Raw genomic sequence first — 57671 nt, forward strand, 5'->3', positions numbered from 1 at the left:
CTATTTTGTTTTTAGTGACTTGCGTCGTGCCGCGATGTGGTTTCGGGTACGTCCGGATGGGTTTGAATCATTCCCACTCGATTGTTTAAATAGCATATAACCATTTGAAATCACTGGCGAATTTATTCTTTCGGCGAGAAGATTCCGACGGTGAGGCCGTCAAAAAGTTACGCTTTTGATTTTAAAAGGGAAATCGCCGAAAAAATATTTTTGAGGTTTCGCCAACTATCGGGACCAGTTGGACGATTTTTGCATCTCGCGCCGTCCGGCGGCGTACTCGACTCGCGTCAAAAAGTACCGTCACTCAATCCATATCACGCATCGCGGGCGGATGCCATCCGGCCACAGGCGAGCTGCGCGCGGCCTACCCAAACCTTGCCAAGACACCACCTTCTGGCTATATTACTGGAAATAAGTAGGAGGTTACCGTGGGCAGCTCGCAAAAACGCGCCATCCAGAATTATCGATCTCGTCTTAGCGAGCGGGGTCTGGCGCGCTTCGAGGTGCTTGGTCGCGAGGCGGACCGCGATCTCATCCGATCATTGGCGCGCCGCCTGGCAGAAGACAGCGCGGACGCCTCGCGCCTCCGCGCAGTGGTCAGTCAGACCATCGCCGGTGAGCCCCCGAAGAAGGGTGGTATCCTAGCTGCGCTCCGACGCTCCCCCCTGGTGGGCGTGGATCTCGATCTGTCCCGCCTCCGCGAGGAGGGACGTAACGTTCAGATTTGATGCGCTACCTGCTCGATACCAACATCATTAGCAACATAGCGAAGCGGGCCCCCTCGGAGCCCCTGCTCGCCTGGATGAGCGAACAGGAGGACGAGGACCTCTTCATTACCTCGCTGACGGTCGCGGAAATCCGCAGAATGGTCCTTGAGATGTCGGTCGATAAGCGACGCGATCAGCTTGACGCATGGTTCTGTGGGCCGGAGGGACCACAGGCCCTGTTCTCAGGCCGTATCTTGCCGTTCGACGAAAAGGCCGGAATCATCTGGGCCCATCTGATGGCGGACGGGAAGACAAAGGGCCGAGCCAGAAGCGCGCTCCACACAATTATCGCTGCGATCGCGGAAGCGAACGACTGCGTGGTCGTCACTGGCAATGACACGGATTTCGAAGACATCAAAACGATCAACCCCTTGCGACCATCAAGTGCGTCATGACATCGATAGACGACTTGCAGCCAAACCGAACGCCGGCCGAACTCCACGCGATGGCGGTCGCCCTTGAGGCGAGTGGGCAATACAAGGTTCTGCGAAAGCTAAGACCTCGAGAAACGATTCTGCCGCCCGATGGGTCGCCGACCCGAAGAGGCCTATTTGTCGACGTCGAGACCACCGGTCTTGATGCCGCGCGCGACGAGATCATCGAACTTGCGATGGTGCCGTTCACTTATGGGCTCGACGGACGAATCTTCGAGATCCAACCGCCCTTCCACGGGTTTCGAGAGCCGGCTATCCCCGTCCCAGCGGAGATCACGGCCCTCACCGGGATCGCCAATGGAATGCTGGCGGGTAAGTCGATCGACTCCGCCGAGGTCGCCGCATTCGCAACAGACTCTGCCCTGGTCGTTGCACACAATGCGGGGTTTGACCGCCGATTCCTGGAAAGGCTTAGCGACACTTTCTTGGCGTTACCCTGGGCCTGCTCGATGACCCAGATTGATTGGGCCGCTGAGGGCTATGAAGGAACCAAGCTAGCCTACCTCGCGGGAGCGGCAGGGTTCTTTTACGACCGCCATCGCGCAACGAACGATTGCATGGCGGCGATCGAACTCCTCGCTGCCCCACTGCCCAGTTCCGGTGCTCCGGCTATGGCCCAACTGCTGGAACGCGCTCGTCGTCCGAGTTGGCGAGTATGGGCCGAGAACTCACCGTTCAATATGAAGGAAGTGCTGAAGGCGCGCGGTTATCGCTGGAATGCCGATGGGAATTCTAGCCCGCGAGCCTGGTACATCGAGCTTGAAGACGACAAGCTCGAACCTGAACAGGCCTTCCTGAAGGCCGAAATTTATCAGCGAGAGGTTAATCTCCGCGTTCACCGGCTAACAGCCTACAACCGATTTACTGACAGGCGCGACTAGACGCCGTAGGCGACCGCGGGGGGCGGGGCAACAATGCACATTTCAAAGGTCCAGATAGTCAACTACCGCAACTTTTCGCGGGCCGACATCCGATTCAACCGCGGTATCAACACGATTATTGGGGAGAACGGATCCGGGAAGACCAACCTTTTCCGCGCGATGCGTTTGCTGCTCGACGATAATCTTCTGCGGATGGCATACCGGCTGGATGAAACAGACTTTTACCGCGGGCTCGGTTCATGGCGCGGCCATTGGATCATCATCAGTTTGGAGTTTCAGAACGTCTCGCAAGACGAGGCAATTCAATCGCTTTTCCTTCACGGCGTTGGCAACATTGAAGGAGGTGCCATTGGCACCGCCACCTACAATTTAATCTTTCGTCCCAAGGCCGCGGTACGCGCCAAGCTCGGCGAACTACAGGACGGTGATCAAGGCGGACTAGCCGAAATCCTCCACGCGATCACTCTCGACGACTACGAGACAGTGTTCACAGGCAAGAGCACGGCCGACTTCACCGACCCGGTAGTATACGAGGCCCTGGTCGGCAACTTTGCAGACGTGCGGTTTCCCGACGAGCTTGAACCGCCGGAAATCGGAGGCCGCATCCCTGGAATCATGTCGATCACCAAGGAAGTTTCTTTCACCTTTGTCCAAGCCCTGCGGGACGTCGTTTCAGACTTTCAGAACAATCGGACCAATCCCCTCCTGACGCTGCTGCGTGGAAAAAGCGGTGAAATCGCAACGGAGGCAATGGCGCCGATCACGGCGCTTGTGCAGAACCTTAACACGGCGATCATCGACCTACCCGAGGTCGAGAGCATTCGCAGCGATATCCGCGAGACGATCACCGATGCAGCAGGAGATACGTACTCCCCATCGACGCTCTCGATCCGATCAGCGCTGCCCGAAGACGCGGATAGGCTGTTTCAGTCCCTGCGACTGTTCGTTGGTGAATCCGACGACGGCTACGAAGGCGCGATCCATGAACTCAGCCTGGGCGGCGCAAATCTGATCTACCTGACGCTGAAGTTGTTGGAGTTCAAGTATCAGACTGCCAAGCACGCATTCGCGAACTTTCTGCTCATTGAGGAGCCTGAAGCTCACATCCACACCCATATCCAAAAGACGCTCTTTGACCGGCTGAATTTTCCGGAAACACAGATCATCTACTCGACGCATTCCACCCACATCTCCGAGGTCAGCAACGTCGAAAACGTCAACATTCTAGGTCGCGTGGGAGGCGCTTGCGAGGTCTTCCAACCCGCGACCGGATTGCAAGCAGGGCAAGTGCGCTCGATCCAACGTTATCTGGACGCTGTCCGAAGCAATCTCCTCTTCGCCAAAAGCGTCGTGCTTGTCGAGGGCGACGCCGAGGAGATCCTGGTCCCCGTTTTGGTCAAGCAAGTCCTAGGTGTCAGTCTCGATGAGCTTGGCATCAGCCTGATTAATATTCGAAGCACCGGCTTTAAGAATGTCGCCGTGCTATTCCACGATTCTCGGATTCGTAAGCGGTGCGCAATCGTCACTGACCTGGACGCAACGTTTTTTGATGCAGCGCCTGATCCGCTCGACACGCCGGCTATCTCCAAAGCGAAGGAGAAGGCACGTGGTGCGCGCGCTGCCGGTCTTCGCCGGCAAGCCGATCTGCAGGAATTCGCACACGACAATCCCTGGGTCTCGGTTCACTTCGCCCCGCATACGTTCGAGGTCGACTTCGTCGCGGCCGGCAACGCTTCCAAGGTCGTCGGCGTGGTGGAGGAGATCTATACCGAAGTCGCGACGATCGCGTTGGCGAAGGAGGAGTTAGAATCCAACGATGTGGAGCGGTACGGGACACGCGCTCTGACGATGGCGGCAGGAGCTGGTAAGGGATGGTTCGCTATCCAGGTCGCCAAGCTCGTCGACCCTGAATCTCATATCCCTGACTACCTCGCCGGAGCGATCTTCACGGCGCACCGACCAGTCAGCACCCCCGTCCTCGCCAACATGCTAGACTATCGCCTGGCCCACATCCGGAAGACGGGCCTCTACGGGACCGATGCCATCGCGCAAATGCAGGGCCAGATCCACGCCTTCCGCACCGGTCAGGTCGATCGCGCGGGTATCCGAGACGCGATGCTTGCCTCCTTTCCGGCCGACCAGATCAATGCAATTCTGGCGCACGTGTAACCATGTTCGTCTGGCCGAAGGACGATTTGAACCCTGAGCAGGTCGCCGCCATCACGGAGCCCGGCAGCGTGTTCCTGGTCGCCTGCCCGGGGAGCGGCAAGACCCGCGCGCTGACCTACAAAATAGCGTTGGAACTGTCGCGACTGACCACTGACAAGGCTTGGGTGGTCGCGATCACCTATACCAATCGCGCCGCCGACGAGATTCATGAGCGCATAGAGCGACTGGGCGTTGACACGTCCCAACTTTGGATTGGGACCATCCATGCCTTTTGCTTGGAATGGATACTACGGCCTTACGCTCTTTATCACCCAGATCTAAAGCATGGTTTTCGAGTGATCGACAGCCACGACACCGAGCAGATGTTCACGGAGCTTTGCAGAGGGACGCCGGAAAGGCTGCGTCCCTTCGAATGCAACTACTACTTCACCTCCGAGGGTCTGCAGCTAGAAGCGACGGATCGCAGGCGCCATGCGGCGATCAGCGGGCTCCTTCAGAAATACTGGGCGCATTTGCGTGCCAACCGTCAGGTCGACTTCGAGCTTATCCTTTACTATGCATACGAACTCATCTCGACGGTTCCGTCGATCAAGACGCTCCTCGGATCGCTATTCGCCTTTGTGCTAGTCGACGAGTTTCAGGACACCAAGGAAATCCAGTACGCGATCCTGGGTGCGATCCTGAAGAGCGCCGGGGGCCGTGCCAATACTTTCCTCGTCGGCGATCCCAACCAGGCCATCTATGGGTCGCTCGGCGGCTACGCCATTTCGCGGACGAATTTGGCCGACCTTTGCGGCTTGGAGCTGACCGAAAAGGGGTTGGTGACGAACTACCGCTCCTCGCAGCGTATCGTGAGCTACTTCGTCAACTACCACGTTCACCCGGCCCCGATCGTCGCGGAAGGCCGCGACAAGGATTATGTCAGTCTTGTTTCCTTCGACCGCCTCACTTCGAACACGCAGCTTGAGGCAGAACTGGTCCGACTGATCCGGTTCAACATTGAGACCGTCGGGATCAAGCCCAACGAGGTGTGTGTCGTTGCCCCGTGGTGGATTCATCTTGCCAGCATGACGCGGCGGCTAGTCACCGCTCTTCCTGAGTACAGCTTTGACGGCCCGGGGATCGCGCCGTTCGCGCGGGACATTGAAAACTTTTGGTACAAGCTCGCTCGGATCCTGCTGACGGAACCGAGCCCCCAACTTTATGTTCGACGGCTACGTTGGGCTGGCGAGGTACTCGCTGCTTTCGATCAGGCGGGCATCGATACCGCCCATTTTTCCCGCAAATCGCTCCTTAGAGAATGCAACTCGATCCACAGCGAGCAAAATGACGGGCTTACCTATTTGCGAGAGGTCTTCGATCTCCTGTTCGCACAACTCGAGATAGATTTCCGCGCCGTACCGACGCTGGTCGAACACCACGCCGCCTTTTTCGAAAGCTCGGCGACGAGGATCGATCGGCTCGTCCGGGAGGGCGGCGTCGCGTTCGCCGAAATCACAACCTTCCGAAAGGTCTTCGCAACGCGCAGCGGTATTACAGTCTCGACCATTCACGGCGTGAAGGGTGCCGAATACGACTCCGTAATCGCATATGCTCTTCTTGAAGGCATGGTGCCGCATTTCGCCGATGACCATCAGCTAGAAGCCGCCAAGCGCCTGCTGTACGTCGTCTGCTCGCGTGCGCGCAAAAACCTCCATCTGGTCTCGGAGAGCGGCCGTGTGGATGGGCGGGGTCAGCCCTACGAGCCGACGCAGATTCTTGCGGCATGCCCATTCGCCTATGATGACATCCCGCCGAGGCCGGGCGGCTGATCATGCTCAACATAGACTACCTAAAGCAGCGCGGCCTTTCCATTCTTCGACTTGGCCCGGGCCTTAACAGCGGATTGGCGCTTAGGCCTTTAGGCGATCTCCACATATCCGATCAGCTCGGCCGAAAAACTCCCATCCCCATTTGCAGCTCCCTTGTGCTTGAGCTCCCGCTGCAAGGTGGGCTCAACGGCACTTGCGAAGAGCGAGAGGCGCTCATCAGGCGATAGGGTTGGACTCGTTTCCACCGCGTGGAGAAATTGGCCGGCCTGACGCTCCACACTTGGAACTCGCGTTCCGTCCGTATTAACCGCGATCGGCTGAACGGAAACACGCTTCTCCCCGGTGCCGGCTGATGCCTCAACAAGCCAAAACGAGAGAAGCGTTGTTCCAATCTCGCTTCCTCCAAGCGAAACGCCGAGTTGCTCTGGTGGCAGACTGCGCCACCGTCCCAACTCCTCCTGCACAAGGGGATGATCGAGCCCCATTAGGTCGACGTTGTCATTTGATGTGGCCATGTTGCGGTCGAGTGTGAACCGCTTCTTTCGTGCCCCGTTCGTGGCGATCAAGTCGTAGGTCAAGTCGTCGACCTTGTTGAGCTTCCAATTTCTATCTGCCAGAGCCGCCGCTAGGAATTGGACCAGGCGGTCCATTCCCGACGAGACATCTGAAAACGGCTTGTAGTCGTCGAGGCTAAAGCCATCGAGATCCTGGAATAGATCGAAAACGACTTCGCGAGCCTCCCTCGCATTGGAAAGCGCCGCTTCAAGCTCAACGGCCGTTCTCTTCAGTTCAGGGTCAGAAAGTGCTTCCTGATACAGTCGGTCGTAGTTCAATCGCTCGGAAAGTTGACCTAATATCTGAGAACGAAGATCCTCCGCGATATTCCCCTGATCGTCCACCTTGCCGAGCGTTCGTGCGATCTCGGTGAGCTTGTCATCCAAGAGAAGAAAGATGCGTCCCTCGATCGTGTCAGATAGCACCAGATTGTAGACCTGTGCGGTGTGAGCCTGGCCATACCGATGGATGCGGCCGATCCGCTGCTCCATATCCATCGGATTCCAGGGCAAGTCGAAATTGAAGAGAACGCGCGCGAACTGAAGATTGATGCCTTCGCGACCGGCTGCCGTACAGACTAGGATCCGCGGCCCGTCCTTGAGTCGAAAGCGCCGTTCAGCGGCAACCTTTGCACCGTGGTCTCCGCCACGTAGGATGACGACCCCCTGACCTGGATAAACCTGTTCAATCTCGCGGGCGAGCAGGTCAACCGTGCCGAGGTAGGTGGCGAAAATTACGATCTTCTCGTTGGAGTTCTGACGCCACAGCGTGCCCAATCCATCGAGCAGTTTTTGGACCTTGGTCTCCCGCTGCTCAGGAAATACCGATAGCAGATCGGCAATGCGAAGCCGTTCCTCGGGTAGATGGATATCGACTGCGGCCGACGCGGCGTCCTCCATATGCGACGAGGCGAACTCGCTGCCATAGGGGTCGGAGGCCAATTCAAGCGCCTCCTCGTCCAGCTTCTTTGCAAGTCGATACTTGAGGTCGGCCATCACCCGGTCAACTTCAGTCCGGCCAACGGGATCGCGTCCGAGGCACCATTCAATGTGGATCAGCTCGCGGGCCTCGTCGTAAAGGCGTTCACGGCCCTCGATGTCGAGGTCGCGATCACGGATAAGGGCCTCGTGCAACGTTAGCATCAGCATCCGGCGCTTTAACGTCCGGCGCACAGCGGCGAAGCTTGATGCTGCGATCTTCTGGAAGATGGCCATCAGGAAGCCGAGGGCGCGACCTTGGTTGCCCTGTCGCTTCGCGAGGTCGAAGCCGTCCTCGAGGTACTCACGCAGCTTCTCATAAAACCGCCGCTCCTGGTCCCCCATGAGGAACGATTCTGTATGCACCCACCGACGTGCAAAAAGGGGATCGCCATCCGGCCGGCAGGCATCGGCCTTGGTTCGACGGAACATGACAGTGTTCAGTCGATGACGGTTTTCGATCATCTCTTCGGGACTGCCGAAGAGGGTCGGATTGAGAAGTTGAATAAGCATCCAAAACTGGAAATGATTGCCTTGGTGCGGAGTCGCAGAAAGCAGGAGGAGATCACGCGCATGACTCTTCAGCGCCTCGCCGAGCTTGTAGTTCTCCGTCTTCCGAACCTTTCCTCCCGTTCGGTACGCGGTCAAGTGGTGCGCCTCATCGAAAACCACCAGATCCCAGCGTGGCGCTTCTAGCAGTCGCTTGATACGCGCCGGTCGCTTTAACGTATCGATGCTGGCGATCAGTCGATCATGCTTGGCGAAAGCGTTGGTCTTCCGATCGGTGATATCGCCTTCCGAGCCGAACACCTCGAAATCGAGGTTGAAGACTTCGTTCAGCTCCCGGTGCCAATTGTTCACCAGGCCTGCGGGAACCACCATCAATGCACGGTCCAGTTCGCCGCGGCTGGCGAGCTCCCGCAAGATCAGAGCGGTTTCAATGGTCTTGCCCAGGCCGACTTCGTCGGCGATCAGGAAGCGGCGGGGAGACGCCGTGGCGATCCTGTGCGTCAGAACCACCTGGTGCGGAAGAAGATCGATCCGCGCCGACGTCAGAGCCGACGCGCTTTCCATGACCGGCAGCGCATGAGCTTCATAGGAAAGCCAGACCGCCCGCGCCCGCTCCGGCGTGCCTTCAACTGCTCGCAGAATCCGCTCTGTACGGGATACTTCGCGTTGGACGCTTTCCAGAGGAACACGCCGTTCACCGCTGCTGAAAAACGCCCGAAGATAGCCCTCGCGCGGGGCGTCGAGCACAACCCCTGCGCCAAAATCAGGGTGGGTTATCCGGTCGCCCGGACTGAAACTTACACCATCCATCAAACCGGCCCTCAGGTGATCCGCAGGTGAAACAAGCCGACTGGCTTGCCTCCCTCAGAGAGGATGATTTCCTGCGGGTATTCCCGAGCCTCGCCCCATAGGAGACGCCCAAACTCGATCTGTTGGTCGGCGTGAGGGGCCGAGCAACGCCACCGGACAGAATCCGTCGCCATGTCGGTATGAAAGCGTCTCTGCCCGACTGGCAGCCAGAAGATCAGTGCAGCTTCACCCGAATAGGCGTCTTGGAAAGACAAGATGGTAGACTTGAGCTCATTCCCGAGCCAGCCATCGGCGTCGACCGGCGTCAGCAGGTCAAGGCATGCGTCCAGCCCCGCAACCACCAATGTATTTCCGCCGTTGCTCGGCAGATCATCGGGCCAGTCTTTTGCCGCACGGAGGAGTTCACGCAAGCTGAGGACTTCGGAGGGCTGCGTGGCGATCGCGAGCGCCTCGTCGTCCCAGATCCAACTCACTCCCCGGCGCTGCCAGACGCTGTCGAGCAATTGCTTCATGCTCAATCCTCCTGAAACAGCGACATCTGCGCGACCGCGTCTTTGTGGCTGGAAGCCCAATTGTTGTAGATCGTCAACGCTCGCGACGACGCGTTCCGCTTCGGCTGGGTCGCGCCGTGCCTGCTGAGCCATTCAAGGAGACTCTTCAGGGCGGGATGCGGCTTGAAATTGTCGTTCTTCAATGTGTCCGAAGCGTTGATGCCACTGCCATCATAGCAAGCACCGATCAGCACGAGCGCCTGATCGAGATCGGCCGTGAGGCGCCGACGATGCCTTCCCTGCCAGTCCCGGGCGAAGGCGAGAGGATCGGCGAGATGGAAGACCTTCTTCTCTTCGCTCGCCCAACCCCGATTGGTGAACTCGTCCGGCGCGATGCCAGAGCCACGCAATAGCTTTTGCATCTGGTCGCGCGCGAGTTCGGTCTGACCGTTGAATATACGCAGGAACTGCCGAGTAATGGGTTCGGCGGTAACAGGCGGCGGCTCGGTAGTCTTATTCGTATCCTCGTCGATGAGTTGATTGATGCCGACCAGAGCGTCCTTCACCGAGATCGCCCGACCTTCGTCTACGAAGACCTTCCCATAGTGGCGAGAGAAATATTCCAACGCCTTGCCGCGGCGAATGACCTGAAGGTCCGCCGCAGGGAGGCCCGCCTTTGCATGATTTTCCAACAGTCCCTGGAGCTGACGGACGTCGGCCAGAACCTCACGCCGCATACGCCCCCAGCTGACAGGCTTCGGCTCTTCGGTCCGCTTCCGGCAAACATGCACGATGTCGTATTCGATCTGCTGGGAACCAAACGTTCCCGGCTTGCTGCCTTCGCCCTTTGTTTCGTCTGACCTGATCGGGTACGTCGCTTCAAGAAAGAAGCCCGCGTCGAACAGTGACTCGAGGACAGATACCCATGGCGCGTCTTCGCTGTGGTGGAAGGTGAATGCCAACATCCCGCCCGGTTTCAGCACTCTATGAGCTTCCTTCCAACAGGCGGTGAGAATGCGCTGATAGAAGCCATCGGGATCCTCAGGCTCGCGCGCCCTATTGGATACTGCCTCCATAGACTTCGGCGTATACTCGGGACCGAAAATCTCTGGGTACTTGTCCTTGAGCGGCAAGCGCATCCAAACGTGAAAGAAATCTGCCAACTCAGAATAATGGAGGAGCCCCCCAAAGGGGGGATCGGTGATCACAAGATCAATAGTCGAATCCCCGTACTGATTGAGCTCGGTCGATGAACATTGGTAAATCTCGGCTCCGTTCACGGGATCGCCAGGAAACACCCTCTCGCTTTGGCCACTTACGTCGGATGCCAGGGCAGGGTCTATTCTCTTCAGCGTATCGACGCTGACAGCTTCCCACGGGCGGGTTGCCCACTCGCGCCCCTCAATTATTCCTTCTACACTGGATGCCCAATTGCCGCGACCAAGGTTAGAGAAGACGCAATTCTCTACGACGGTCGATTTTGGATGGTAGTTATTGTTGGCAAATTGTGGCTCCAACTTATCTCCCTGGACGTTCCAGAGCGTAAACAAGCTTTGATTGCGGAGATATTGCTGAAATGCCCCGAGAACATATTCGCGAACGTTCCATTGATAGCTACCGACCTCCATAATTGATTTCAATAATTGCGTGTGTACAAGCATCTGCCGCGGATTAAACATAGTCCACCAATGCGAAAAACCGTGATTTGGTATTCCGCCATTGTTCATGTGAGTCATAAATCCAAACGGGACCTCACTTTTGGGCCAATAATTGGCCAAGTCACCGTCTTTTCTCTGACCCCATTCCTCTGCAGCAGAGCTGTACTGCTGGGCAAAGCGTTCATTGAACGGGGAGAAGAAACGCCCGCCATAGGGCATTCCATCGCTCTTGCGTTTGGCTGAGACCCCGTGAGCGCTGTATGCTGCGAGCGGCCCTGTTTTTCCGGTCTGCCTGACGGTCTGCAAGACATCCTGCGTTGTTCCGCACGAGGCGCATGTGTAGCTCGATTTCTTTGGAACCGTGCCTCCGTCTTTCCCGCTACTGAACGTGACCTTAGTTTCGGGGCACGTTACAGATTCCGGAAGAGAGCCCCGAACCTCCAAGAGCCTTATCTTACCGGCACGCTCCCAATTCCATCTCGTCGTCGACTCAGCATCATCCTGCGCGGAACCACCAAAGGATCGTCCGGTGGCATCGTTCCTCGGACTGCCAGCGAGCCACTCCGGATGGACCAACAGAGATAACTCGATCTTCTTGTTCTTGCCTTTGCCGAGCTTCACCATGACGGCGTGACCGCAACCAGGGCAAACTACGCGCCCTTTCGAATCGAAGACCGAGTGCGGCTTCTCATCCGGCGCGACGTAGAGCGGAACATCCGGCGCCATCCGCGCCTCGGCGTCCTCAACGTCAAACTCTGTGTCGCAGGCGGCACAAGTATGCTCCCAATGCTTCACCGTGAGCGTCTTCACCGCCATGACTGGGCTGGTCATGATCGGCGTGCGGTGACCACAGCCTGTCACCTGGCAGGGGCCGTGCTTGGCCCAGAACGTATAGATGATCTCCGGCCCTTCGTAGCCATAGTCCGTTCGCTCCCCCGGGCGGAGGGAGAGCGGATCGAACTCCGGACCCATCACGTTACCAGTGGGCTTATGCGTCCAGATACCTTTCTCCCCATTGGGTCCGTCGCAGTAATAGAAGGGAATGATCTGAGGCTTCACCTCGGCCTCAACATCAGCGAGCAGCCGCTTCACCTGATCGAGATCGACGTCGGCCAACTCCTGCTTCACCACGAACCATGCAACCGGATTGAGGTCGTTGCCGGACATCTGCATGCCGAGCCGCGAGCCCTCGACAAGGGTCGTGCCGCCGCCCATGAAGATGTCCGCGACCTTCAGGTGCTTGAAGGCGCCCTTCTTCTGATGATTGGCATAGTAGTTGTCCCAGACGAGCTTTGCGGCTAGCGCTGGATCCTCCGGAGCCTTTGTCGCTGCAGCAATGAGCATCGACCTGAACACACTCGATCGCCGACGCGCCCACCATTTCGACATCTGATAGATCGGCTTGCCCGCATTGCCTTCGATGACGGCCACCTGGTTTACGGGCAAGATCGGGAAATCAACCTCAAGACAGGTCTTCGGGCGATTCGGATCGCCGAAATCAACTGTCTCCAACGCAACCGTCTTGCCAGCACCAACTGCGCGAGCCACTTCCTGAGCAATAAATTCTTTCTTCGTGGCCATACGCGGCGTTCCCTACTTCGTCATTTCTATGAATGGTGACAGCATCTCAAGCAGAGAGAGCCCACCATGCGCCAGCGTCGGGTATCCACCCTGGCTGCGCCATTTCCATCGACCGACGGCAAGCAGATGCTTGCCATGCGGACTGTTCGCTTGCAGAGCCACCGGAGGCACAAACGGTCCGGGATCGTGCTCGCCGGCCACGAGGCGGCCGCTCTTGAGGATGCCCTTGAGGAAGGCGGCCTGTTCGTCTGGAGCATCGAAGAACAAGCCGGTCGCGGCGTAGCCGTGGTCTGACGTGATCACCAGCCGCCTGCCCTTTGCGAGACGCTCGACAAATTCCCAAAAATCATCGCTGGCCAGTTGCGCCGCAATGTCACGAGTAAGAGTGTCGAGCCCCTGACCGGCACCTGAACCATCGTGCAATTTGCTGTCTGGCCATTGATGCCAGAAGATCCAATTAGGGGACGCATCAATGAGATCGGCGCAATCCTTCCACGGCAGATCGACGCATTCGGTTCTTGCTGGTGCGAAGCGATGCGCCATGCCACCGCCGTTATTCTGAAGCTGGCTTCGGCTGTTGAATCCAAGGGCACGGGCGAAGGCATTTGTCTCGCTCGGCACCTCCGCCCCATGCGCGGTCGTCCTGTGAACAGCAAAGCCACGGGCCTTTGCGCCCTCAACCAGCCAAGGCAGTTCACGCAGACTTAGCCCATCGAGGATAAGGATGGCCTTGGCGCTGTAGGGTGATGACCACCAGTCAACGAGCCGATCAGCGTTCCGGTCGACAGTCTCGTCGAACTGTTCCCATAAGTCCCACGCCGCCGCGGCGAGGAAATGGTCAAGCGTGCCAATGGCACGGTCCCGTCTCGTGACCTCCCCCGAGGCGTTGGGCGCGGACAAGGGCTGAACGCAGACCGAAAGGATGTCGTCGATGATTGCACGCCAAGCATCGGCAGGCGCTGCGGTCGTGAGTGCGCGAAACTGATCCGGGTCGAGCGCCATCAGTTGCTCTCCTTGTCCAGGGAGAGCTCGAAGGTCATGCCGTCGGGCAGTTTTTTCAGCAACTCCTTCAACTGCGCGCCGGTCGCGGCCGTGACCTTCAACGTCACTTCCCGAACCGGCGTAGCAGGGCCGATTCCCCAACCCTCAAGCTTGCCGATCAGGTTGAGAGGTGAAGTCGCCGGGTTGGACAAGGTCGTCCGCGAGCCGGGCGACGTTCCACCAAAAATGCCACCCCCAGGTGCCTGCTGCTCCGATCCCGGTCCTGAAGGAGGATACGGGAGCGCCTCTCCAGGGTTTGCGGTCGGTGTGGGCGTTGCGCCACCACCGAACAGACCGCCTGCAGGTAGGTCGCCTGGCGCCACCACTGGCGGCGCTGATCCGCCGGAAGACGGCACGGCCGAGGGAGGAAGCAGGAAAATCTCATCGAGCTGCCGTCCGGTATAGGCCAGCTTGGGTCGCAGCCGCTTCCACGCCGCGTCCTCATCCTCGCCGGCTTGGGCTTGAAGATACTCCATTCCGCGGAGATTGATTGCCACCTTGCCGCGCGCGCACATGCGCACGAGGCGTTCCTTCATCGCGATCTCTCCGAGCCAGGGAATACAGTCCTGGCCTGCCGGCCGCGGCTCCTGGAGCTCTCGTAACAGTTTGCCGACGGGGGCGTTGTCGCCCGCCGCCTCCAGCACAAGCGCTTCAAAATCTTCGGGCACAAAGACGTCATTGATTAGCGCCTGCTCAATGGCGTCTGGTATCTTGGCGCCTTGCTCGCGCAACGTCTCAACGTGGAACTCGCACTTCGTGGGTTCTGTAAAGTTCCAGCGATGCAACACGGCGAAGCGGTCGAACCGTTTCTTCAGAATATCTCGAAGCTCATTTTGATACTTCGTTTGGAGCTTCCGATATTCTGGGTTCTGGACACCCCATTCCTGCGCCTTCATCTCGGCGCGCGCGAGGATCAACAGGTCACGGTCATAAAACGCGTTCGTCGTCCCGGCGCGCGGCAGCAGGAAACGAACGGTGTTGCGGCGCTTCTGGAGATGATCTTTCAACCACCGCCCAAGGCGTTCGCTCAACCGGTCCGGCTCCTCCGGCAACACGAGGATCGGCAGGCGTTCATCCCATCGCTCCGGCTGCTCAGCTTCGTCTAGGCCCGACCAGGGATCGTTCAGCCAGGTGCGCGGCAGGGCAATGACGCGGAAGGTACGCGCCACCTCCTCGGAACCGCCGATGACATAGCGCGTCTCCCTCGCCAATTGCGCGAGATCGGACCCATCCGTGAAGAGCTTGTCGTTCCGGGCCGAGGCCATGACCTTGGCCTGTGGGTTCTCCTCCTCCTTGAAGACAAGCCGCGCACCATCTTGATGGATGTTGAAGCTGTTCTCGATGATCGTGGCCAGCTCGACCTGAAAGGCATTGTCGTCTATCGGCTTGCTCTGAGTGATATCCGCCTGAAGAACGGCTGGTTCGGCGCCCGCGAGGTTTCCAACTGCGATCGAGCGAAGCCACAACGCGCCCACGATTTCTTGCAAGTGGGGAACCTTCGACGCGTGATCGGAGACCGCCTCAGTGACCGAGGTCAGATTTCGCAACGCCTTGTCGCGAAGCGTTCGATGTTGCTGGTTGGCGACCGAATCCAGGAGCGCGCCAATGCCTGAGGCGTCGTCATCCATTCTGAAATCCGCCGCGGTCAACACGGGCGTCTGGTCTCCACGGCTCTTGAAGAGATTTGCCAGAATTCTGATCAGATCTCGGGTCTCTTGAGCATCGGTGGCGACGAGGACCTGATCTTCCAGCAACTGAAGAAGATGCGGCGCAAAGGGCCACGACTCAATAAAGTCCCGCTGCTTGCGATCCTGCTCCGCCGCCGGCGTACTCAAGAGTCGGAAATATTCCGAGATATGCCGCGCAAGGGTGGCCTCGATCGACGACGATGTGATTTGGAGCCTGTTTTCGAAGAGGCGGTGCAACAGCATCCGTCGCCGATCGTGCTGGATCCGCTCCGGGCTTCCGCCGGCCTTGAAATCGATCTGCACAGGGTTGACGCGATGTATCTGCTGATACGCGTCAGTTTCGCCGTTTCGTACTGAAACGACGAGAACAAGGAGCTCAGGATGCTCCTTGGCGATCTCGGACAGAATCTGGATGAAATTGAACGCCCAGTGCTTCCAGGGATACTGTTTGGTGTTCGTGAGGCCATCGTACCAAGTCTGAAATTCATCCAGCAGCAGCATGGCAGGCTTATGCCGAAGGAGTTCCAGGATAAGTTGATCAGATGGAATATCCGTCTTCGCCGCACCCATGCCTTCCCACTTACCCTTGATGTAGGCACCGTGGGGATGCTGCTCGAACAGAAGGTCCCAAAGAAACTTGTAGCGCTGCCGATGCAGGCTCTCGCCGATGACGAGCATCCCATCGCGCAGTTGGATATCGCCGATGTGTGGATCGCCCAGCGTGGTCGACCAATTTTTCAACCAAGCACCGGTCGAAGCCGCATCGTTGACCGCGTGAAACAGCGCGGCCATCAAGTGGGACTTACCAAGGCCACGCTCACCAATAACGACGACCGGGCGACCTTGATTCGGCCCGACAGCTTCGATGCCCTTCAACAAGTCATGCGTCGGATAGGTGATTTCCAGGAAGTCCTTGGCCGCGATCTGCGTGGCGCCCGTATTTGCCTCGTTTGAGAGTTCGATCGCCGTCCCTTTGAGGCGCCGCCCTCTAAATTCTTGCCTGAGATTAAGCCCGAGCATTTGCCGTCCCCGTTGCCCCGTTCGCGTTGGCGCCGCTGTACGAAGCTTGCGGTTCCAAGAGAATAATTTGTTGATCTTGTGGAGCACGTGAGTTTGGGTCGACATCCAACCCCAGGCGCTTCAGCGTGTAATAAAGAAGAGCCCTGCGAACCTTCACTCGCGTTTTTCCCTCACGCATGCCGTAGTCCAACGCGATTACTTTCTTCTGAGCGTCGGAAAGACCAGGGTGCGGGCCAATTTCAAGCGTAACCTCGTCCTCCCAATCAGTGTCTGCGCCCGCTTCAATCTCACCCGGTTTCGCGCCTCGCGTCTCTAAGACGCGAGACAAAAGGAAATCCTTGAATACTCGGTCCACACCGCAAAATGCCCGAGCATGCCATCGAAACCCGTCAAAGCCCAGAGCATGCGGCGTGATCCAACGCCATCTCGGTTCGGAGCTGGACAGGGACTGGTATCGAATTTCTATGGCTTCGCATCGGCGAACTGCCGAAAGCATCGATCGCAAGACCTCTGCCCTGATTCCTCGCGCAGGGCTGGGGGCGACACCAAACGACGGAAAATGCCCAAGCCACGCTTGGGACGGATCGAGGATGCCGTCAGCAACGGAGCGAAGCTGGCTGAGATACCCATCGGGGTCAGGCTTTAGGAAACAGGGTGTGAAGGCGTCACTCGCGATATAGCGCTTGGCGCTCTTGTCGTAGATCGCGTTATGGGGCGCCCGCTCCTGATAGAGAGTGAGGTCTTTGGACGCCTGCGGCACGGACACATCGAACATCTCGATGATATCGGCGCGGTTGATGCCTCCTTCCCAAAACAGCCGAAACTCGATGAATTCGAGCCGCCGCTCCACCCCCCATTTCAGTCCCGCGCCGGCGTGCATCATGAAGCTTTTCTCCGATACGATACAGATAGAAACTATCTGGACATATCTATACGATCCATCTATTTTCTATTCGCGAAGGGCGCTTGGGTCAAGGTGGAATGCGTCGCTATGGACGGGGTGCGTAGCCTCGTTCCAAAGAAAGCGCAGTTCCACGGGTTTAGGGCGGGAAAAGCGATGGAAGCATCAGGGAGACGGACCATCGTCGCCCACGGGCGGCTAGCGATGCGCGAGCACCGACTCGCCGCCGCGCGGGAACGCCAGCACGGCCTTCAGATCATGTCGTTCGAACGATTGGCGGTTCGCCTCGCCGGCGGGTTCGCCAGGCCGATTGACGATGAGAGTTTGCGCGCCGCGATCCAAACGGTCTTGCCCTCCACTCCGCTCGGCGAATTGGAAAGCATCAAACTGCTTCCCGGGATGGTCGATGCGTCGGCCGACACCCTTCGCAAGGTGTGGCGGGCGGGAATCGACCTGTCGGCGCGCGCGGGGGACCATCCCCGCCTCGACTCCATCGCGCGGCTTGAAACCGCGGTGCTGGCGCAACTGCCGCCAGGGATGATGCGCCCGGCCGATCTCGTCGCTGCGGCCAGCCTGCGCCTTGGTCATGCCAAGGCGGTGCTCGGTCCGGTCGAGATCGTCGGCATCACCGAGCTTTCGCCCTGCTGGCGTCCACTCCTTCAGGCGCTGACCACCCATATCGCGGTGACGTGGACGGCGGGTCCGCGTTCCACACCCGCTTGGCTCGATGCAACGGGCGTGGCCGTCAACCGGACGGGTCCCCAAACGCCCGCCATCAGCGCCGTCAGCGCGGCCACGGCATACCATGAGGCCATTGAAGCCATCCGCTGGGCCCGCAGCCTGTTGGCCTCCGGCGAGGCCCAGCCGGCGGACATCGCCATCGCAGGCGCGTCGACGGCCGAATATGATGACCACTTCCTCTCACTTCGCGCCGACGCCAATCTCGATCTGCACTTCGTTCACGGGATCAAGGTTACGACAACCCGCGAGGGCCAAGCCGCCGCCGCGCTCGCCGATATCCTCATCCGAGGCCTGTCGCAGACGCGCATGCGCCGCCTGGCTGCGCTTTGCGGATCGGAAACAGGCCCGTTCCAGACCTTGCCTCCGGGTTGGATGCGCGTCCTTCCGTCGGACGCACCGCTGGCCTCTGCCGCTGCCTGGACGCGCTTGCTCAATCGCTTGACGGCGGCTGACTGGCCTGACGCGCAGGATCACACCGCGACACTGCGCGGCATCGTAGCGCTCCTCGCCAAGGGCCACACCGCCGCCGAGGAAATCGGCGCCGCGCTTCTCAACGGTCGAGCGCTGGCGATCTGGCGCAAGGCGCTTTTGGCCGGTCCCTCCGGATCGCTCGATGCGACACTCGAAATCTTAAAACAGGATGACGGCCTCGAGGGCTGTGTCTCCGTCGCCTGGATGCCGGCCAGCGCGTTGGCTGCGTCGCCGCGCCGGCTCGTTCGGCTCGTCGGTCTCAACTCCGCACGTTGGCCGCGCGGCATTTCGGAAGATCGCCTGATCTCCGACCACATCATTCCGACCGTCGAGCTTGATCCGCTCCCGGTCGGCGCGGCCGACCGGCGGGATTTCGAAACCATTCTCGCGACGACCGAGCGCCAGATCATTCTGTCGCGGTCTCGCCGCGACAGCGAAGGCAGACTTCTCGGGCGCAGTGCTCTGCTCGGCGATCACGCCGGCGAGATCTATATCCGCCGCAACGCGGTCCCACTCCACGCTTTCAGCGAAAGCGACCGGCTGATGGCGCGTCCGCAAGAGTTTGCGCATGAACCGCAGGCGATCAGCGCGACGGCCTGCTGGCGCAACTGGCACCGCAAGGAAATCACGCCGCACGATGGTCTAGTTCGGGCGGACCATCCTCTCCTGCTGGCCATCCTGGCCCGAACTCAGTCGGCCAGTTCGCTCAAGCTCCTTCTGCGAAGCCCTCTCGGCTTCCTCTGGAAATACGGGGTGCACTTGCGGATGCCCGAGAGCGGGACCGATCCCCTGGTTCTCGATGCGCTCGGCATGGGGGACCTCGTCCACATGACGCTCGACCTCGCGCTTCAAAAGTTGGAAGCGGCAGGAGGCCTCGCCAAGGCCGACGAAAACCAGATCGCAGCGGCGGTGCAGAACGCTGCCGTCGAGGTTTCGGGCGTCTGGGAAAGCGAACGCGCCGTCCCGCCCGCTGTCATCTGGCGCCGGACTTTGGATGAAGCGCGCCTGCTCACCAGCCGCGCGCTTACCTATGGTGATGAGCGTCTGCCGGACGCCCGGTCCTATGGCGAAGTGGGGTTTGGCGGAGCTAGCGCCAAATCGACTGCCGAGAGCCCGTGGGATCCGTCAACGATCGTCGAAATCCCCGACGCCGGGTTTCGAATTGCCGGCTACATTGATCGTCTCGACATCTCAGGCGATGGCAAGCGCGTCCTGGTCCGTGATTACAAGACCGGCAGGCCACCCAAGGACAACATCGGCCTGGACGGTGGCCGGGAATTGCAGCGCTGCCTCTACGCCTTTGCCGTGAAGGCGTTGCTGGGCGCGGATGTCTCGATCAGCGCGTCGCTGCTCTATCCGCGCGACCAAATCGACCTGCAACTCGACGATCCCGAAACCACGCTGGTCGAGATCACCGGATATCTGCAGGCGGCGCGCATCAATCTGACGGCCGGCAACGCCCTCATCGGACCGGATACGGGCGGGACCTATGACGACCTGGCCTTTGCGCTGCCGGCGAACGCGGGCGCCACCTATTGCAAGCGCAAGCTCTCGGCCGCGACCGAACTGTTTGGCGATGCTGCACAAGTCTGGGAGGCGCAGTAATGACCGCTGTAACGAAAGACCTTCGCGATGACGCGGCCCGCCGCAACGCGATCAGCGTGCATGATCGCTCGATCCTGGTCGAGGCTGGCGCCGGGTCCGGCAAGACGGCTGTCATGGCCGGTCGCATCGCGGTCATGCTGGCCGAAGGCATCGCGCCCAAATCCATCGCGGCGGTGACGTTCACGGAACTGGCGGCCAGCGAGCTTCTGATCCGGGTGCGCGACTTCGTCAACGACCTCTCCGCCGGACAAATTCCGCCCGAACTGCGGATCGCCTTGCTCGGCGGTCTGTCGGACACCCAGAATGCCCAACTCGCGGCAGCGAACGTCGCGATCGACGAGATCACCTGCTCGACCATCCACGGCTTCTGCCAGCGTCTGATCAAGCCCTATCCGGTCGAGGCTGATATCGATCCGGGCGCCAGTGTGATGGATCGCAACCAGGCTGACGTCGCCTTTATCGAGATCGTCGAGGCCTGGCTGCGTGAGCAACTTTCAGGTGGCGAAGGCGGCATCATCGCTGAAATGGTGCTTCAGAATCCCGGTGAAACCGTCGGGCTGATCCACAAGATCGTCGCGAACCTGCGCCGACGTCGAACGGTGTCCGCCCCGGCGGTCACTCCGCTGACGCCGCACCTTCAAACCTTCCTCACTGCAGCGGACTCCTTCGCTGAGTTCATCCGCACCGCGCCCGCAGTCGAGGAAGAAACAGCGATGATCGCCGAGCGGTTTGCCGAAATGGCGCAGGCCCTTGATGACGCTTCCGTTGCCGAAACGCCGGCTGGGCTGGTCCGCCTGCTGGTATCGCAGCCGCACCGCGATCTTTGCACCAAGAGCGGAGCCTTCTCCGCGTTCAAGAAGAAGGGCAAATGGGTCGACGCGGCCAAGCGCGAGGGCTTGGCCAAGGCTGATGGCGAGCGCCTCAACACGGCAGCCGAAGGGCACTATGCGGCGTGCCGCGAGGCATGGCAGACGATGCTCCAGAATGTCGCCAGCCGCGTGCTAGCCGATCTGATCGCCCAGGTTCAACCGGTTCTGCACCGCTTCCGCGACCACAAGCGTTCAGCGGCTCTGCTCGATTTCGACGACTTGATCTTCGCGGCGCGCGGCTTGCTGCGCGATCATGATGATGTTCGCCGGTCGCTGGCGGCGCGTTTCGCCCATGTCCTTGTCGATGAGTTTCAAGACACCGACCCGCTACAGACCGAGATCTTCTGGCGTCTCTGCGGCGAACCGCCCGCAGACGGTTCGACCACCGACTGGTCGGCTTTTCAAATCCGTCCCGGCGCACTGTTCCTGGTCGGCGATCCCAAGCAGGCGATCTATCGTTTCCGTGGCGCTGATGTCAGCGCCTATGTGCGGGCACGTGATGCGTTTCTCGCCCAGAATCCGGACCGTGTCCTGTCGATCTCGACCAACTTTCGCTCCTGCGCCCCCATTCTCACTTATGTGAACGAGCGCTTCGAGACGTTGCTATCGAGCGAGGGACAGCCGGGCTTCACCGCGCTCGACCCGTTCCACGCTGATCGCGGAGAAGCGCCGTGTGTCGCAGCCCTGGACGTCGCGGTCGCCGACGAAAACGGTAAGGCCACGGCCGAACAGCAGCGTGACGCCGAAGCCGAAGCGGTCGCCGAGATGTGCGCCCGCCTGATCGGCAGCGAGATGATCCTCGATCGCCGGAGCGGCGCCAGCCGGGTCTGCCGGCCGGGCGACATCGCCTTGCTCGCCCCTACCGGCAGCGATCTGTGGCGCTATGAAGAGGCGCTCGAACGGCACGGCATTCCGGTCGCGACCCAGGCAGGCAAAGGACTGTTTCGCCGCCAGGAAATCCAGGACCTGATCGCGCTGACCCGCGTCCTCGCCGACCGGCGCGACACCCTCGCCCTAGGCGCGCTGCTGCGCGGCCCGCTCGTCGGCCTGACCGAGGAAGAGCTTCTTGACATCATCTGGGCGCTGCCGCGCTCCGAGGACTATCCGGACGCGCTGCCCCGGCTCGATCTCGGGGTCGATGCCAGCGGCATCGAGCACGCGCTTGCCCGGACGTCCATCGAGAAGCTGCAAGCGCTCTACCGTCGGACCAACAGCACAACGCCGCACGACCTCCTGTCGCAAGCGATCGACGTGATGCGGGTACGCCCGATCCTGCTCGAACGGCACCGCGGACAAGCGGAACGCGCACTCGCCAATGTCGATCTCTATCTGAGCCTGACGTCCGCCTTTGCGGTTCGGGGCCTTCGCGCCTTTGCCGAGACCATGACGGCAGCCTGGACCGACGAATCGCGTGCAGTCGAGGGACGACCCGACGCTCAGGAGGAAGCCATCGCCCTCTACACCATGCACGCCGCCAAGGGCCTGGAATGGCCGATCGTGGTGCCCGTCAATACAATGACGGGGATCATGGCGCCGGAAAGCGCCGTGACCGATCGCGACAGCGACATCTTCTATTGCCCGGTCTTTGGCGTCCGGCCGGTCGGGTATGACGACGCCCGCGACGCGGAAAAAGCCGAGCTCGACCGCGAGCGCATCCGGCTCTGGTATGTCGCCGCCACACGGGCGCGCGAGTTGCTTGTCCTGCCTCGGCTTGACGCCGCACCGTCGAAATCGGCCTGGATCTCCCTCCTCGATCTGTCGCTCGGCGAGCTTCCGGCGCTCGATCTGTCCCATCTCTCGCCGGACGTGGGAGTAGCACCGGCCGGCCAGAGCAACCCGCAGACGCGGGAGATTTTTTCGGCGGAAGCTGCTGCCATCGCAGACCGTCATCGTCGCCTGACCTGGCTAGCGCCAAGCCGCGACGAAACCAGCGCCGGGCCTGTTGTGACCCCCGAAGCGGCAGAAATCTGGGCAGCAAGCGACCCAGGTCAGCCTCATGGCGAAGCCGCCCTCGCTAGCATCCAGGGCGGACGCGAACGTGGTCTCATCCTGCACAAGATTCTCGAGGAGGTTCTGACCGGCGAAACGCCCGACGATGTGGCGTCTCTGACCGAACGCGCGCAGGTGCTCATTGCCGCGATCGACAAGCCGGTGGTTGATGATCCCGCCCAAGGGCTTTCGCCGGCCGAGCTCGCGGGCTGTGTGGCGCGCACCCTCGCGTTGCCCGAAATCGCCGAGCTTCGGCCGACCCTTGCGCCGGAGTTTCCGGTCTATGCCTCGGCGTTTGTCGACGACCTTGAACAGGCAACCGCAGGCATCGCGGACGCCATCAGCTTTGGGCCTGATGGAAAACCGCAGGTCGTCATCGACTGGAAGAGCGATGTTCAACCAAGCCCAGAGATCATCGAGCACTACCGCGCCCAGGTCCGGAATTATCTGGTTATGACCGGGACCGAACGGGGGCTGATCGTCCTCGTGACGTCGGGCGAAATCCTCACGGTTATGCCTTCGCCAGTCGCCGCGGTCGCGGCGTAGGCGGCAGGCGCTGGGGAGGATCGATGCACGCACGAACAGACGCCACCGCTCCCGGGCAGGACGACCTCTTCACCGAGGAGGTATCGCTGCCCCTCCCGGCGCGAATGGCCGTCGAGGGCAAAGTCTTGGGCAGCACAACGCGCCAGCAGGCGGTGCCATCGACAGAAGCCATTTGCCGGCTCAAGCCTTTCACGGTTCGGCGTGTCGGAGGATTTGAGACGACGCTGTCAAACGGCCAGACCCTCATCATACTCAGCGGAAAGACGGCGACTAAGCTGGATGCTGACCTCATCCTGCTCGTACCCGAGGCTCAGCACCCGAAGGAGATCAAGGAAGCGCTGGAGCGTGGAGAAGGGCGTTGGCTCCGTCCCACACCCCTCAATCCCGCTCTGGTCAGCGTTCCAGATATGACGGCCCGGCTTGCGGCCGTTACCGTGTCCTGGGATGACGCCTTCCATCTGCGCGAAGGCCGGGCGGCCGTGGACGGCAAGCCAGCCGTTCCCGGATTGAGACGACCCCAGATTGGCGCGCTCCACGCGGCCCTCGCGCACGCGACACGTTCGACCGAGGCCGCGACTATCGTCATGCCGACCGGCACGGGCAAGACAGAGACCATGCTGGCTCTGAACGCTCGCCAGCAATTTGACCGGTTGCTGGTCGTGGTTCCAACCGACGCCCTTCGCGAACAGATCGCCGGGAAATTCGAGACCTTTGGCGTCCTCAAGAGCCAGGCGTGCCTCGACGCATCAGCCGACTATCCCGTGGTGACCCGTCTTGCGCACATCCCCTCGTCTGTTGCGGAGGTCGATCAGAGCTTCGACACGGCCAACGTCATCGTCACCACCATGCACATCGCCGGGCGGGCAGACCCCCAGGTTCAAGAACAGATGGCGGCGCGAGCCGCAGCGCTGTTCATCGATGAGGCCCACCATATCGGCGCCCGGACATGGTCGGAATTTCGCGGTCTCTTCGTCGACCGCAAACCGCCGATCCCGATCGTCCAGTTCACCGCCACCCCGTTTCGCGAGGACGGGCGGCGCGTGGACGGTGAGTTCATCTATACCTACCCCCTGAAGAAGGCGCAGGAAGAAGGCTATTTCAAACCCATCCGGTTCGAGGCCGTCTTCGGACTTGATCGTCCTGACGCCGACTTGGCGATTGCCGAAAAGCTTGGCGAAGTCCTTACCGAGGATCTCGCGGCTGGCCTCAACCACCTCGCCATGGCGCGTTGCAGTACGATCGAACGCGCAAAGCACTTGCACCGCCTCTACACCGAGACCTATCCGGTACATCGCCCCGTCATCGTCCACAGCCAGCAGCCGCTGCGCGAGAGACGCGAAAATCTTGCGGCGCTTCGACGGTTCGAGAGCCGGATCATCGTCTGTGTCGACATGCTGGGTGAAGGATTCGATCTTCCTGAGCTGAAAATCGCGGCTCTGCACGACCACCACAAAAGCATCGCGGTCACGATCCAGTTTGTTGGCCGCTTCACTCGCCAAGACCCGACCTTGGGTGATGCGACCGTCATCGCAAACACCGGCATCGACGACATCGATCGATCGCTGGCGAAGCTCTATGCCGAAGACGCTGATTGGAACGCGCTGGTTGAGGCGCTGAGTTCGGCCAAGATCGAGCGCCAGGTCCGGCGTGCCGAGATGTTCAAAGGCTTCACCGGCGATCTTGACGACATCCCGTTGCAAACCCTCGAGCCGAAGATGAACGCGGTCGTGTACCGGACTTCGTGCGAGAGCTGGGATCCCTTCCAAGCCGAAGATCTATACGACCCCGGCTTCTACCTCGGCATGAAAATCAATCCGCACCAGCGCGTGGCGATCTTCGTCACCCGGGCGGAGGAACAGGCCCGCTGGACGACGGCGCAGCACGCCATCAACGTGACGTGGGACCTGCATATGCTGCATTGGGACCAGGCAAGCGGCCTGCTCTATATCAGCAGTTCGGCCAAAGGACCGTTCGACCGGCTGGCCAAGGCCGTTTGCGGCGAGACGGCCCGCCGCGTAGAGGGCGAAGATGTCTTCCGCAGCCTGCATGGCTTCAAACGCCTGATCCTGCGCAACCTCGGCCTCACTCACCATCAGGGCCGCGGCGTTCGCTATTCCATGTATATGGGTGTCGATGTGGCCGACGGGCTGGATAGCGCCAAATCCCAATCACGGATCAAGAACAACGTCTCCGCCACCGGGTTTCTCGACGGCTCGCCGGCTTCGCGAGGCTGCTCGGCCAAAGGCAAGTTCTGGTCGATCTCCAAAGTGCGTGATCTCACCGACTGGGTCGACTGGTGTCAGGATGTCGGCCGCGCCGTGAATGATCCCAGCATCACCACCGACGGTGTGTTCAAGAGCGCTATGCGACCGCGCCAGATCAGTGATCGCCCGGCGGTCCCGCCCGTGGCGATTCATTGGCCGGAATCGCTTCTGATGCAGATCGAAGACCGCATCGAAATTACCTTCGGCGACAAACCAGTCCTGTTCACCGAATGCGACATCGAACTGCTCGACAATGCGCGAACCGGGCCGCTGCGCTTTGCCGTGCGAAGCGACGACCAGTCCGCCGAGTTCGAGATCGTCTTTGCCGATGGCGGAGCGCGCTACCCCCAGCGCAACGGCCCCAAGGCGACGATCAAGGTCGGCAGCAAGATCCAGACGCTTTCGGAGTCCTTCGCCGATGATGCGCCGCAGATCGACTTCGGTGACGGCTCCCTGCTGATCTACAGCCACCTCTACGCCCTGCCTGAAGGCGAAATGGTTCAACCCTATCCGCACGAGAAGATCGAGGTGGGGGACTGGTCGAAAACCAACATCCGCGCCGAAGCGCAGGGTGTCGAGAAGCGGGTCGATTCGGTCCAGCGGCTGGTCATCGAAACCTTGTTGGCCGACACCGAGCCCTATGACATCATCTTTGACGACGACGGCAAAGGTGAAATCGCCGATGTGGTCGCATTGCGCATCACCGACAGCGTCGTGTCGGTGACCTTGTTTCATTGCAAATATTCGAGCACCGCAACGCCCGGCGCTCGGCTCAACGACCTCTACGAGGTGTGCGGGCAAGCTCAGAAATCGGCCAGGTGGCGTGATCGGCCCAACCGGATGCTCCAGCACATGCTGAAGCGCGAACAGATGCGGCGCGACAGGGGGCTCAGCTCGCGGATCGAGCGGGGTTCGGCGGCCATGATCAAGAAGCTGAAAGCCGGCTGGCAGGACCATCGCTTCGAATACGACGTTCGCATTGTGCAGCCTGGTCTTTCCCGCCAAGCCATAGGCGAGGAGGGTCTGCATCTGCTTGCCGGCGTCGAGACATATCTGCTGGAAACCCGCGCCATGCGCCTGCGGATCATCGGTAGCGACTGATGCCCACGTTCGTTCAACACCGGCGCTGGTCGCCCGAAGACAGAATTGCGGGGGCCAATGTCGTCACTTGCCTGGATTGATTTCGACGAAGCCGAGCGTCAGCGGGCGCAACGGATCATGGCGCTGTTTCAGGAACGCGAGACCCGCGACGAACTCGGTTTGGGCGGCATTAGGGATTCCATTGCTGACCACCTGTTCCCCGGGACCAGCACCATCCAGACGCGCTTGCGCTACATGCTCTTCATCCCCTGGCTCTTTCAGATGCTGGAAGGCTCGGCGGCCGGGCCGGATCAGCTCGCGACCGAAGCCCGCGCGCTAGAAAACAGGCTGGCCAACGCACTCAAGGCAGGCGGAGAATCGAACGGCATCATCGGCCGCGATGCTGGCGCTGATCTTCAGAGGCTCCCCAGCTCCGTCTATTGGGCCGGACTAGGCACTTGGGGCATCCGTCTCTTTCCGGGTTCGACCGACAATCTTTTCTCCTCCATGCGCCACCTCCAGCGCAACCGGCCGCGGGTCCGCGAAAGTGAAGATGCCGCGTCGGAAGCCCAAGCCCTTCAAATCTGGACGCCCGTGCTGCCGCCCCGGCCCAAGGAAATCCTTGAAGCGGCGCGCTTCCGCCTCACGCCTGATGAGGCCCAGTTCATCATTGACCGGCTGGTGGCGCAGCAACCCCGCAGCCTGCTGGCGTTCCTTGCCCGCACCGGCAGCGGCAAAGCCGACTGCCGCTATATCTGGGAGCATCCGCATCTCGCGGATTTCCCCGGTGATACCCGCTCGCTGGTCGGTCATGGCGAGTTGTTTTCGAGCGTGATGCACGGCGCCTCGCTCCTCTACAATCTGCTTCTAAGCCAGATGCGAGAGAAGCCTGACTGGATCGAGGAGTATCAATCGCGCCTGCAGGAATGGCGCGAGGGCTTGGATATGCCGACGATCCGCGCATGGTCGCTCGACACCTTCTGGCAGGCCATTGATCATCCCGCGAACCGCATCCGGCCTGCCGCAAAGCGCTTCGTCACCGAATGGCTGGCGCTGGTTCGGTCCGGTGACGTTGGCGAAGGCCGTCTGACACCCGCCGCGCGCATGGTGCAGGATCGCGAGCGACGGCTGAAGACCAGCCAGTCGCGGTTCGCCAACCGGGCTGTGCGGGACCGCTGGACCGGCGCGTCGGGCGTTGAGCGGCTGTCGTTCCGCTGGGCGCAGGGCAGATCGCACCTGCGGGATCTCGCCGATGCTCAATAGGCCGACGCTCGATCCCGAGACCCGTGTGCTCTACGGCGACAGCCTCCAGCCTCCGCCGGGCTATGTCTTCGACGCTGCGGTCGCGACAACCTTCTCGCTCGATTTCGAGACGGCGCTGGCCGCTCCGGTGAGCCTGGCCTTATTCGCCGCGGAGAATCGTGACGACATTCTCTCGCATCCATTAGCTCTGCTCGAGGGGGCCGAACGGATTGCGGGACGTCTCGTGGTTTTTGCCGATGCCGGGCATCTCCACGCCCAAAGCCGACCTCACTCGCGCCTCTGTTCGCTTCTGGAACGGATCATCGTCGAGGTCGCCGCGCCCCGTGGCGGCGCATTCCATCCGAAGATGTGGGTCTTGCGCTATCGGCCGACCCGTGCCGAGGATCCAACATTGTTGCGGCTCCTCGTCCTCTCGCGAAACCTTACGCGGGACCGTTCCTGGGACATCTCACTCCGCCTCGATGGCGAGCTTACGCGCCGACCCGACACCAAGAACCGGCCACTTTTCGATCTGCTCACTCGTCTGCCGGACCTGGCGGTCGCCGGCATATCCGATGAAGCGCGCGCCCTGACTGTCGAGATTGCCGAGGACGCCCGCCGCGCCAAATGGACGATGCCGGACCGCTTTGAAGACGTGGCCTTCGCCCTTAACGGGTTTGGCGGCAAGATCTGGCAGCCGGCGGCGTGCACGCGACTGGGAGTGATCTCCCCCTTCTGCGACACCGACGCACTCGTTCTGTTGGCGGGTCTGCCGACGGCGGAAAAGCCGATCATCATAAGTCGGCCCGATCAATTAGCCTGCATCGATACAGCCACGCTCGACACCTTCGAACGCGTTTCCGTTCTCGACGAGATGGCCGCCAGCGAAGACGGCGAGGAAGTCTCCGCAAGCGCGCTGCAGGGACTCCATGCGAAAGCCTTCATCGCCGAGATCGGCTGGGACACCGTCCTAACGATCGGGTCAGGCAATGCGACCCGACCGGCCCTGCTCTCGGGCAACAATGTCGAGCTGTTCGCCTCGCTTCAGGGCAAACGCTCCAAGGTCGGCAGCATCGAGCAAATTATGGGAGAGAAAGGCTTTGGTCGCCTGACCCGCGCCTTCGTCCCCAGTGAATTGGACCCCGTCGATCCAGCAGTGGTTACGGCTGAGGCGCGGCTTGATGACGCCCGCCGCGCCCTATGCCGAGGCGGGCTGCGGCTGCGCTGCGAACGGATCGAGAGCGAAGACGCCGGAGAGAATCCGTGGCGCGTCTGGCTGACGCCGTCGGAACCTCTGCCGCTCAAGGGCATCGGTTCCCTTAGCGCATGGCCAATCACACGCGGCGACGGTCATGCCTGCCACGTCCTGTCGGCATTGCGGTCTGGCGAGTCGGTCGATCTGGGGGCCATGCCCATGGTCGACCTCACTCGCTTCCTTGCATTCCGGCTGACAGACGAGAACGAAAAGGCGTCCGTGCTGTTCAGCACCAGCTTGATGATGGATGGGCTTCCGGCCGAACGACATGCCGCCATTCTGCGCTGGGTGATCGACAGCCGCGACGCCTTCTTCCGTTACCTCCGGCTCTTGCTCTCCGAACTCGGTGACCCGTTCAGCGCAGCCCTGGCGGCGCAAGATGGCTCGGGAGCCACAGCCTGGACCGCAGCGGCTGATGATGCGCCGCTGCTGGAAGACATGGTCCGTGCCCTGTGCCGCGGCGGCGAACGGCTCCACGCCATCGAGCGGCTGATGACCCGCCTGGAGGCTGGGAACGACACTGGCGCCGACCCCATCCCGGCCGATTTCCGCACTTTGTGGGATGCCTTCCGCATCGCGCTCCAGGATCAGGGCGCAGACTATGCCGGATAAGCGTTTTGAAGCCGCAACCGCGATCGCGCCGCTCAAGGCTTTCCAGCGTCGTACTGTCGATTATGTGTTTGATCGGCTTTACGGCGATCAGGACCCCATCCGACAGTTCCTGGTCGCAGATGAGGTCGGGCTGGGTAAGACCATGGTGGCCCGCGGCGTCATCGCGCGGACCATCGAGAAGCTCTGGGACACGACCGACCGGATCGACATCCTCTATATCTGCTCCAATCAGGCGATCGCGGCGCAGAACCTCAATCGCCTGAACGTCCTCAACCGGCGCGAACTGGCGCTGCCGACGCGGATGACGCTGATCCCGCTTCAGGTGCGTGGTGACCAGGGTCTGGACGCCAACAAGGTCAATTTCATCAGCTTGACGCCGGGCACGACCTTCGACCTGCGATCAACTACGGGCGTGACGCGCGAACGGGCCCTCCTCCTGCGGATGCTGGAGGATCGCGTCTCACGGCCGCGCGGTCTTCACAATCTGCTCCAGGTCACCGCCGGCGTCGACGGTTGGAACGGCGCGGTCCGCGATCTGACGCTCGACGGCGTCGATCAGCGGATCATCGACCGCTTCCGCCGCGACGTTGAATCCGACACCGTCTTGTTCGAAGAGCTTGAGGCCGTCTGCGATCTCTTCCCGCGTCGTCGGGAATCCTACCCCTATGAGCTGGGCCAGCGTCGCAACGCGCTGGTCGGCAGGCTGCGGGGCAAGCTCTCGCACGCCTGCATCGACGCGCTGAAGCCTGACCTGATCATTATGGACGAGTTTCAGCGCTTTCGGGATTTGCTGCACGGCGAGACCCCAGCCGCCGATCTTGCGCGCGAGCTGTTCGATTACTCCGATGGCAACGGCCATGCGGCGCGCACGCTGCTGCTGTCGGCGACGCCCTATCGAATGTTGACGCTGTCGGGTGATGAACCCGATGACGGCGAACATTACCGAGATTTTCTGGAGACCTTGTCGTTCCTTTACGGCCGCACCAACGGCCCACAGATCGCAGCCACGCTGGAAGCCGAGATGCGGCAATTCCGGGGCTTTCTCCACGCCCTTCCAGACGCCCGGCCCGAAGCGATCACTGCCCGCCGCAGCGTTGAGCGGCACCTCCGCAAAGTCATGGCGCGTACCGAGCGTGTTGCCAGCACGATCGATCGGGATTCGATGGTTGGCGAGCCTTCGATGGCGATCACTATTCAGCCCACGGATCTGCGCCAGGCAGCCGTCGTCTCGGATGTGGCGCGCGCCCTCGATGCGCCCGAGATTACCGAATACTGGAAATCAGCGCCCTATCTGCTGAATTTCATGCGGGATTACGCCCTCAAGCGCCTTTTGAAAGACAACCTCGACAAGCCCGCCCCTAACCTGCGCAAAGCCCTCGTTCACGCCCGTTCGGCCGAGCTCAACCACGACCGCCTCGATACCTATGAACCGCTCGAGCCGGCCAACGGCCGGATGCGCGGCGTTATGGACGATGTGTTCGGAGACGGTCTCGATCAGCATCTCTGGATCCCACCTTCCCTGGCCTACTATGGGCCTGATCGGCAGGGACCGCCCCTGACCAAGGCGCTGATCTTCTCCTCCTGGTCGATGGTCCCGGATGCGATCGCGGCCATCTTGTCCTACGAAGCCGAACGGCGAATGGGGGTTGGCACAGCCGGTCAGCGTTACTTCGGCCATGTGCGTCCTCGCCCTATCCAGTTCAGGCAGGATCAAGGGCGGCTTGTGGCCATGCGCGCGATGCACTTGGTGTATCCGTCTCCGACGCTGGCGCGCCTAGCCGATCCGCTTGCGATCTTCGCTGCTCATCCCGAACCCCTGTCGGTCGAAGCCATGCGCAAGGCCGTCGCCGAGCGTCTGCGCGAAAGTGTCGAAGCGCTAACAGAGCGATCGGGAGAAATTGCCGACGGTCGAGATTGGGAATGGGCCGCACCGGCCGCTATCGACGCAATGGCGGATGCAAACTCCGTCGCCTGGGTGGATTCGCCTTACGGCTTCGCCACGCTTGGCAACGAGGAGGGCTTCAAGGAGCACGTCGCCGAGCTGCGGACAGTGGCGACTGACCGCCAGTTCGGGCCGGTGCCTGAAACACTGATCGACCTGCTCGTTGACGTCTCGCTGGGAAGTCCCGCGGTATGTGCCCTGCGTGCCTTGCGTCGGATCGCACCGGACCTTGCTTGGGATGATCACCGGCTTCTGAAGGCCGCCAACCAGGTCGCCTGGGGCTTTCGCACGCTCTTCAACCAGCATGATGCCGTCGCCCTCCTGCGCAAAGACGATGATGATCGATACTGGCGCCGCGTCCTGACCTACGGCGTGGAGCATAATCTCCAGGCCGTTCTTGACGAATATGTTCACTACCTTGTCGATGCCGAAGGGCTCGGCGCACGGCCATCTGCAGAGCGCGTCGCCGGGGTCGGCAAAGCCATCTCGGAGGCCTTGGCAATTCGTCCATCACAGATCGACGTCGAGGATCCGACGGTCGATGGGAAGAAGCTGGTCATCAACAAGTTCCAAATGCGCGGCCGCTTCGCCATGCGCCTAGCCGACTACAAGGACGAGGAAGGCGGCGCGGCGCGCCTGGGAAGCGTGCGTGATGCTTTCAACTCGCCCTTTCGTCCTTTTGCCCTCGCCACAACCTCGGTCGGACAGGAAGGGCTAGACTTCCACCCCTATTGCTACCGCGTCTATCACTGGAATCTTCCCGGCAACCCGGTCGATCTGGAGCAGCGTGAGGGGCGTGTTCATCGCTTCAAGGGCCATGCGATCCGACTAAACTTGGCGTATCGACAGATCGACGTCGTCAGAGGCCAGGTCGCAATCCCTGACGATCCCTGGAAAACGATGTTCGACGCCGCCCGAGCCGAAACCGAGGTCGATACAGATCTCATTCCGTATTGGATCTACGAAGGCCCGGTCAAAGTCGAGCGGCGTGTTCCCATGCTCCCGTTCAGCCGCGAGGTTCGCCGGCTGGAATGGCTCAAGCGAAGTCTGACAGTCTATCGCCTGGCCTTTGGTCAACCCCGCCAGGAAGACCTGCTGGAGTATCTCCGCAGTCTGCTCGGAACCGACACCGCCGCCGAGGATCTCGCGGAGCTGCAAATCCGACTCGAGCCATAAGCCCAAAGGCCTATCCAGCGTCGCCAGCAAATGTGGCGCAGCGTTCCTCAACGAGGGCGATCACCTTGGGTTGCGCTGCCCTTGCCGCCTCGGCCTCAGCCGCGAATGCCGGCAGGTGCAGCGTCTTGGCACGCTCGGCCAGTCGCCCGGCAAGTTCGCCGATAGCCGCCTCGGCGTCGCCGACCGTCAGACCGATCGTGCGGGCCAGCGCGAGGAAGTCCTGGCGGGTCAGCCGATCATCCTTGCCGTTCAGCTTCAGAGCCATCCGATCACCGCCAAGGCCCGGAAAGACTCGCGTGGTGACAGCATCGTAGAGCGGCGCGAAACGCACTGTCATGAATGCCTTAGCGCCCGCGTCTGCCGTCTTAAGCATCGCAAGGTTTTTCAGGTGCATATCGCCATCGGCAATCAACCAGGCGAAGACCGCGCGGCGAAACAAGATGTCGAGGTCCGCGGCAGGATCGGTCGAAAGCGGACGCAGGCCCCGCGCCATGCGCTCGATCGTGCCATCATATTTTGCCGAAGCTGGAAGGTCCAAGATGGAGCAGAAGTCCTCCATCGCCAGACGACGGTCATCCTGAGGGTCGTGCCGGATATCAAACCGCTCCACGACCAGGGCCGGCGACATGCCGTCGGGCATCTCGATCAGGGCCGCGTCGGGCACCTCGAACCCGCCCGCTCGTCCAAGCTCCAGGCACAGCCATTCCACGATTGGCAGCGTCTCGAAGCCTGCCGTCCCGGCAGGCTTGAGAATGTGGGTGAAGGGTTGGTCGATGGCCGGAACGAGGGCGCCATCCGGCGTCAGGCTCATCGGCGCCTTGATCTGGACGCCCGATAGGCGTGGCGTTTCGGCGCGCGCGAAGATGCGCGCCAGGTTCTGCTCGAAGGTCTCCTCGATCTCGCCACGCGCTGGTCCGGCATACACGCCTGTGAAGCGGCCCGCGTCAAGGAAGGTGGCGAGCGTGGTGGTGAGCACATCGGCAGGCAATGTCGCCAGTTCCTCGCGGTCCTCGACGATGACGATGTTGGACATGTAGCGTCGGCCACGCCGCAGCGCCTCGCGTTCATCGCGCTCATGGAGGACCTGGGCAAGCCAGCCCTCCGGCAGCAGCGACTCGATGAACGCCGGCAGCTTGCCCGGCGTCGTCTCGCGGACCAGCGCCGGACCCACCCGTCTCTGAGCCTTCCAGCGCCATTCGAAACCGTCATGGGTCAGGCGGCCCAGAGGTTCGCCGTGCCAGGCGACCATAAGATCGAGCGCCGCCTTGTTGACGGGGACCTTGGCCGCGCCGGGCTGCGTCAACAGGAAGCGTTCAGCGCCTTCTCCCTCGCGATACCATTCATTCTCACGCGCCAGCGCCCAGACGGCGTCAGCCGCCGCGCGTGGCGTTCCATGCTCCTCCACCAACCGGGCGGCCATCTGGGCGCGCATTTCGACTGTGACGGCGCTGGCGTGTTCGCTTCGCAGGCGGAAGGCTTCGAGGAAGCGTTGGCGTGGCGACGACGCGGCAACGCGCAGCTCTCCGAGATCGTCGCCAATCACCGCGATCGCCGTCGAGGGGTGTGCCGGGGCTTGGTTCTGAACGATCTCGAGCGTGCCCAACCGCGTGCGTTGGTTGCGGCGACCACAGATGAACAGCCGTCCGTCTGGCGTGGGCGCGAGCAGAACCGCGCTTGCGGACGAGAGATAGGCGTTGGGGTATAGATAGTGGGCGATGCGGACGGCATGCCCCAGGATGCTTGCCTCAGCGTCGCCGTTATGATCGACATAGACGCCCCGGACGAGCTGGATCAGCTCGCCGCCCTGCGCGCGCTGATGCGCCCGCTTGGCATCGATCGTCTCTCCCACAAGGTGGATAGCCACAGGATGATCCCGCATTTCAGATGCGCGTTAATCGCACAGTCAGCGCGATGATTCAAGGATTATCGCGCATCTGGAATGCGCGATAATCCTCAGATTCTCCTTAGCCATTGCACGCAACACTTAGCGCAAGAGCTTACTTTTACTTACGCAACGAGTGGCGTGTCGGTCAGCCCGGCCGTTCGATAGCGCTACTTCAAAATGACCGGCTGACACTATGGGTCTGTGGGGGAATGCTTTCCCCTTGCCGCCGACACGTTCGCCGGCACACCCCATCAGCGGCGGGGGCCCAGGTTGTGCTAAAACTCTCCGGGTCCATCAGCCGCGGCTCTCGACCAGAACGCCCAAAGCAGCAGGGCCGCGCTTCCAATCCAAAGCCCGATGATGACGGCGGCCGCCACCCGGCTGACCGGCCGCTCAGCTCGGGCGTTCGCCTCCGCTCGAAACTCGGCCATAAGGTCCGGGGGTATTAGCCGGACAGCGAGCAAGATGCCGAGCGGCAGCAAGATCACGTCGTCGAGGTAGCCGAGCACGGGAATGAAGTCGGGGATGAGGTCGATCGGCGATAGCGCGTAGGCGGCGATGGCTGCGCAGAGCGCCTTGGCATACCAAGGAACGTGAGGGTCGCGCGCTGCGATCCAGAGTGCGACGACGTCCCGCTTGATTCTCCGCGCCCACCTTTTGGCCCGGCCCAGAAATGTTTCGGTTGCCATCGCCAAGGCCTACCGGGTCTCCACCGTCACATGGGCCAGCTCGTGGACCGGCCTGAGTCGTGATCGGATCTCCTCGCTATCCACTCCGCCGGTCACGCTGATGATCGCGGCGTGCGCTTCAGGCCCAACGCGCCAGACATGCAGGTCCGTGATCCGGGCGTCGCCTTTCTCAACATGCTCGCGCACCTCGCGCTCCAGCTCAGGATCAGCAGCATCGAGGAGCACAGCGGCCGTGTCACGCATCAGCGTCCAAGACCAGCGCGCGATGACAACTGCCCCGACGATGCCCATTGCCGGGTCGAGCCACACCCAATTGAGATAACGCCCGGCGAGCAACGCGCCGATCGCGAGCACCGAGGTCAACGCATCCGCGAGGACGTGGATGTAAGCCGAACGCAGATTGTTGTCTCGGCTTAGATGCGTCAGGGTTTGACCGTCACGGTGATCATGATGGTCGTGGGCGTGATGGTCATCATGGCTGTGACGATGTCCATGATGATGGCTCCCGCCCGAGAGCAGCAGCGCGCTCACCACGTTTACGGCCAAGCCGATCACCGCGACGAGCGTTGCCTGACCGAAGGCCACCGTTTGCGGGTTCAATAGCCGGACGACAGACTCGAAAGCGATGCCGACCGCAACGACCCCCAGGATGAGCGCGGACGCGAAGCCGGCCAGGTCGCCAACCTTGCCGGTGCCAAATGTGAAGCGGGAACTTGTCGCGTGGCGCCTGGCGAAGGCATAAGCGCCTGCCGCGACCGCGAGCGCGCCCGCATGTGTCGCCATATGGAATCCGTCGGCGAGCAGGGCCATCGAGCCGTAGACGGTGCCGGCGATGATTTCACCGACCATCATCACCGCAGTCAGGCCGACGACCCACAATGTTCGACGAGCATTCTCATCGTGCGCTTTGCCCAGAAACACATGGGAATGGGAAAGGGCGTCGATCTCTGAAATTGTCGCCATGACTGACCTCTTTACTTCGCGTAGCGCCGGATGACAGCGATCAGTTCGTCGGTTCCGGCAGCGCGGGCTGCGTCATCGAGATCCGGGCGAGCGACGTGCTCGCGCAAATGGTCCTCGATCAGCTCGTCCATCAGTCCGTTGATCGCGCCGCGAGCCGCAGCGACTTGCTGTAGAACGGCTGAGCACCCGGCATCCGTATCCAGCGCGCGCTCGACGGCCGCCATCTGCCCGGCGATCCGGCGGATGCGGGCGATGAGTTGATCCTTGTTGGATGATGTGTGGGCCATAGGGTACTCCCCTATAGTATAATACATCGGCTTGCTAGACCTCGGTCACGATGCGGCGTCATCGGCAAGCACCGGGATTGCCGGTGACGTGGGTTCTGGGTCAACGGGCAGTTTGCCTTTTTCAGGGTTGGGGAAAGCCTTCCCCTGCGGCCGAGCCAAGGTCTCGGCCGACCCCTTCTGCGGGGCCTGCCGCCCCGCAACGCCCCGCCGATCCCCGCACGGCCGCCACCGGCTTCGCGCGTTCGTGCCCTTCGGCGCATCGAGAGTGAGAGTGCGGACGGGTTTGCCGTGACGGGTTGAGGATCGGGAGAGTGGCTCCCGGCGCCCGTCGCGGAGAACCGCGATGTCCAGACAGTCCACCCATCCCCGTTCCGGCGCCGACCGGACGAACCTCTATGACGACATCACTGGCAAGATCATCGCCGAGCTGGAGACTGGCCGGATTCCCTGGGTCCAGCCCTGGGACACCGCGGCGGCGAAAGCACCGCTGGCCATGCCGCAGAACGCATCGACCCGCCGGCGCTATTCCGGGATCAATGTCCTGATCCTCTGGGGCGCGGTCATCGAACACGGCCTTGCCGGCCAGAGCTGGCTCACCTTCCGCCAAGCCCTGTCGCTCGGCGGCAATGTCTGCAAGGGCGAGCGCGGGACGACCGTCGTCTATGCCGATCGCTTCATCCCCGACGACGAGAAGAAGCGGGCCCGCGAGAACGGCGACGAAGCGCAGGCGATCCCGTTCCTCAAGCGCTTCACCGTCTTCAACACCGACCAGTGCGAGAATCTCCCGGAAGATATCGCCGCGGTCGCGCCTCCGCCGCCACCCGGCATGATCGAACCCCAGGCCGAGGCGTTGATCGCCGCGACCGGGGCAGATTTCCGTATCGGCGGCGGCCGCGCCTATTACGTCCCGGCGCTCGACTATGTGCAGGTGCCGCCCCCGGCCGCCTATTTTGAGCCGATCAACTGGCACCGCACTGCCTTCCACGAGCTGGGCCATTGGACAGGCCATCCCTCCCGTCTCAGCCGTGATCACTCCGGCTCCTTCGGCTCGAAATCCTATGCGCGTGAGGAGCTGGTAGCGGAGATGGCGGGCGCCTTTGTCTGCGCCTCCCTCGGCATCGTGCCGATCGTGCGCCACGCCGACTATATCGGCTCGTGGCTGGAGGTGCTGCGCGAGGACAACCGCGCGATCGTTCGGGCTGCCAGCCAGGCCAGCAAGGCGGCCGATTTCATCCTCGGCTTCCAGCCGGGTATCGGCGAGCATGCGACGGCGGCATCGGCGGATGACCAACAGGAAGCGGCGTGACAGGCCACGCCGAAACGTGGAGCCGGGAATACGTTTCCCCGGCTTCCCGGTTCTGTGGCCGGAAGAGTGAGAGGAGTGCCGGGTTTTTCGTGACGGGTTTTAGGTCGAGAGAGAGGCTCTCGGCGCCCGTCGCGGAGACTACCCGATGGCTACTGCAGTTCAGAAGATCACCCTCAGCGCCTCGCGCGACATTCCCTTCAACAAGCTGGTGCTCAGCCAGTCCAACGTCCGGCGCGTGAAGGCCGGCGTCTCGATCGAGGACCTGTCCGAGGACATCGCCCGGCGCGGCTTGCTTCAGGGCCTCAACGTCCGACCGATACTCGATGCCGATGGCGTCGAGACCGGCATGTTCGAGGTTCCGGCCGGCGGGCGCCGCTATCGCGCGCTCGAACGCCTCGTCAAGCAAAAGCGCCTCGCCAAGACCGCGCCGGTGCCGTGCCTCCCGAAAGCCGCCGACGCCGCCACCACGGCCGAGGAGGACTCGCTGGCCGAGAACATCCAGCGCGTAGCGTTGCATCCGCTCGACCAGTTCCGCGCCTTTCAGGCGATGCGCGAGAAGGGCCAGCCCGAGGAGGACATCGCCGCGGCCTTCTTTGTCCCAGTCAATGTCGTGAAGCAGCGCCTGCGCCTCGCCGCCGTGGCTCCCAGCCTCCTCGACCTCTACGCCGAGGACGGCATGACGCTGGAGCAGCTCATGGCCTTCACAGTCACGCACGACCACGCCCGTCAGGCGCAGGTCTGGGAGGTGATCCAGCGCTCCTACAGCAAGGAGGCCTATCAAATCCGCCGCATGCTGACGGAGACGACGGTCCACGCCGCCGACAAGCGCGCGCAGTTCGTCGGCCTGGACGCCTACGCCGAGGCTGGCGGCGTCATAATGCGCGACCTGTTCCAGAACGACGATGGCGGCTGGCTGGAGGATGTCGCACTCCTTGACCGCCTGGTCGCCGACAAGCTTAAGGCGGAGGCCGAAGCCGTCGCCGCCGAGGGGTGGAAGTGGATTTCGGTCGCCGTCGAGACGCCCTACGGCTACGACCACGGCCTGCGCGAGCTCCCCGGCGCGAGCGCCGATCTCAGCGCCGAGGAACAGGCAACGATCGAAGCGCTGAACGCCGAATACGCCAAGCTCGAAGCCGAGTATGAAGGCGCCGACGAGCTGCCGGACGAAGTGGATGAACGGCTTGGCGAGATCGAGACGGCGCTGGCCGCCTTCGACGACCGCCCTGTCATCTACGACCCCAGCGACATCGTCCGTGCCGGCGTGTTCGTCAGCATCGACGGCGACGGCAAGCTGTCGGTCGATCGCGGCTACGTTCGCCCCGAGGACGAGGCGCCGGTCACGGTGGATGGCGAAGGCGATACCGACGCCGAGGGCATCGCGCCCGCCGCATCCGATCCTTCGGCGCCCGTCGTCCAGGGTGCGGTCATCACGATCGGCGGCCAGGCCGAACCGGAGGAGGACGAGGACGACGCCATCAAGCCGCTGCCCGAGCGTCTGCTCATCGAGCTGACCGCGCATCGGACGTTGGCCTTGCGCGACGCCCTCGCCAACAATCCGCACGTCACCCTGACGGCGCTGCTGCACAAGTTGGTGCTCGACACCTTCCAGCGGACCGCGTCGTCTGGCGGATGCCTGGAGGCCTCGGTTCGGCACGTCTTCTTCTCCGTTCAGGCGCCCGACCTGAAGGACAGCCCGTCGGCCAAGGCCATCGCCGCGCGGCAGGACGACTGGAAGACGGACCTGCCGACCGGCGAGGACGAGCTGTGGGACTGGCTGGTCGCCCTCGATGACGCCAGCCGTTCCGCGTTGCTCGCGCATTGCGTCTCCTCCGGCGTCAACGCCCTCTATGAGAAGGTCGACCGCTACGGCGGCGCCGGCCTGTCGCAGCACGGCCTCGAACGCCGCCTTAAGCACGCCGATCGCCTGGCCCGCGCCGTTGGTCTCGACATGGTGGACGCTGGTTGGCGGCCCACCGTCGACAACTATCTCGGCCGCGTCACCAAGCCCCGCATCCTCGAGGCGGTGCGCGAAGCAAAGGGCGAGCAATCGGCGCAGCTCATCGACCACCTCAAGAAGGGCGACATGGCCCGGGAAGCCGAACGGCTGCTCGACGGCTCCAACTGGTTGCCCGAGCCGCTGCGCCTGATCGACGCTGACGCCGGCGCCGATATGCCGGCCGGCGAGATCGAGGCTCTACCCAACTTCCTCGCCGCCAAGGACGAAGAGCCTGCCGTCGAAGTCGAGGCGGATCAGTCGCACATGATCGCGGCCGAATAGTCCACCGCCAGCGAGGGCGGCCCCGGTCGCCCTCCATTCCTCCATCTCGATCCAACCGAAAGCCCGGCACCCTGCGCGACAGGGCCGCCGGGCTTTCGCCGTTTCAGGAGCTTTTCCAATGGCTGACTTCTTCACTCATTTCTGGTGTCTGCTGGATGTCGGTACGCCCGACAACGCCGCCCGCGCGCTCGACCTCTATCGCGTCTTTGCCGAGGAAGCCGCTCGCGAAGACCCGCCGTCGGAGGACTTTCGACTGTCGATCCACCCCGACCACGGCGGCTCGAAACTGTGGATGTACGATGAGACGACAGGAGATCCGCAGCAGGTGATCGACTTTGCGTTTCGCTGCGCCGTCGCCTTTGGTCTCAAGGGCCGCTGGGGTTTCCGTTGGGCCAACACCTGCTCGCGGCCACGTCTCAACGCCTTCGGCGGCGGCGCCCACATCCTCGATCTCGGTGACCGCTCGACCGTCGCGTGGATCGCCACCCATGGTTGGCTCGCCGACACACTTTCCGGGGGCCGGCGATGAGCATCCCCGACCACGCCCGCACGAACTTCGTGACACTGCTGCGCGCCGCTGAAGGCGGCAATCTCGCCCTGATGGAATGCCAGCCGCGACGAGCGGATCACGTGGTGGCGCGGCTCAGGGCCGCGGCCTGAGAGGAAGAGGGATGCCGGGACAGGTTTGAGCCGACGGGGTCGAGAGAGAGCGTCCCGCGGTTCGATCCGTCCCCGCTCTCCCAAGGCTCCACACCATGATGACTTCTTCCGCTGTCGCGTCCGCCATTCCGGCCGCACGCCTTCCTGCGGCGCTCGACGACACTGACCCCGCCGCTCGCATTCTTGCGGCCGCACGGCTCATGCTCCCCGATCTCGAGCAGGGCCGTCGCATCGACGCAGCCATGCTGCGTAAAGCGATGCAGACCGCTTTCGGCGCCTCCGACGCGGCCGGCGCCTGGGACTGGAAGACCGCTTACGACGCCTGCGAGGCGGCAACGGTCCTGTTCCTGCGCAAGTTTGGCCCGGCGATCCGCGCCAAAGCCGCGTCGCCCACCGCCATGCTGCCGATGCTCGGCAAGCTCGCGGGCCTTCTCCCCACCCACACCCGACGCTCCGAGGAGAGCCAGACGTTCCAGCAGTTCTCGACACCGATCGCATTGGGGCTCACGGCGAGCGTTGCCGCGGCTATCACACCGGCCGACCGCGTGCTGGAGCCTTCGGCCGGCAGCGGCCTGCTCGCCATTCTGGCCGAGCTTGCCGGTGGATCGCTTATCCTCAACGAGCTGGCGGAGACACGCGCCGGGCTGCTCGGCCACCTGTTCCCGGCCATCCCCGTGACCCGCTTCGATGCGGCGCAGATCGACGATCATCTCGATGCTGGTCTCGTTCCCAGCGTCGTGCTGATGAACCCGCCCTTCTCGGTCATGGCGAATGTCGACGGCCGGATGGCGGACGCCGCGCTTCGCCATCTCGCATCGGCCCTGTCCCGCCTCGCCGACGGTGGCCGCTTGGTCGCGATCACCGGGTCGAGCTTCTCACCCGATAACCCGACTTGGCGAGATGCGTTCGTGCGGCTGCAGGAACGCGGACGCGTCGTGTTCTCGGCCGCCATCGACGGGTCGGTATACGCCAAGCACGGGACGACCATCGACACCCGCCTGACCGTGGTCGACAAGGCTGCGGCCGATGATGCGACCATGTTTCCAACATCGCCTGGCGTTGCGCCGGATGTCGCAACGCTGCTGGGCTGGATCGAAAGCCACGTTCCGGCTCGGCTTCCTGTCGCACCGTCCGTCGTCATCGCCTCGGTCGCACCTTCGGTCATGCCCCGAACGGTCCGCGCCTACGCCACGCACCCGTCGTTCGGCTCGGCGGCGATGGTTGAGCCAGAAGGCGTCGAATTCGCCTATGAGCCCGTGGACTGGAAGCCGGACGAAGGCGGCCGGATCACCGAGTCGCTGTATGAAGAATACGGATTGCAGGCGATCCGTATTCCCGGCTCTCAGGCCCATCCCACCAAACTTGTGCAGTCGGCGGCGATGGCCTCGGTCGCACCCCCGACCCCGAGCTATCGCCCACATTTGCCGCCCGCCGTTGTCAGCGACGGCCTGCTCTCCGACGCGCAGCTCGAAAGCGTGATCTATGCCGGCGAGGCCCACGACACCCTTCTCGCCGGATCATGGACGGTCGACGAGACCTTCGACCTCGTCTCGGCCGCGCGCGACGACGCTGACAACGCCGTCCGTTTCCGCCGAGGCTGGTTTCTCGGGGATGGCACGGGTGCCGGCAAGGGCCGCCAGATCGCAGGCGTCCTGCTCGACAACTGGCTGAAAGGCCGCCGTCGGGCCGTCTGGGTGTCGAAGTCCGACAAGCTGATCGAGGATGCTCAACGCGACTGGTCGGCGCTCGGCATGGAGCGCCTGCTGGTCACGCCGCTCTCGCGTTTTCGCCAGGGCACACCGATCCGGCTGGCGGAAGGCGTCCTATTCACCACCTACGCCACGCTGCGCTCCGACGCGCGCGACGAGAAGGTTTCGCGCGTCCGACAAATCGTCGACTGGTTGGGCTCCGACTTCGATGGGGTGATCATCTTCGACGAGAGCCACGCCATGCAGAACGCCGCCGGTGGCCAAAGGGGCGATAAGCGCGAGCGCGGCGACCAGGCCGCTTCGCAGCAGGGCCGTGCGGGATTGCGCCTCCAGCACGCGCTGCCGAATGCGCGCATCGTTTATGTCTCGGCGACCGGTGCGACGACCGTGCACAACCTCGCCTACGCCCAGCGCCTCGGCCTCTGGGGCGGCGAGGATTTCCCCTTTGCCACACGGGCAGAATTCGTCGAGGCGATCGAGGCCGGCGGCGTCGCGGCGATGGAGGTGCTCGCGCGCGATCTTCGGGCGCTCGGCCTCTACGCAGCTCGGTCACTTTCTTACGAGGGCGTTGAATACGAGTTGCTCGAGCACACGCTGACCGACGAACAGGTCCGCATCTATGACACCTATGCCGGGGCGTTCGGCATCATCCACAACAACCTCGATGCGGCGATGCAGGCGGCGAACATCACCGGCTCGACCGGGACCCTGAATGCTCAGGCCAAGTCCGCCGCGCGTTCGGCCTTCGAAAGCGCCAAGCAGCGCTTTTTCTCCCACCTGATTACCAGCATGAAGACACCGTCGTTGATCCGGTCGATCGAGCGCGATCTGGAAGAGGGCCACGCCGCCGTCATCCAGATCGTTTCCACCGGCGAGGCGCTGATGGAACGACGCCTGGCCGAGATCCCGACCGAAGATTGGGGCGACGTCCAGATCGACATCACGCCGCGGGAGTATGTCCTCGACTATCTCGCCCATTCATTCCCGGTGCCGCTCTACGAGCCGTTCACCGATAGCGAGGGCAAGTTGTCATCGCGGCCGGTCTATTGCGACGGCCAACCGGTCGAGAGCCGCGAGGCTGTCGCCCGGCGTGACCGATTGATCGAGCGGCTGGCGTCGCTGACGCCGGTTCCCGGCGCGCTCGACCAGATTGTCCAGCGCTTCGGCACCGATCTGGTGGCCGAGGTGACGGGTCGCTCGCGGCGCATCATCCGCAAGACCGGCGCCGGCGGCGTCGACCGCCTGATGGTAGAGACTCGTGCCGGCTCCGCCAATCTCGCCGAGACGCAGGCGTTCATGGATGATGCCAAGCGCATCCTCGTGTTTTCGGAGGCAGGTGGAACCGGGCGCAGCTATCACGCCGAGCTGTCGGCGAAGAACCGCCGGCTGCGGGTTCACTATCTGCTCGAGGCGGGGTGGAAGGCGGACGCCGCCATCCAGGGGCTCGGTCGCACCAATCGCACGAACCAGCAACAACCGCCGCTGTTTCGGCCGATCGCGACCAACGTCAAGGCCGAGAAACGCTTCCTCTCGACCATCGCCCGTCGGCTCGACACCCTCGGCGCCATCACCAAGGGCCAGCGCCAGACCGGCGGCCAGGGCCTGTTCCGGCCCGAGGACAATCTGGAGAGCCAGTATGCCCGCGATGCTCTGCGCCAGCTCTACCTGTTGCTGGTGCGGGGCAAGGTCGAGGGCTGCTCACTGCAGATGTTCGAGGATGCGACCGGCCTGTCACTGATGGATTCGGGCGGCATCAAGGATGAGCTGCCGCCGATCACGACCTTCCTCAACCGGTTGCTGGCTCTCACCATCGACCTGCAGAACATCCTGTTCACGGCGTTCGAGCAATTGCTGTCCTCTCGCATCGAGGGAGCTATCGCGTCGGGCGTCTATGACGTCGGGCTGGAGACCCTGACCGCCGAGAGCTTCGTCGTCACCGACCGTCAGGCGATCTACACCCATCCGGGCACCTCCGCCGAGACCCGGCTTCTCACCATCACCCAGCGCGAGCGCAACCGGCCGGTCACGCTCGACGAAGCGCTGAACCACCTCACCGATTCCCGAGCGGTGCTGCTCATCAACGGGCAGTCGGGTCGCGCCGCCGTGCAGGTTCCGACCAGCAGCCTGATGCTCGACGACGGCGAGGTCGAACGCCGCGTCCGGCTCATCCGACCGATGGAGCATCCCGCCATGCCGCTGGCGATGATGCCGCAGACCCATTGGGTCGAAGCCGACCGCCAGGTGTTCGATCGCGCCTGGGAGGCGGAACTGACGGAGGTGCCGACGTTTACCGACAGCACCATCCACATTGTCTCCGGGTTGTTGCTGCCGATCTGGAAGCGCCTGCCGACCGAGTCGACGCGCGTCTATCGTCTCCAGACCGACACCGGCGAGCGCATCGTCGGGCGGCGCGTCTCCCCCGCCTGGGTCGCGGGTGCGACTGCAACGGGCAGCAGCACCTTGAGCCCCGAAGACGCTTTCACGGCGCTGATGGATGGCAAGACCATCCTCGATCTCGCCGAGGAGCTCCAGCTTCGCAGGGTCCGTGTCATGGGCGTGAACCGGATCGAACTGTCCGGCTTCACCGACACGATGCGCGATCGCCTGCGCACCTATGGCCTGTTCCACGAGATCATCTCCTGGAAGCTGCGCATGTTCGTGCCGACCGACGCCGCTGGCCCCGCCATACTGGCGAAAGTGCTCGAACGCTATCCGCTCGCGCGGATCGCCGAACGGGAGGCGGCATGATGGCCCGCGACGCTTCCGATCTGGCGCAACGTCTCGGCCGCGACGCCGAGGCCGTCTGCCGCGAATATCTCTCCAACGGTCGGCGCGAAGGCCGCTACTGGCTGGTCGGCGACGTCCAGAACAATCCGGGCCGCTCGATGTTCGTCCGGCTGAAGGGAGCCGAGTCCGGCAAGGGCGCAGCCGGCAAATGGACCGACGCCGCAACCGGCGAGCATGGCGATCTGCTCGATGTCATCCGTGAAAGCTGCGGCCTGCTCGACTTCAAGGATGTCACCGACGAGGCCCGACGCTTCCTCAGCCTGCCCCAACCCGAGCCCGGCCCTCAGCCGCAGCCCCGGCCGTCATCCGCACCGGCGGGATCGCCGGAATCAGCACGGCGGCTGATTTCCATGTCGCAGCCGATTACGGGCACCATCGTGGAGACGTATCTGCGCAAACGCGGCATTACGGCTTTGCACGGAACCGGGGCCCTGCGCTTCCATCCACGCTGCTACTATCGCCCGGACAGCTTCAGCCCGACCGAGACCTGGCCGGCGATGATCGCGTCCGTCAACGATCTCGACAACCGGATCACAGGGGCGCACCGCACATGGCTGTCGCCCGACGGAAGCGGCAAGGCGCCGATCGACACGCCGAGGCGGGCGATGGGAGACCTTCTCGGGAACGCCGTCCGGTTCGACCGCGCTACGCACGTCATGGCGGCCGGGGAAGGCATCGAGACCATGCTGTCGCTACGAATGGCACTCCCTCACATGCCGATGGTGGCGGCGCTCTCGGCTGCACATCTCGCCGCCATCCTGTTCCCGGCGACGCTGCGACGGCTCTACATCGCTCGCGACGACGATCCTGCCGGCGATCACGCGATGGCATGCCTGGTCGAACGGGCGCAGGCGGTCGGAATCGAGGCGATCACCCTGTCGCCACGGCTCGGGGACTTCAACGAGGATCTCCGCACGCTCGGCATCGATGCGCTTCGGGCGGCGGTGCGGGTTCAGATCGCACCGGAAGACGTCGCCCGCTTCATGCAGATTGCGGCATAGGTCGAAACGGGAACGTGAAGTGAGGGTCGTGGCCGGTGTCTCGCATCGGCTACGGGCCCCTCCACGTGCCATCGAAAGAGCCGCGACCACGGCCTTCTGAGAGGGCGATCGGGGCGGCAAGCGGTCCCGACCGGCAATGGCTGCGCCCGGCTATTTTCCGCCGCCCTTTCCACCCCACGCGGCAAGCCGCGCGGGGACCCCGACTTCGGGCTTTGCAGCGCGAAACAAAATAGCCGGCCTTCGCCATCCTCCGCTGACGCTCCGGCCCTGCGCGTCGCTCCGGGTGCAGGTCGGGACCGCCAGCCGCCTTTCGTCGCCATGAAGGCCGCGGCGGTCGCGGTCACCCGACGAAGGACGAGCCCCATGACAGCCGATCTCGACGACACCTACGAACCTCACCACGCTTCTTCCCCCACCGACCACCTCCTGTCCGAACTGCAGCTTTACGGCTACCGCCCCTTTCAGGACGAACCCGACCCGAGGCCGCTTCCCGAGGGCAACGTCGTCGCCGGCGCCATCGCCGATATCTTCGACGCCCTGATCACGAGCATGGGTGAAACCCGCCTCGAACCCGACCTCGACGAAATCCTTTGGTCGACCGTCAATCTCTTCCACCGCGCCACCGCCCGGATCGAGCGCGAGCTGGACGACAACGAGCAGGCGCAACGTCGCGGCCAACGCGAACAGGATGGCTCCGAGGTGAAGTCGGTCGAGCTGGAGCGCCACATCGCCGAGGGACAGACCCTGCTCGAACGCCGCGACGCCTTCGAGCTGATGCGTGACCAGGCCGCCGAGCAATTCGAGCGCCACACCCGCTCACCCTGGCGGCCGCGCTCCGGATCAATGGTCAATCACCGTGCACTGACCTCGGCGATGATCGACAGCCGCGACTTCCTGACCGCCAGGCGTCGGGCAGAAACCGAGGTGATGCTACCGACCGGGCCAAAGGTTGCCTTCACTGGCGGACTCGACGTCAACGATCACCGGCTGATCTGGGAGACGCTCGACAAGGTCCACGCCAAGCATCCGGACATGGTTCTGTTGCACGGTGGCTCGCCCAAGGGCGCCGAACTGATCGCTGCGAAGTGGGCCGACACGCGCAAAGTGCCACAGGTCGCCTTCAAGCCCGACTGGACGAAGCACGCCAAGGCCGCGCCGTTCAAGCGCAACGACGCCATGCTCGACGTTCTGCCGATCGGCGTCATCGTCTTCCCGGGCACCGGCATCCAGGACAATTTCGCCGACAAGGCCCGCAAGCTCGGCATCAAGCTGTTCGACTTCCGCAAGAGAGGCGGCGCGTGAGCGCCGTCGTCTCACAACATCTCCGGCCGGAACTGGGATCTCCGGCTAATGATCTTGCCGGACACCATGAATACGCCGTCACCAGTGTAGTGCAGCGTTTCGGGATGTTTCGGCGACGCCGCGACATGAGCCTTCACCACTTCGAAGATGAAGAAGTTATATTTTTCGACCAGCGCATCGTCGTGCAAGCGGCATTCGAAGCTTGCATGGCATTCGCGGATCAGCGGCGCTCCGACTTCATGGGCGTCCTCGGCCGTTAGGCCGAACTCCGTGAACTTGTCGATCTCGGCGCCGGACGTGTTGCCGATGCCGACCACCGTGTCCGTGAGCTTCGTCGTCGGCAGGTTGATGACGCATTCGCAGCTGTTTCTGATCATCTGGAAGCTGTGATTGCCGCTCGAGATCAAGCAGCCGACGAGCGAAGGCGTGAACTCCATGACCGTCTGCCAGCCCAGCGTCATGATGTTGGTCTTTCCCTCCCACGCCGACGACACCAGTACGATCGGACCCGGTTCCAGATAGCGCCGCATCTGGCCCACCGGCAGGTCGTTCTTCTCATATCGCTTTGTCATCGCCCGTCCTGTCCGCCGTTGATCTCGCCGATACTGTAGCCACCGTGGCTGCGGCATCACGACCAAGAGCGCGGCAGGTCAGCTCCCGACCGAAGCATCGTCGAGGGCCTACCCCAAGGCTCCTGAGATGGACGGAAAACCACCCCCGCTTCCAAATGCGCTGATCCTTGATCCAGTCGAGGGCCTGACGCCATCAACCCGTGAAGGGTCGGCTATGCGAGCATGCCGCCGCTTCGGCTATTCCTCGCGGTGATCGCGGCCCTCGGCTGGACACATCGGGCGCCTGTCGCGCGGGGGATGGCCCCCGCCTCCAAGACAGGAGCCGGAACAATGTCCCTCAATGACGCACACGCCTTCGCATTCAGCCTCGCCACCACCCTCATGGTCGCCATCATCATCTTTCAGGCCGGCGACGGCAGCCTCGGCGTCATGCCAGCCAACGAGTACGACGGCGATACAGCCGCCATCGTGCACGAGTTCGACCCTTTCGCCCCCTGACCGAGGCCGGCTTCGCCGTGGAAGTGGAAGTCCCACCGGATTTCCGCTCCCGCCGCCGCTCATCTTCGGCTATATTCAGCATTGCGCCGTGGTGGTGGTGGAGGCGCGACCGTTCGACCCTTTGTCACGGAGACCACCATCCTGATCGCCCTCGGTATTCTTGCTTCAGTCGCCGGCATCGGCTTCTTCTGTTGGCTTCTATTCACACTCGCCGTTTACGCGCTGCCCTTCTTTGCCGGCGTCACCGTTGGCCTATGGGCCTACGATACCGGCGCCGGACCCATTGGTGGGGTGCTGATCGGCGCCTTTGCGGCAGGGGTGACGTGGGGCGTGGCCCAGGTCATCTTCACGTCCGTCCGTTCAGTGTGGATCCGCTTGGCGATCGCCCTCGCCTTCGCAGCTCCGGCCGCCGTCGCCGGCTATCACGCGACCTTGGCCTCACCAAACTCACCATGCCCTCCGAAGGCTGGCAAATCGCCTTCTCGGTGATCGGCGCGGTCGCCGTTGGCGCAACAGCCTGGACGCGCCTAGTCGCGATGGCCCCGCCTGGTCAATCCGGGCACGCGCTCGCACGGCGCTGATCGTCAATCCTGGCGACGGGCACGTCCAGACAAGGCGCGCTGCCGCATCATCCTGTCCTGGGAAGTGTAACGGTTGTCGCCGCCATGAATCGGATTCGAACCCACTTCACATCTCACCTTCGCGGCAAGTGGTGGAGGCTGAAGTCCGGCCGTTCGACGACATCGTGCCCGGCTTACTAATCCGGTACGAGGGAGCTTCTGACGCGCTGGCCGGATGGAGGGCGATGCAGGCGCGGGCTCCGGCCTGTGTGGGTGCGTCACCGACGCGCCGCGTGCCAGGTCCGTTACGGGTCAAGTTGGTGGGCCAAGTCTCCTTTGACGGTCCTCTGTCGGGTCGCGCGCTCCCCTGCCGCCTCTCAACGGCTTGATCTGGCCGAAGGTCGGCTGCGTCTCGATCGCCTATGACGCAACGGCGCCGATCGACTTTCTTCCCCTGCCGGCTGCGCCGTCATTCCTCGCGAAACAACAAAGTCGCCTGTCGCCGTCCTCCGCTCACGCTGCGGTCGCAAGCGATGCGCCGTCGATCGCCTCCGGCCTGCCGATCGCCATCGAGGCCGCGATGGGCGCGGGCTCGAAACAAGAGAGCAACGGAGACTTATCATGGCGACCATCGGCACCTTCAAGAAGACCAGCACCAACGAGTTCGCCGGCGAGATCATCACCCTCAGCGTCCAGGCCAAGGGCGTCCGCATCGTCCCTGAAGCCAGCCAAACCAGCGAGAACGCCCCTTCCCACCGGGTCTTCGTGGGCCGCGCGGAAATCGGCGCCGCTTGGGCCAAGCGTTCCACCGAGGGCCGCGACTATCTGGGTGTGAAGCTGGACGATCCGAGCTTCAATGCTCCGATCTACGCCAATCTCTTCGACGACGAGGACGAAGGCCACAGCCTCATCTGGTCCCGCCCCACTCGCCGCAACGGCGACTGAGGCCCGCGACGCCCCGTCCGTCAGACCGGGCGGGGCCTAGCTCTTTCAGGGCGACCGAATCAGGCCGGGATCGGATCGGCACCAGAAGGCCCACACAGGCAGTTTCTGCTGTTCGATCGTGGGTAAGGCGACTATTATAGTTGTTTTCGTGGTGCGCGTAGCTGAGTCCGTAGGAGGTGATCATGCATGATCACCGCCCGACAGACGCGGGCCGCGCGCGCGTTGCTTGGTTGGAATCAGGAGACGCTCGCTGACAAGGCCCTGGTATCGCTGACCGCGCTCAAGCGCCTTGAGTCCGCCAACGCGCTCAAGGTGCATGAATCGACGCGCGATCAGGTGCGCAGGACGCTTGAAGCAGCCGGCATCGTTCTCTTGACCTCCGACCGAGGCGAGGGAGTCATGATTGTCCGAACTTCCATCAACAGCGCGGCGCCCTAACGCTCGGCCCTGTCTGGGACCATCCCTTCGGAGATCGCAAGCTGGACGATTATCGTCCGTTCGTCGCCGCCCCATACCGTTCCGAAATATTCGGATGGTCAAAGCATCCCAACCCCGGCTTCAGGACGATTGTAGAGGAGCGCTATGACGCAAAATGATTTCAAAGACGAACCGCCGGAGAGCGTGACGCTCACCGCGTATGATCGACAGCATATGAAAACCTACATCCGCTTGCTCGATGCCGAGGCGGACGGTGCCGACTGGCGTGAGGCCGTTTCCGTTCTCTTCGGTCTGGATCCTGACCGCGAGCCGGGGCGGGCCCGCCGTGTCCACGACACCCATCTCGCCCGTGCCCGCTGGATGACCGAGCACGGCTATCGTGAGCTTGTCCGAGAAGGCCGGCACTGACCCCGGAGGAGTGCGTCTCACGCAACGGATGGTGCGTCGGCCGGGACTTTACCAAGCGTTTGCAACCGGGAATCGTATCGGCCGGTCCATGCACCATCCATGCGAGCCCGGGAGACCGCCGATGAAGCCTGACACGTCTCGATGGCGATCCTCATCGACTTACGATTACTTGGACGACCTCATCCCATCAGATCTTGCGTGGGAGTGGTTGCGGCGCAACGCCGAATACCAGCGCGACTATGCCGAGATCGAACGTCGCCCTCGCGCTGCCACGCAGCTGACGAACCTGGCGAGGTTGCGGTGGGGCGTGCGATTTCCCTGTCCGCCCCGCTTTCGCTGCCACCGAGCAGCCTGTGTTCTGGGCGCCGGAAGCCGATCCCGGCACGGTCATGCTGACGGCCGCGCCACTGCTTCCTGGCCGCGAAGGCACGCCGCCGGCTGACCTCGATCCCGTCGCTGCGCGCCTCGGAGACGACGGCCTGCACATCGTTCACGGCGTAGGTTTTGCCGCCATCCATGTTCAGCTGCTGGGCGACGCACGGCCGGGTCAACCGCTCACAGCGCTCGTGCCGCTCGATGGCGATGCACTCGACCGGCTGGAGGCGCTCGCCCGCCTGATACGCGGTCTGCACCGGCCGCCCGCGCCGCCCGACATGCGCCTGACGGCGCAGCGCCGGCGCCGCCTCAAGCACATGCTCCAGGCACTCGACGGGAAGACGTCGGGGGCGAGTTACCGCGAAATCGCCGAAGTCATCTTCGGCGCGGACCGCGTCGCGTCCGATCCGTGGAAGACCTCGGCCTTACGGGATGCCACCATCCGCCTCGTCCGCGACGGCCGCGGGATGATCGACGGCGGCTACCGCCAGCTCCTGCATCGACGCCGGGCCTGACGCGCTCCCGTGCCCCTGAGCGAGGGGTGCGATTTTGCGACCATCATCTTCGCCCTCCCCTCTCGCGGCAGTCCTCCGCCAACGTGGCCCTCGCTCGCCGTCGATGTTCGGCGCTGCGAACCGAACCCACGGAGGCCGATCATGTCCGCCAATCCCACCGGCGTGCCGCAACGATTTCTCAGAACGCCTGAAGCAGCGCGCTTCCTAGGCCTGTCCGGCCGGACGCTGGAGAAGCACCGCACCTACGGCACTGGACCTGCCTACCGCAAGCTCGGCGGCCGCGTCGTCTATGCCGTCGAGGACCTCCAGTCCTGGGCCGACCTCGGCGCGAAGAGCTCCACGTCTGATCCCGGCCGCGGCACCGTCCTTCCGGCCAAGCGCCACGACGTCCTGCCGCCGGCGTTCGCCGGTCGCGCGGGTCGCTGATCGTCGGACGGCTTCCACCATGCCGGCACGACCTCGCCCGACATCCGAGCGCGAACAGCTCGACCTGTTTCGCGCGCTTCCCGGCGATCTCGCGCCTCGCGACGCGCAGGACCTCATGGCCTATCCGTTCTTCTCTCTCGCCAAGTCGAAGCGCCTGGCGCCGATCGACTTCAAGGCAGGATCGATCGTCATCCGCGTCGAGGCCGTGCCCGAGCACGGCATGGCCACCATCTGGGACGCCGACGTGCTGATCTGGGCCGCCAGTCAGATCGTCGAGGCGCGCGACGCTGGCCTGCGACCGTCGCGGCTGATGGGCGCGACGCCCTATGAGATTTTGAACTTCATCGGCCGCGGCGTCGGCTCACGCGACTACGACCGCCTCAAGGCCGCGCTGGACCGGCTGCAATCCACCACCATCGCGACCTCGATCCGCCAGCCGACCGAACGGCGGATGCACCGCTTCTCCTGGATCAACGAGTGGAAGGAGAGGGCCGACCATCGCGGCCGGCCGCTCGGCCTCGAGCTGATCGTGCCCGACTGGTTCTACGCCGCCGTCCTCGATGACGCGCTCGTCCTGACCATCGACCGCGCCTACTTCGACCTCACCGGCGGTCTGGAGCGCTGGCTCTATCGCCTCGTGCGTAAGCATGGTGGTCGCCAGGAGTTCGGCTGGAGCTTCGACTTCATCCACCTCCACGCCAAGTCGGGCTCGCTCTCGCCCCTGAAGCACTTCGCCTACGACCTGCGCGACATCGTCCGGCGCCAGGCTCTGCCGGGCTATCGGCTGACGATCGAGCAGCCGGCCCACGGGCCCGACCGCCTCTCCTTCGCTCCGACCGGCCTGCCGTCCTTCGGCACGCCGCGACGTCGCCGCGCCAATACTCGCCCTGGGGATAAGCTGTGAATCGTCTCGTGCTATCGGGGACCGCGCCTGTCGTGCCATCGGGGACCCGATCCTCGTGCTATCGGGGACCGGAATCGCTGATTCCGTTCGCAAACTCAGAGGCTTGCGGCCCCTGTAACTTCTCTAACGTAGATTCCTACGGAATCTTTCTAACGCACCCCGCGTTTTGCCCACCTGCGGATAACCGTCATGCGACGGCCGGAAGCGCGTCATGATCGTCGCGCTCCTTAATCAGAAGGGCGGCGTCGGCAAGACGACGCTGGCGCTCCACCTCGCCGGGGAATGGGCCGGGAAGGGAAAGCGCGTCACGCTGATCGACGCGGACCCTCAAGGATCTGCGCTCGACTGGTCTGAGCAACGCGCCCGGGAGGGCCTGCCGCGCCTGTTCGGCGTCGTCGGCCTCGCCCGTGACACGCTCCACCGCGAGGCGCCGGAGCTGGCGGGAGGCGTCGACCACGTCGTCATCGACGGACCGCCGCGCGTCGCCGGGCTGATGCGCTCGGCGCTTCTCGCCGCCGATCTCATCCTGATCCCGGTACAGCCGTCTCCCTTTGACGGTTGGGCGTCGGCGGAGATGCTGCGGCTGGTCGAGGAGGCTCGCGTCTACCGTCCCCAGCTCGCCGTCCGCTTTCTGCTGAACCGCTGCGCCGCGCGCACGGTCATCGCCCGCGAGACCGCCGAGACCCTGGCCGAGCACGACCCGCCGGTTCTCTCTACGACGATCGGCCAGCGCGTCACCTTCGCCGATACGGCACGGTCCGGGCGCCTCGTCTCCGAGAACGATCACGGTGATCGGGCCGCGCGCGAGATCGCGGCTCTCACCAACGAAATCGAACGGCTCGCGCCATGACCAGACCGTCTCCGAAACGCGACTTCGCCAGCCGTCCCGGCGATCCCGAGAACTGGGTCAGGACGGCGGCCGAAGCTGCACCGTCGCGAGCGAAAGGTGACGCTTTCACTGCCCGGCTGACGATCGACGTCACCCCCGAGCTTCGCGGTCGCATCAAGATCGCCGCGTTCCAGCGCGGCGTGACGGTCGCCGACATGCTGCGCGAGCTGCTCGCGCGCGAATTCCCGGACCCATCAGGAGACACATCATGAACTCCAGTGCGCCGCCGCCGGCGAGCGCCGGTCGAACATCCGCGACCGCCGCTGCGCCATTCTCCACCCATGTCGAGCTGACCTGGCACGAGAAGAAGATCGAGCACTGGATCCGCTTCGGTCATCACACCCATGAGCAGATCCTCGATCGTCGCCGGCGTATCGTCAGCTTCGCGCCGGAAACCGTGTTCGCGTTCGTCCGCTGGGCGTCGAACGATTTCGGGACGATCCTCTCGCGCCTCGACATCGTGCGCGCGATCGGTCCTGGCGAGCCCTTCCAGACGCTGCCGTTCGTCCGTCCCGGTGGCGAGATTCTCCTGCGCGCCGACGGCTGGCCCAAGGTGGAGCGGGTGCTCCAGGCGATCGACGCGGTGGACGCGCTGGGGCTCGATCCGGCCGACACGCCGCCTGATCACTGGCGTCACGTCCACAACCGGCTGACCGCCGGCCACGAGCCGCGCGCCTACACGCTCGAACGCCATGAAGCCTGGCTCAAGCGCCGCAGGGCGGAGCCATGACGCGTCTCGCCTGGGCCTTCGCGACCCTCGTCGCGACCACCGGTATCGCCGCTTCAACGCTGGTTTACACACCGACCAAGCTCATCTGGAACGCTTCCGCCAGCACGCCGATCGGCCTCTACGCGGTGCAGCCGATCGAACGGCTGGAGGTCACCGATCTCGTCGCCGTCGATGCACCGGAGCCGTTGGCCAGCTTCCTCGCCGATGGCGGGTATCTGCCGCCTGGTGTGCCGCTCCTGAAGCGCGTCGTCGGCCTGCCGCGACAACAGGTTTGCCGCGTCGGCGTCACCATTACGGTGGATCACGTCGAGATGGGACAGGCGCGCGAGACCGACCGGCTCGGCCGCGCGATGCCTGATTGGCAGGGCTGCCACCGCATCGCCGCGGGCGAAGTCTTCCTGATGAACCCGGACGTCTCGGACAGCCTCGACGGGCGCTATTTCGGTCCACTCCCGGCCAGCTCGATCATCGGCCGCGCCGTTCCCCTTTGGACCGACGAAGACGGCCAGGGCCGCTTCGAATGGCGCGCGAAGACCCGTTGAATCCGCACTGATCAACACCTCAACCCCTTCCACCGCTAGCAGAAAGGACAACCCATGGCACAGATTGGACAGTTCATCCGCACCGAGACCGGCTATTCCGGCCGCATTCGGACCATGAGTCTGGACGCCGAACTCACCCTCGTTCCGGCCGAACCGTCGGACGCTGAGAACGCGCCGGACTACCGCATCCATGTCGGCGACGACGATGGCCCCGAGACTGGGGCCGGCTGGAAGCGCGTCGGCGAGAAAGCAGGCGACTACGTCTCGCTGGCGATCGACGACCCCGCGCTCCCGCTACCGATCCGGGCCAACCTGTTCCGGTCCGATCCCGACGGAGGCACCTGGTTTTTGCACTGGAGCCGCTCATTCAAGCGCGGCGAGCGAGATTGAGAGATGTCGCTCGACGCAAAATCTCGCCGTCGCGCGCCCGCCGGACTGGCGCGTGCCGCTCGCCCGGCTGCGCTCCTTCTCCTTTCCAGCTTTCTCTCGGCAGCCGCACCGCCGGTCGCCACACTCGCGCAGAGTGCGCCGGTGGAACGACTGGCTCCGGCCGATCCCTACGCCGCCCACATCGCCGAAGCCTCGCACCGCTTCGGCATTCCGGTCGCGTGGATTCGCGCCGTCATGCGCGTCGAAAGCGCCGGTCGGGTGCGGGCGATCTCCTCGGCCGGCGCCATGGGGTTGATGCAGGTCATGCCGGAGACCTGGGCAGAGCTACGCGCGCGTTACGGTCTGGGCGGTGATCCTTACGACCCGCGCGACAACATCATGGCGGGCGCGGCGTATCTGCGTGAGATGCACGACCGCTACAGATCGCCTGGCTTCCTGGCTGCCTACAATGCCGGCCCCAGACGCTACGAACAGCATCTCGCGGGCCGTCCCCTGCCGGCGGAGACGCGGGCGTATCTCTCAACGCTGGCCCCTCTCGTCGGCGGCGATGACATCCCGTCCTCGGTCGTCGTGGCCACCGTCGATCCCGATACCTGGAGACGCTCGCCGCTGTTCGTGGGTCGCGCGGCCGGCGCCGCGACGGCGAATTCTGTGGAGGTCGATGGTCAATCGGAAGCTGCTTCGGCGGCGACACTCGTTGCCGATTCGGCTACCACCGCGCCCCAGCCGGAGGGGCTGTTCGTGGCTCGGTCAGACTGGGGACGACCGCGATGAGCACGGAGTCCTGGCATCTCGCTGTGGCGGGGACCAGCGGGTCATGGAGTGTGTTGAGGCGGGATGTCGGGAGCACGACCGTAGGATGGCAAGATAAAAGAGGCTCGCCGCTCGTCCTCCAAGCCATTGACATAGCTTGTCTTTCGGCGTGCCTGTCGGTCGGGGCGCGTGCCGCGATCAAGGAGTTCTCCAAAGATTTCAATGGAGTTTCCGGCACTGTTCGCCGCAGGCTCCTATCGGCAGTGCGGCCATGAGCGAGGGAGACGGCGATTTTCGCGTCCGACCAGGGCGCATCCGCAGCACCCGCGCGCCGAGGCCCAAGAGCTTCGTTCACCAGGTTCTGCGCGCCGCCAGGCGTGCCGGCCATACCGACGGCGCGCCCAGCTCGGCGGGGAAGAGCGGCCGCTTGCCGGTTCTGGGCTACTCCAGCTTCGGCCGCGGCCGGATCAACTTCAGCCGCAACCGACTCTTCTCCCCTAGTCGTCGCGTCGTGGTCGCCGCGCGGATCGCCCGGCATTCGGGGCGCGCCTTTCGCTCCGCGCCGTTGTCCACGCACCTGTCCTATCTCAAGCGCGACGGCGTGACCCGAGATGGCGAGACGGCCGTGATGTTCGACGCCGGCAGCGACCGCGCCGACGACATGGCCTTTGCCGAGCGCTCCAGGGACGATCGGCACCATTTCCGCTTCATTGTCTCGCCCGAGGACGCTGGCGAGATGACGGACCTTCGCGCCTTCACGCGCGACCTCGCCA

The 57671-nt window shown here is 63.1% G+C and carries 43 protein-coding genes and 1 pseudogene (1 of these 44 running past the window's edge); 33 read left to right on the forward strand and 11 right to left on the reverse strand.

Annotated elements, in window-relative coordinates; translation table 11 throughout:
- The first annotated feature begins 428 nt into the window (after positions 1-428).
- The 5 genes from ING15_RS14940 to ING15_RS14960 are packed head-to-tail and all read left to right on the forward strand — an operon-like array spanning position 429 to position 6062.
- The gene (locus ING15_RS14940; RefSeq protein WP_206455639.1) at positions 429-728 is read left to right on the forward strand and encodes a hypothetical protein; all 300 of its coding nucleotides are present in this window, start codon (positions 429-431) and stop codon (positions 726-728) included.
- A complete protein-coding gene (locus ING15_RS14945) occupies positions 728-1162 on the forward strand; it encodes a PIN domain-containing protein (protein ID WP_206455640.1) in 435 nt (144 codons plus the stop codon). Before ING15_RS14940 ends, ING15_RS14945 begins: the two co-directional genes overlap by 1 nt.
- The gene (locus ING15_RS14950; protein WP_206455641.1) at positions 1159-2082 is read left to right on the forward strand and encodes a 3'-5' exonuclease; all 924 of its coding nucleotides are present in this window, start codon (positions 1159-1161) and stop codon (positions 2080-2082) included. The genes ING15_RS14945 and ING15_RS14950 overlap by 4 nt, the downstream gene beginning before the upstream one ends.
- 33 nt (positions 2083-2115) lie before the next feature.
- Entirely contained in the window at positions 2116-4251 is a 2136-nt protein-coding gene (locus ING15_RS14955; protein WP_206455642.1) for an ATP-dependent nuclease, read from the forward strand.
- Positions 4252-4253: 2 nt separating this feature from the next.
- Positions 4254-6062 (forward strand): UvrD-helicase domain-containing protein, encoded by a 1809-nt coding sequence (locus tag ING15_RS14960; protein WP_206455643.1) that lies wholly within the window; start codon positions 4254-4256, stop codon positions 6060-6062.
- Between the two features lie 89 nt (positions 6063-6151).
- On the opposite strand, the gene ING15_RS14965 is transcribed toward ING15_RS14960, so the two are convergent.
- Genes ING15_RS14965 through ING15_RS14990 form a run of 6 tightly spaced genes read right to left on the reverse strand, consistent with a single transcriptional unit; the run spans position 6152 to position 17276 of the window.
- Complete coding sequence (locus ING15_RS14965) at positions 6152-8914, reverse strand: DEAD/DEAH box helicase (protein WP_206455644.1); 2763 nt, start codon at positions 8912-8914, stop codon at positions 6152-6154.
- An 11-nt stretch (positions 8915-8925) separates the two neighbouring features.
- Positions 8926-9426, reverse strand: coding sequence for a hypothetical protein (locus ING15_RS14970; protein ID WP_203192681.1), 501 nt, complete (start codon positions 9424-9426; stop codon positions 8926-8928).
- A gap of 2 nt (positions 9427-9428) precedes the next feature.
- Complete coding sequence (locus tag ING15_RS14975) at positions 9429-12644, reverse strand: DUF1156 domain-containing protein (protein WP_206455645.1); 3216 nt, start codon at positions 12642-12644, stop codon at positions 9429-9431.
- A gap of 12 nt (positions 12645-12656) precedes the next feature.
- Positions 12657-13646, reverse strand: coding sequence for a hypothetical protein (locus tag ING15_RS14980; protein ID WP_206455646.1), 990 nt, complete (start codon positions 13644-13646; stop codon positions 12657-12659).
- Positions 13646-16393, reverse strand: coding sequence for a DUF499 domain-containing protein (locus ING15_RS14985; protein WP_206455647.1), 2748 nt, complete (start codon positions 16391-16393; stop codon positions 13646-13648). The genes ING15_RS14980 and ING15_RS14985 overlap by 1 nt, the downstream gene beginning before the upstream one ends.
- Entirely contained in the window at positions 16380-17276 is an 897-nt protein-coding gene (locus ING15_RS14990) for a WYL domain-containing protein (RefSeq protein WP_206455648.1), read from the reverse strand. Before ING15_RS14990 ends, ING15_RS14985 begins: the two co-directional genes overlap by 14 nt.
- A 174-nt stretch (positions 17277-17450) precedes the next feature.
- Here ING15_RS14990 and ING15_RS14995 point away from each other — a divergent pair, with 174 nt between their 5' ends.
- The 6 genes from ING15_RS14995 (at position 17451) to ING15_RS15020 (ending at position 33086) form a co-directional block, all read left to right on the forward strand.
- The gene (locus ING15_RS14995; RefSeq protein WP_206455649.1) at positions 17451-20111 is read left to right on the forward strand and encodes a PD-(D/E)XK nuclease family protein; all 2661 of its coding nucleotides are present in this window, start codon (positions 17451-17453) and stop codon (positions 20109-20111) included.
- Entirely contained in the window at positions 20111-23515 is a 3405-nt protein-coding gene (locus ING15_RS15000; protein ID WP_206455650.1) for a UvrD-helicase domain-containing protein, read from the forward strand. The genes ING15_RS14995 and ING15_RS15000 overlap by 1 nt, the downstream gene beginning before the upstream one ends.
- Before the next feature lie 23 nt (positions 23516-23538).
- A complete protein-coding gene (locus ING15_RS15005) occupies positions 23539-26880 on the forward strand; it encodes a DEAD/DEAH box helicase (RefSeq protein ID WP_206455651.1) in 3342 nt (1113 codons plus the stop codon).
- Between the two features lie 117 nt (positions 26881-26997).
- Positions 26998-28122 carry a DUF6361 family protein gene (locus ING15_RS15010; RefSeq protein WP_232845791.1) on the forward strand — a complete coding sequence of 375 codons (1125 nt, stop codon included), beginning with the start codon at positions 26998-27000 and terminating at the stop codon, positions 28120-28122.
- Complete coding sequence (locus tag ING15_RS15015; protein WP_206455653.1) at positions 28112-29968, forward strand: phospholipase D family protein; 1857 nt, start codon at positions 28112-28114, stop codon at positions 29966-29968. Before ING15_RS15010 ends, ING15_RS15015 begins: the two co-directional genes overlap by 11 nt.
- Positions 29958-33086, forward strand: coding sequence for a helicase-related protein (locus ING15_RS15020; protein WP_206455654.1), 3129 nt, complete (start codon positions 29958-29960; stop codon positions 33084-33086). The genes ING15_RS15015 and ING15_RS15020 overlap by 11 nt, the downstream gene beginning before the upstream one ends.
- Positions 33087-33096: 10 nt before the next feature.
- On the opposite strand, the gene ING15_RS15025 is transcribed toward ING15_RS15020, so the two are convergent.
- The 4 genes from ING15_RS15025 to ING15_RS15040 all read right to left on the reverse strand — a co-directional run bounded on the left by ING15_RS15025 (position 33097) and on the right by ING15_RS15040 (position 36910).
- The gene (locus ING15_RS15025) at positions 33097-34965 is read right to left on the reverse strand and encodes a type II toxin-antitoxin system HipA family toxin (protein WP_206455655.1); all 1869 of its coding nucleotides are present in this window, start codon (positions 34963-34965) and stop codon (positions 33097-33099) included.
- Positions 34966-35246: 281 nt separating this feature from the next.
- The gene (locus ING15_RS15030) at positions 35247-35660 is read right to left on the reverse strand and encodes a YkvA family protein (protein WP_206455656.1); all 414 of its coding nucleotides are present in this window, start codon (positions 35658-35660) and stop codon (positions 35247-35249) included.
- A 9-nt stretch (positions 35661-35669) separates the two neighbouring features.
- On the reverse strand, positions 35670-36623 hold the full coding sequence (gene dmeF, locus ING15_RS15035) for a CDF family Co(II)/Ni(II) efflux transporter DmeF (RefSeq protein ID WP_206455657.1): 954 nt from the start codon (positions 36621-36623) through the stop codon (positions 35670-35672).
- A gap of 11 nt (positions 36624-36634) precedes the next feature.
- Positions 36635-36910, reverse strand: a complete 276-nt coding sequence (locus tag ING15_RS15040) for a metal/formaldehyde-sensitive transcriptional repressor (RefSeq protein ID WP_206455658.1) — start codon at positions 36908-36910, stop codon at positions 36635-36637.
- 343 nt (positions 36911-37253) lie between these two features.
- Between ING15_RS15040 and ING15_RS15045 the strand changes: the two genes are divergently transcribed.
- The 7 genes and pseudogenes from ING15_RS15045 (at position 37254) to ING15_RS15070 (ending at position 47953) form a co-directional block, all read left to right on the forward strand.
- Positions 37254-38216, forward strand: coding sequence for an ArdC family protein (locus ING15_RS15045; protein ID WP_206455659.1), 963 nt, complete (start codon positions 37254-37256; stop codon positions 38214-38216).
- A gap of 145 nt (positions 38217-38361) precedes the next feature.
- A complete protein-coding gene (locus ING15_RS15050; protein ID WP_206455660.1) occupies positions 38362-40494 on the forward strand; it encodes a ParB/RepB/Spo0J family partition protein in 2133 nt (710 codons plus the stop codon).
- A 118-nt stretch (positions 40495-40612) separates the two neighbouring features.
- Positions 40613-41023, forward strand: a complete 411-nt coding sequence (locus tag ING15_RS15055) for a hypothetical protein (protein WP_206455661.1) — start codon at positions 40613-40615, stop codon at positions 41021-41023.
- Positions 41020-41103 (forward strand): annotated as a pseudogene (locus ING15_RS19550) (DUF6117 family protein); the annotation flags it as partial. The gene ING15_RS15055 and the pseudogene ING15_RS19550, both read left to right, overlap by 4 nt.
- 149 nt (positions 41104-41252) lie before the next feature.
- Entirely contained in the window at positions 41253-45611 is a 4359-nt protein-coding gene (locus ING15_RS15060) for a strawberry notch-like NTP hydrolase domain-containing protein (RefSeq protein WP_206455727.1), read from the forward strand.
- On the forward strand, positions 45608-46651 hold the full coding sequence (locus tag ING15_RS15065; protein ID WP_206455662.1) for a DUF7146 domain-containing protein: 1044 nt from the start codon (positions 45608-45610) through the stop codon (positions 46649-46651). The genes ING15_RS15060 and ING15_RS15065 overlap by 4 nt, the downstream gene beginning before the upstream one ends.
- A 363-nt stretch (positions 46652-47014) precedes the next feature.
- Positions 47015-47953: a DUF2493 domain-containing protein gene (locus ING15_RS15070; protein ID WP_206455663.1), complete on the forward strand. Its 939-nt coding sequence runs from the start codon at positions 47015-47017 to the stop codon at positions 47951-47953.
- An 11-nt stretch (positions 47954-47964) separates the two neighbouring features.
- On the opposite strand, the gene ING15_RS15075 is transcribed toward ING15_RS15070, so the two are convergent.
- Positions 47965-48525: a flavin reductase family protein gene (locus ING15_RS15075; RefSeq protein ID WP_206455664.1), complete on the reverse strand. Its 561-nt coding sequence runs from the start codon at positions 48523-48525 to the stop codon at positions 47965-47967.
- A gap of 330 nt (positions 48526-48855) precedes the next feature.
- Between ING15_RS15075 and ING15_RS15080 the strand changes: the two genes are divergently transcribed.
- From ING15_RS15080 to ING15_RS15145, 15 genes are all read left to right on the forward strand, one after another.
- Positions 48856-49023: a hypothetical protein gene (locus tag ING15_RS15080; RefSeq protein ID WP_206455665.1), complete on the forward strand. Its 168-nt coding sequence runs from the start codon at positions 48856-48858 to the stop codon at positions 49021-49023.
- 1181 nt (positions 49024-50204) lie between these two features.
- On the forward strand, positions 50205-50528 hold the full coding sequence (locus tag ING15_RS15085; protein ID WP_206455666.1) for a DUF736 domain-containing protein: 324 nt from the start codon (positions 50205-50207) through the stop codon (positions 50526-50528).
- 186 nt (positions 50529-50714) lie between these two features.
- Entirely contained in the window at positions 50715-50966 is a 252-nt protein-coding gene (locus tag ING15_RS15090; RefSeq protein ID WP_206455667.1) for a helix-turn-helix domain-containing protein, read from the forward strand.
- Between the two features lie 144 nt (positions 50967-51110).
- Positions 51111-51374, forward strand: coding sequence for a DNA -binding domain-containing protein (locus ING15_RS15095; RefSeq protein ID WP_206455668.1), 264 nt, complete (start codon positions 51111-51113; stop codon positions 51372-51374).
- A 121-nt stretch (positions 51375-51495) separates the two neighbouring features.
- Positions 51496-51816 carry a transcriptional regulator domain-containing protein gene (locus ING15_RS19560; protein ID WP_232845792.1) on the forward strand — a complete coding sequence of 107 codons (321 nt, stop codon included), beginning with the start codon at positions 51496-51498 and terminating at the stop codon, positions 51814-51816.
- Positions 51728-52264, forward strand: coding sequence for a DUF2285 domain-containing protein (locus ING15_RS15100; RefSeq protein ID WP_332873839.1), 537 nt, complete (start codon positions 51728-51730; stop codon positions 52262-52264). Before ING15_RS19560 ends, ING15_RS15100 begins: the two co-directional genes overlap by 89 nt.
- A 141-nt stretch (positions 52265-52405) precedes the next feature.
- Positions 52406-52690, forward strand: coding sequence for a helix-turn-helix transcriptional regulator (locus tag ING15_RS15105; RefSeq protein WP_206455669.1), 285 nt, complete (start codon positions 52406-52408; stop codon positions 52688-52690).
- Positions 52691-52709: 19 nt separating this feature from the next.
- Positions 52710-53594: a replication initiator protein A gene (locus ING15_RS15110; RefSeq protein WP_206455670.1), complete on the forward strand. Its 885-nt coding sequence runs from the start codon at positions 52710-52712 to the stop codon at positions 53592-53594.
- A gap of 211 nt (positions 53595-53805) precedes the next feature.
- Complete coding sequence (parA, locus tag ING15_RS15115) at positions 53806-54444, forward strand: ParA family partition ATPase (protein ID WP_206455671.1); 639 nt, start codon at positions 53806-53808, stop codon at positions 54442-54444.
- Positions 54441-54695, forward strand: a complete 255-nt coding sequence (locus ING15_RS15120; protein ID WP_206455672.1) for a ribbon-helix-helix protein — start codon at positions 54441-54443, stop codon at positions 54693-54695. Before parA ends, ING15_RS15120 begins: the two co-directional genes overlap by 4 nt.
- The gene (locus tag ING15_RS15125) at positions 54692-55213 is read left to right on the forward strand and encodes a DUF2840 domain-containing protein (RefSeq protein WP_206455673.1); all 522 of its coding nucleotides are present in this window, start codon (positions 54692-54694) and stop codon (positions 55211-55213) included. The genes ING15_RS15120 and ING15_RS15125 overlap by 4 nt, the downstream gene beginning before the upstream one ends.
- On the forward strand, positions 55210-55755 hold the full coding sequence (locus ING15_RS15130) for a S26 family signal peptidase (RefSeq protein WP_206455674.1): 546 nt from the start codon (positions 55210-55212) through the stop codon (positions 55753-55755). The genes ING15_RS15125 and ING15_RS15130 overlap by 4 nt, the downstream gene beginning before the upstream one ends.
- A gap of 54 nt (positions 55756-55809) precedes the next feature.
- Positions 55810-56145, forward strand: a complete 336-nt coding sequence (locus tag ING15_RS15135; protein ID WP_206455675.1) for a DUF736 domain-containing protein — start codon at positions 55810-55812, stop codon at positions 56143-56145.
- A gap of 3 nt (positions 56146-56148) precedes the next feature.
- Entirely contained in the window at positions 56149-56919 is a 771-nt protein-coding gene (locus tag ING15_RS15140) for a lytic transglycosylase domain-containing protein (protein WP_206455676.1), read from the forward strand.
- A gap of 250 nt (positions 56920-57169) precedes the next feature.
- Positions 57170-57671: the 5' end (the start) of a relaxase/mobilization nuclease domain-containing protein gene (locus ING15_RS15145; RefSeq protein ID WP_206455677.1), read on the forward strand. Its footprint extends 1268 nt past the window's final position; 502 of the gene's 1770 nt are visible here — the first part of the coding sequence; its start codon is at positions 57170-57172; its stop codon lies beyond the right edge, outside the window.

The sequence above is a fragment of the Aurantimonas marina genome (assembly GCF_017183135.1).
In the GTDB taxonomy this organism is placed as follows: Bacteria; Pseudomonadota; Alphaproteobacteria; order Rhizobiales; family Rhizobiaceae; genus Aurantimonas; species Aurantimonas marina.

Coding starts and splice junctions, on each gene's coding strand:
- ING15_RS14945 (WP_206455640.1), top strand. CDS start 728: ATGCGCTACCTGCTCGATACCAACATCATTAGCAACATAGCGAAGCGG.
- ING15_RS14950 (WP_206455641.1), top strand. CDS start 1,159: ATGACATCGATAGACGACTTGCAGCCAAACCGAACGCCGGCCGAACTC.
- ING15_RS14955 (WP_206455642.1), top strand. CDS start 2,116: ATGCACATTTCAAAGGTCCAGATAGTCAACTACCGCAACTTTTCGCGG.
- ING15_RS14960 (WP_206455643.1), top strand. CDS start 4,254: ATGTTCGTCTGGCCGAAGGACGATTTGAACCCTGAGCAGGTCGCCGCC.
- ING15_RS14965 (WP_206455644.1), bottom strand. CDS start 8,914: ATGGATGGTGTAAGTTTCAGTCCGGGCGACCGGATAACCCACCCTGAT.
- ING15_RS14970 (WP_203192681.1), bottom strand. CDS start 9,426: ATGAAGCAATTGCTCGACAGCGTCTGGCAGCGCCGGGGAGTGAGTTGG.
- ING15_RS14975 (WP_206455645.1), bottom strand. CDS start 12,644: ATGGCCACGAAGAAAGAATTTATTGCTCAGGAAGTGGCTCGCGCAGTT.
- ING15_RS14980 (WP_206455646.1), bottom strand. CDS start 13,646: ATGGCGCTCGACCCGGATCAGTTTCGCGCACTCACGACCGCAGCGCCT.
- ING15_RS14985 (WP_206455647.1), bottom strand. CDS start 16,393: ATGCTCGGGCTTAATCTCAGGCAAGAATTTAGAGGGCGGCGCCTCAAA.
- ING15_RS14990 (WP_206455648.1), bottom strand. CDS start 17,276: ATGATGCACGCCGGCGCGGGACTGAAATGGGGGGTGGAGCGGCGGCTC.
- ING15_RS14995 (WP_206455649.1), top strand. CDS start 17,451: ATGGAAGCATCAGGGAGACGGACCATCGTCGCCCACGGGCGGCTAGCG.
- ING15_RS15000 (WP_206455650.1), top strand. CDS start 20,111: ATGACCGCTGTAACGAAAGACCTTCGCGATGACGCGGCCCGCCGCAAC.
- ING15_RS15005 (WP_206455651.1), top strand. CDS start 23,539: ATGCACGCACGAACAGACGCCACCGCTCCCGGGCAGGACGACCTCTTC.
- ING15_RS15010 (WP_232845791.1), top strand. CDS start 26,998: ATGGCGCTGTTTCAGGAACGCGAGACCCGCGACGAACTCGGTTTGGGC.
- ING15_RS15015 (WP_206455653.1), top strand. CDS start 28,112: ATGCTCAATAGGCCGACGCTCGATCCCGAGACCCGTGTGCTCTACGGC.
- ING15_RS15020 (WP_206455654.1), top strand. CDS start 29,958: ATGCCGGATAAGCGTTTTGAAGCCGCAACCGCGATCGCGCCGCTCAAG.
- ING15_RS15025 (WP_206455655.1), bottom strand. CDS start 34,965: ATGCGGGATCATCCTGTGGCTATCCACCTTGTGGGAGAGACGATCGAT.
- ING15_RS15030 (WP_206455656.1), bottom strand. CDS start 35,660: ATGGCAACCGAAACATTTCTGGGCCGGGCCAAAAGGTGGGCGCGGAGA.
- dmeF (WP_206455657.1), bottom strand. CDS start 36,623: ATGGCGACAATTTCAGAGATCGACGCCCTTTCCCATTCCCATGTGTTT.
- ING15_RS15040 (WP_206455658.1), bottom strand. CDS start 36,910: ATGGCCCACACATCATCCAACAAGGATCAACTCATCGCCCGCATCCGC.
- ING15_RS15045 (WP_206455659.1), top strand. CDS start 37,254: ATGTCCAGACAGTCCACCCATCCCCGTTCCGGCGCCGACCGGACGAAC.
- ING15_RS15050 (WP_206455660.1), top strand. CDS start 38,362: ATGGCTACTGCAGTTCAGAAGATCACCCTCAGCGCCTCGCGCGACATT.
- ING15_RS15055 (WP_206455661.1), top strand. CDS start 40,613: ATGGCTGACTTCTTCACTCATTTCTGGTGTCTGCTGGATGTCGGTACG.
- ING15_RS15060 (WP_206455727.1), top strand. CDS start 41,253: ATGACTTCTTCCGCTGTCGCGTCCGCCATTCCGGCCGCACGCCTTCCT.
- ING15_RS15065 (WP_206455662.1), top strand. CDS start 45,608: ATGATGGCCCGCGACGCTTCCGATCTGGCGCAACGTCTCGGCCGCGAC.
- ING15_RS15070 (WP_206455663.1), top strand. CDS start 47,015: ATGACAGCCGATCTCGACGACACCTACGAACCTCACCACGCTTCTTCC.
- ING15_RS15075 (WP_206455664.1), bottom strand. CDS start 48,525: ATGACAAAGCGATATGAGAAGAACGACCTGCCGGTGGGCCAGATGCGG.
- ING15_RS15080 (WP_206455665.1), top strand. CDS start 48,856: ATGTCCCTCAATGACGCACACGCCTTCGCATTCAGCCTCGCCACCACC.
- ING15_RS15085 (WP_206455666.1), top strand. CDS start 50,205: ATGGCGACCATCGGCACCTTCAAGAAGACCAGCACCAACGAGTTCGCC.
- ING15_RS15090 (WP_206455667.1), top strand. CDS start 50,715: ATGATCACCGCCCGACAGACGCGGGCCGCGCGCGCGTTGCTTGGTTGG.
- ING15_RS15095 (WP_206455668.1), top strand. CDS start 51,111: ATGACGCAAAATGATTTCAAAGACGAACCGCCGGAGAGCGTGACGCTC.
- ING15_RS19560 (WP_232845792.1), top strand. CDS start 51,496: ATGAAGCCTGACACGTCTCGATGGCGATCCTCATCGACTTACGATTAC.
- ING15_RS15105 (WP_206455669.1), top strand. CDS start 52,406: ATGTCCGCCAATCCCACCGGCGTGCCGCAACGATTTCTCAGAACGCCT.
- ING15_RS15110 (WP_206455670.1), top strand. CDS start 52,710: ATGCCGGCACGACCTCGCCCGACATCCGAGCGCGAACAGCTCGACCTG.
- parA (WP_206455671.1), top strand. CDS start 53,806: ATGATCGTCGCGCTCCTTAATCAGAAGGGCGGCGTCGGCAAGACGACG.
- ING15_RS15120 (WP_206455672.1), top strand. CDS start 54,441: ATGACCAGACCGTCTCCGAAACGCGACTTCGCCAGCCGTCCCGGCGAT.
- ING15_RS15125 (WP_206455673.1), top strand. CDS start 54,692: ATGAACTCCAGTGCGCCGCCGCCGGCGAGCGCCGGTCGAACATCCGCG.
- ING15_RS15130 (WP_206455674.1), top strand. CDS start 55,210: ATGACGCGTCTCGCCTGGGCCTTCGCGACCCTCGTCGCGACCACCGGT.
- ING15_RS15135 (WP_206455675.1), top strand. CDS start 55,810: ATGGCACAGATTGGACAGTTCATCCGCACCGAGACCGGCTATTCCGGC.
- ING15_RS15140 (WP_206455676.1), top strand. CDS start 56,149: ATGTCGCTCGACGCAAAATCTCGCCGTCGCGCGCCCGCCGGACTGGCG.